Consider the following 57,000-nt stretch of genomic DNA (forward strand, 5'->3'; position numbering starts at 1 on the left):
AGGATTACATCGCCTACTACAACCAAGACCGCATAAGCCTCAGACTGAATGGCTTGAGTCCAGTACAATTTCGGACCCAGGCACTAAATCAATAGCGTCCCCTGTCCAACTTTCGGGGGGCAGTTCAACGGCGGCTCACTTTTGAACAGCGCAAAAGTAAGCAAAACGCTCTTGCCCCACCACTCGGCACCTCGCTTAGGCTCGGTGTGCCCGTAATCCGCCAGTGATTTGGGGGGCCGCCGCCACGCGCCATCCATGGCGCGGGGCGGCTAAACCGGCATCCCTGCCGGTTTACCCCCCAAATCCCTGTCGAATTCCGGCCAGCGTGGTTTGACGGGGCGCTTGAGATCAAAAGCAGATCAAGATCAAGAGCGGCTCGCTTCGCATCGTGGTTACCGTTGAGCGCTACAGATACCTATGCTGCGATAACGGTAAGTGCTGACTGTTCGTTTGCTATCGCAGGCAAGCCAGCTCCCACAGGGTTTTGTGGCAGCTGTTAGACGACGAACCTGGCCACCATTCCGTTCAAGTCCACCGCCAGCCTCGACAGTTCATGGCTGGCTGCGCTGGTCTGGTTCGCGCCCGCGGCCGACTGGGTGGCCAGGTCGCGGATGTTGACCAGGTTGCGGTCCACCTCGCGGGAGACCTGGGCCTGTTCTTCCGATGCGCTGGCAATCACCAGGTTGCGTTCGTTGATCAGGCTGATGGACGCCGTGATCTGCTCCAGTGAGGCGCCGGCTGCGCGTGCCATTTCCAGGGTGGTCTGGCTGCGCTGGTTGCTTTGTTGCATGGACTGCACCGCCTCACCGGTGCCGTTCTGGATGCCGGCGACCATTTTCTCGATTTCCTGGGTCGACTGCGCGGTGCGATGGGCCAGGGCGCGCACTTCATCGGCGACCACCGCAAAGCCACGTCCGGCCTCGCCGGCACGGGCGGCTTCAATCGCTGCGTTAAGCGCCAGCAGGTTGGTTTGCTCGGCAATCGCGCGGATCACATCCAGTACCTTGCCGATATCCCGGCCCTGGGCGGCCAGGCCCTCGATCATCGCGGAGGTGTTCTGCACGTCCTGGGTCATGGTCTGGATCGCACCGACGGTTTCCATCACCCGATCACGGCCTTCCCGCGCCGCCTGGTTGGACTGCCCGGACGCCTCGGAGGTGGACACCGCGTTACGCGCCACTTCCTCCACTGCCGCCGTCATCTCATTGACAGCCGTGGCGGCCTGGTCGATTTCATTGTTCTGCTGTTGCAGGCCACGGGAGGCCTCTTCGGTGACCGCGCTCAACTCTTCCGCCGCCGAAGCCAGCTGCGTGGCCGAACCGGCGATGTGCTGGATGGTCTGGCGCAGGCTGGCTTGCATGGTCGACAGCGCACTGAGCAACCGCGCCGGTTCGTCCTTGCCATCGTCCTCGATGGTTTTGCTGAGGTTGCCGGCGGCAATGGTTTCGGCCACTTCCACAGCCTTGCGCAGCGGGGTCACGATGCTGCGGGTCAGCAACCAGGCCAGTAGCACGGTGAGCAACGCCGCCACTACAGAGACCGCTACCACACCGGTGATCGCACCCTCGTAGCTTTGCCCGGCGTCTACGTCGGCTTGCTTGGCGTCGGCCGCATTGATGGCGATCAGCTTGTTCAATTGCTCGCCCATCTGGTCGGTGCCGTCCTTGATGCGGCTGTTGATCAGTGCGCGCATCTCGTCGACCTTGCCTTGTTTGGACAATGCCACCATCTCGGCCTGGGCTTTGAGGTAGTTGTCCAGGGTGACGCCAAAGGCCTTGTACAACGCAGCCTCCTCCGCGCCCGCAGGCAGCGTGGCGTAGGCGGCCTGGGCGGTCTTGACCTTGTCAGCCAGCACGCCAATGCGTGTCTCGGCTTCCTGCAAGGCGGCAGGCTCGCGGTTGACCAGCACGCGAAACGACAGAATGCGCATGCGCAGCACGTTTTCGGTGATGGTGCCCAGGTGAGTCATGCTGGGCAGTTGGTTGGCGCTCATGTCCTGGGAGGATTGGCGCATTTGCGTCATACGGTTGACCGCAAACACGCCCAGCAGCACCACCAGAACCGCAATGAAGGCAAAACCGATAAACGCACGAGGGGCAATATTCAGGTGACGGAGGGACATAGGGCTGCTCTCAGAAGTAGTGTTTGCGTGCATCCTTGCCGCGAAACGATCCGTCAGCGTCAACGCGCTGCCCAGACCTTGGTCACCACTGTTGTCGTTGTAGTGTGGGCCTATGCTTGATATCGGCTGGGCCACGGCTTTGGCACAGGGTATTTATAAATATTTTTTTACACTTCAGGCGCCTTGCACTTTCTGGCATCCTGCGCCTCCATTTTCTGACCCGAGCCATCATTTTGTCTGACGCTCAAGCCCGCCGCCCGCGCTATAAATCCGACCTCATGTACGGCCTCGAAGACCGCCCGCACTTCACCGCCGCGATTTTTGCCGCGTTGCAGCATGTGTTGGCGAGTTTTGTCGGCATCATCACGCCCACCCTGATCGTCGGCGGCGTACTGGGGCTGGAAAGCGAAGTGCCGTACCTGGTGAGCATGGCGCTGTTTGTCTCGGGGCTTGGCACCTTTGTGCAGGCGCGCACCTTCGGGCCGGTGGGTTCGGGGCTGTTATGCCTGCAAGGCACCAGCTTTTCGTTTATCAGCGTGATTTTGAGCGCCGGGTTCATGGTCAAGGCCCGGGGCGGCGGCACCGATGAGATCCTCTCGACGATCTTTGGCATCTGCTTTTTCGCGGCGTTTATCGAAGTGGTGCTCAGCCAGTTCATCGGCAAGCTGCGCAAACTGATCACCCCGGTGGTCACCGGCACCATCATCACCTTGATGGGCTTGTCGCTGATCAAGGTGGCGGTCACCGACATGGCTGGCGGCTATGGCGCCAGCGACCTGGGCGCGGCGGGCAACATGGGCCTGGCGGCGTTGGTGCTGCTGACCATCGTGGTGCTCAACCGCTTCAACAACCCGTTCCTGCGCCTGGGTTCGATCGTGATCGGCCTGACCCTGGGCTTTGTAGTCGCGTGGCTGCTGGGCCGCGTCGACATGGCCGCCCTGCCCCAGGTGCCGCTGATCAGCGTGCCCGTGCCGTTCAAGTACGGTTTCTCGTTCGACTGGGTGGCGTTTATCCCGGTGGCGGTAATCTTCCTGATTTCGCCCCTGGAAGCAGCCGGCGACCTGACCGCCAACTCGATGATTTCCCAGCAACCGGTCAAGGGCCCGCTGTATATCAAGCGCATCAAGTCCGGCCTGCTAGCCGACGGCCTCAACTCCGCAATGGCCGCCACCTTCAACAGCCTGCCGATGGTGACCTTCGCCCAGAACAACGGCGTGATCCAATTGACCGGCGTGGCCAGCCGCTACGTGGCCTACTTCATTGCCGGCCTGCTGGTGCTGCTGGGGCTGTTCCCGATGATCGGCGCAGTGTTGCAACTGATGCCCAAGCCGGTCCTCGGCGGCGCAACCCTGATCATGTTCGGCACCGTGGCCGTGGCCGGCATCAAGATCCTCGCCGAAGCGGGCCTGCATCGGCGCAATGTGCTGATCGTGGCGATTTCCCTAGGCATGGGCCTGGGCGTCGCCGCCGTGCCGCAAGTGCTGCGCGAGCTGCCCAAGGCGCTGCACAACATCTTCGAATCGCCGATCACCGTGGGCGCATTCTGTGCAATCTTGCTGAACATTTTCCTGCCCGAAGAGTTCATAGAGCTGGAAGAAGATGAATTCGAGCCGGAGTCCTCTACCCTCAAGGTCATGCAAGACCCGGACGTCACCCCAAAGTAGGAGCATTTCTCTATGCGCAAGCTCATGGTTCTATCGCTGTTGCTGCTGACCTTGAGCGCCTGCGCACTGTTCCCCAACCGTGACCCGGTGAACATCAATGTAGTGGGTATCGAGCCGCTGCAAAGCCAGGACCTGGAAGTACGCTTTGCCGTGAAGCTGCGGGTGCAGAACCCCAATGAAGCGGCAATCGACTACAACGGCGTGGCCCTGGACCTGGAGGTCAATGGCCGGCCACTCGCTTCTGGCGTCAGCGATCAGGCTGGCAGCATCCCCCGCTTCTCCGAGACCGTGTTGATGGTGCCAGTCAGCGTTTCAGCGTTTTCGGTGTTGCGCCAGACCCTGGGCCTGAGCCAGACCCAAAGCCTGAACAACCTGCCCTACGTGCTGCGCGGCAAACTGGCGGGTGGCCTGTTTGGCACCATGCGTTTTGTGGAACGTGGCACCTTGGACTTGCCTAACACCGCCACTTGGTAATCAGCGTGCAACCGACACTTTCCCTCGGGAACTCTGGGAGATCACCCGCGAAGAGTGGGCGAACGGAACCTAGTGTGTGGCTTGCCTGCGATGGTCATAGGTATCTACACAACTGTGCAGTTCGCCGCACCCACCGGTAACCACGATGCGAAGCGAGCCGCTCTTGATCTTGATCTGCTTTTGATCTCAGGCGCCCCGTTAAACCACGCTGGCCGGAATTCGACAGGGATTTGGGGGGTAAACCGGCAGGGATGCCGGTTTAGCCGCCCCGCGCCATGGATGGCGCGTGGCGGCGGCCTCCCAAATCACTGGCGGATTACGGGCACACCGAGCCTAGGCGAGGTGCCGAGTGGTGGGGCAAGAGCGTTTTGCTTACTTTTGCGCTTCTCAAAAGTGAGCCGCCGTCAGGGCGGAACCCTAGGTGGCCGTTACCTAAATAACGGATACATACCCGGTCCAACTGTGTTGACTGTGAGGCCGTCTTCGCAGGCAAGCCAGCTCCCACAGTTGGATCGTGGGGTGTCAGGTAGATAGGCGTCGGCTGTCAGGCCGCCATAGCAGGCAAGCCACAGGTTGATTGCGTTCAGTCAGTGATATAGCGAACGCCTGGCTTGGCGCGCTCGTCCACCACCAATTCAAAAATATCCGGCCGGGCGTAATGCCCCACTACGTCATAGTCGTACCGTGCCCGCACCAGATCATCGGTATTGATCTGCGCCGTCAACAACCCCGCCTCGCCCACCAACGGCCCCGCCAAAATATCGCCCATGGGCCCGACAATCACGCTGCCACCGGCAATCAACGGACGGTCCGCCGGCCAGTTGGCAACCTCCACACCCAGAGCTTCGGGCGATGCCTGCACCTGGCAGGCGCTGACCACAAAGCAACGCCCTTCATGGGCGATATGGCGCATGCTCACCTGCCACATCTCGCGCTCGTCCACGGTGGGCGCACACCACACCTGAACGCCCTTGGCGTACATCGCGGTGCGCAGCAACGGCATCATGTTTTCCCAGCACACCGCGCCGCCGATACGCCCCACCGCGGTATCGATCACCGGCAGTGTGGAGCCGTCGCCCTTGCCCCAGATCAGCCGCTCGGTGCCGGTCGGCATCAGTTTGCGGTGCTTGGCCACCAGGCCGCCCGAGGGTTCGAAATACAACACGGTGCAATACAGCGTGCTGCCACTGCGTTCGATCACGCCCAGCACCAGGCTGGCACCGGTACGCGCCGACAACCCGGCCAGCGCCTCGGTCTCGGCACCCGGCACGTCGATGGCATTGGCAAAATACCGCGCAAAGGCTTCCCGGCCTTCGGGCAGGCGATAACCCAATTGGGTGCCAAAGCTTTCGCCCTTGGGATAGCCACCCAGCAACGCCTCGGGCATGACCACCAAGTGCGCGCCACTGCGCTGGATTTGCTCCTCATAGGCCAGAATCTGCGCCAGGGTGTCAGCCTTGCCGCCAGGCAAGGCGCCGATTTGCAGGGCTGCGACAGTCGATACAGGCATCAGGCTCACTCCGATAGATAAGGGTTGCCCATTCTCCGGCCAGACTCGATCATGAATAAAGCCCACCTCAGTGCTAAATGATATGAGCCAGATGAATATCGCCCAGGTTGACCTGAACCTGCTCAAAACCTTCGAAGCCCTGCACGACGAATCCAGTGCCAGCCGTGCGGCGCTGCGCCTGGGCGTGACGCAGTCGGCGATCAGCGCCGGCTTGCGGCGCTTGCGTGAGCTGTACGGCGACCCTTTGTTCGTGCGCACCGGCCGCGGCCTGGCGCCGACGTTGCGGGCCAACCAGTTGAAACCGGTGATCAGTGAGGCATTGGATCGCTGCCGCCAGAGCCTGGCGATGATCAGCCCGCAAAACCTGCACTACGAGGGGCGCTCGGTGGTGCTGGGGCTGTCGGATGACTTCGAGATTGCCTATGGCCGAAGCCTGATGGAGGCCATCGCAGTGCGCCTGCCCAAGCTACGGGTGATCTTTCGCCAGACCTACAGCCAGATTGTCGCCGCCGCCCTGCTCGAGCGCACGCTGGACCTGGCCATTACCGCCGGCGGTTTTACCGAGCGCAGGTTGAGCCGACAGGTGCTGGGGGAAGGTGACTACCGTTGCCTGGTAGACCCCCATAGCCTGGCGCCGGGCCAGGAGGCCATCGACCTGCAGGGGTTTGTCACACGCGAGCATGTACTGGTGTCGTCAGGCGGGTTTATCGGCATTACCGATGAAGGCTTGGCGGCGCACGGGCTGCGCCGCCACGTGTGCGCGTCCACCAGCCACTTTGCCGCGCTGCCGTATCTGCTCAAAGGCAGCACCGCAGTGGCAACCATTCCCGGGCATGCGGCCCACGCCATTGCGCAAATGACCGGCTTACGCGTGCTGCCCTGCCCGCTGGCACTACCGCATTACCCGGTGGAGTTGGGCTGGCGTACCCAGGCTCAGTTGGACCCGCTGTTGCTCAAGGTGCGCGAAGCGATTGTGGCGTGCTTTACTTCGCCGCCGCCATCAGCTTGTTGACTTCACTGCGCACCATGTTGGAAAACTCCGGCGGCGACATGCCGTCGAGTTCGGCACGCACCCATTCGGCCCATTTGCCCTTGCGCTTGGCGCGCTCACCGAACAAGCGCGCGGCTTCGCCCTTTGCCTTGCCCAGGTTGGTTTGCCACAGGTCGTAGAGGCGCGACTTTTCATCTTCCAGCTCGGCGCGTTCGGCGAGGGTCTTGTTGGCGAGATTGAAGCTCATGTTGAATTACCTGCTGCACAAATAGGTGACATCTTACACTGTAGGCCCAACGTTCCCGATCGGGATTTTGCCTCGGATGAGCGCGTGGGGAAAAAAACTGCAACTTTTGCCACCCCCCGATACTCCATTGTTCACTGCCACATCCACCTGCAAGGAGTCACTCAATGGCCCGCAAAACCGCCGCCCAAGCTGGCGAAGATCAAATCAAGGACCAAGCGTTCAGCGAACTGAGCGCGTTGATCGAAGAATCGGACAAACTGCTCAAAAGCAGCGCATCCCTGGTGGGCGAGGAAGGTGAAACCCTGCGCGAGCAGGTCGCCATCAAACTCAAGCAAGCCCTGGAATCGGTGTCCAACGTGCGCGAACGCAGCAAGCCGGTCGTGGATGCCACCGAAACCTATATCGGTGGGCACCCATGGCAGACCGTGGCCATTTCCGCAGGCTTTGGCCTGGTGGTCGGCCTGTTGCTGGGTCGCCGTAACTGATGCATCCAGGCTGCGCACCCGCGCAGCCTGTTTCACCCCGCTGCCAACGCCCTCAACTCGCGCAACGCCTGCGCATCCAGCTCTACTCCGCTTTCCTGCGACTTCGCCCGCGTACGATGGCGTCGATCCCCCGGCAAGCGCCGCAGCCCCGCCGCATGCATCTGCCGCACCAGCTCCTGGCTGCGCTGGGCGAAGCTTTGCCCTGCGGTTTTACTGGGGTCGATCACGATCAACAGTTGGCCCGTCCAGGGCGTGCGCGCGCCAGGGTGGTCCGTCCAATCGAACTCGAACGAGAAGTTGCCGCCCGTCAGCGCGGCCGCCAGCAACTCCACCATCATCGACAGTGCCGAGCCCTTGTGCCCGCCAAACGGCAACAGTGCGCCGCCTTCCAGAATAGCTTTAGGGTCCTGGGTCGGCTGCCCCAGGCTATCGACGCCCATGCCTGCCGGCAGGCGCTCGCCTTTGCGTGCGGCGATCTGCACATCGCCATGGGCGATGGCGCTGGTGGCCAGGTCGAACACAATCGGCGCGCCGTCGGCCCGTGGCGCCGCGAACGCGATGGGGTTGGTGCCGAACAATGGGCGATCCGCGCCGTGGGGCACCACACAGGTCATGCTGTTGACCACACTGAGTGCCACCAGCCCCTCCTCGGCAAACGGCTCGACGTCCGGCCACAGGGCCGCAAAGTGATGGGAGTTATGGATCGCCAGCAACGCGATGCCGGCGCTGCGAGCCTTCTCCACCAGCAGCGGGCGCGCCGCCGCCAGGGCCGGTTGAGCAAAACCGTTGCCGGCGTCGACGCTCACACAGCCTGAGGCCACGTCGGTCACGCTGGGGACGGCCGTGCCGTTGACCCAGCCACTGGCCAGCGTCGACAGGTAACCGGGGATGCGAAAAATACCGTGGCTATGGGCACCGTCACGCTCGGCGCTGGCGCAGTTGTGCGCAAGAATCGCAGCAACCTGCGGCGACGTGCCGTGCCTGACGAAGACCTGTTGAAGCAACTCCACCAGTTCGGCGAAGCGGATCGAGGCGCAAGCAGGGGCAACTGTCGGGGACTGCGCAGACATTTGAAGCTCCGTTTTTATGATTGGAAGGGGCAACGAATGGAACATCCAGACCCTCGATTAAACACCACGCACGCTCTGCGCTGTCAACGTGCGCAACGCTGATTATTTACCGCCTTGCGTCACGGGCGCTTGCCTACCCTGTGCTTTTCCTGGCACGCCGGAGACAGGCTGTGATCCGTTTAACGCCCCCGTATTTTTTCGCCGAGTTTCTCAAACCCCAAGGCAAAGCCTCGCCCACCGCCCGTGAACGCACGCTGGGGCTCACCGCCAAAGACCGTGAATGGCTGTACAACCTCTACCTGGCCACCGACGAATCTCGGCAGGACACACGCCGGCATGATCACCCCATGCGCGTTGAAAAGGTGCTGATCAATATTTCCGGCAAGCCCCCCATCCCCCTTGCCGGCGCGTTCGCGATCAGCCCGACACCCGACGACGCCAAGGCGTTGCTCTACACCCCGGATAACGGCATCCAGGTCTATGACAGCCATGCTGAACTGCTGAACGAATTGACCGAGCAATTGGAAGACCCACTGCAGAGCGCCCCTTTGCTCAACTACCTGTCGACGGATCAACGCAACTCGCTGGGCGCTGACACGCCCATGGTGCTGACCACTCAGATCATCGAAGGTGACGTGATGCCAGAGCAAGGGCGCATGCTGCAGGCCTGCCAGTTGGATAATGTCAAAGCCATGCTCGGCCACCTGCAAAAAACCCCGACCTTGCCTGACATGCTCGATACGCTGCTGAGCATCATGGGCCGCCAGCAGTTCAAACATCTGGACCTACGGGACACACGGGTCAATGTCTTTACCCGCGAGGCTGAGCAGGCAACGCCACGCTGGGTCAACGCGCTGACCTTGAGCGAAGCGCTGCTGCAATTTTATGTGCGCCATGGGTGGCCCGAAGGGCAAACCCGCGAATACGCGAACCCAAAACATGACACCACTGACCTGACCACCGCCGAACGGGAAGAAGATCGCCAACGCTGGGAAGCCTTGATCGAACAGAGCTCAAGCATTTTTTCGAAGCTCTTGGAAAGCCTGCTGCAGACCTACTGGAATGAAGATATCGACAGCGGCACCTCCCGCGTGGATTTTTTTGCCCAGGTCATGGCGCAGAAGTTTCGCCTCGATGTGCTGCTCAAACGCCAGAGCGACATTATCAGCGCCGATGAAAGTGACGCACTTCAGGCTCTGTTCCTCAGCGACCAAAGTGCCCGCAGTGCCCATGCCGAAAACCTCAATGTGGAAAAGGTGCGCCTTTATGCGCCCCATCAACACTACGTTGAGCCGGCGAGCACCTTGATGATCACCCAGCGCCACGCGTACCTCTACACCCAATCACGGGGGTTACAGGTGCTGGAAAACCTCGATGACCTCAAAGACCGGTTGTTGAGCATGCTTAAGGCCCAAGGTTACGAGGACGAATGGCTCAACGCGCTCTCATTGGATGAGCGCGACACGCTGCTCGGCCTGGACCCGATCGCCATCGCGGCAAGGCCGATTCCCGGCAATGTGTTTGTAACCCTGGTGCAAGACATTGTGCGCAAGCAAACGGACAACCTTAACCATGCCCTGGCAATCTACCGACGCAGCGATGGCCAAGTGGACCTGGCGGCCCTGCTCGACAGCGCCCTGGACGTGCGTGCCCTGCTGGACAGTCAACTGGCCACGCTGGAGACCGCCGGGCGCTGGACCTTGCATCCGGTCACCCGCGGCGATGGCCGCCCTTCGACGGTCAAGGCCGAGCGTGCCCGGCTCCAGCTCCAGAGCCTGCAGGCGGTGGAGCACGCACTGGCGCTGGAGCGCGCGAGCCATCCGACGTTACGCAGCACCATCGCTGATACGCTCAACGCCGAACTGAAACTGCAGCAACAGGCCGTCAAGGCCAGCGAGGTGTATATCAACACCTACGCCACCCGTGCCCAGGAGCGTGAGGAACGCACGCCAGTGCAGTCATTGAGCATGCTTGAACACTTCATTGAACGCCTGGCCCAAGAGGCGCCCGCAGTGCCCTTTTCATCCCGGACGAAGTTTTATACCAAGGGCGAAGGCAATGTCTTCATGCAGTTGTCGAGCATGACGCTCAAAACGTTCAACACCATCATCGAGCGCGTCCTGCTGCTGTTCTCCAAGCACGCCATACGCCAGCAACCCCATGATTTTCTCGTCAAGACTCTCGCCAAACACGCCCACTCAATGCTGGTGGGGTTACGCAGCGAAGCCGAGCTGAGGTGGCTGGATAAAACCCTGGCGCCCGCCAGCAAGGCCATTGTTGACACGCTACTTCAGCCCGAGAGTCTGTCGCGCTTGACCCGCCATGGCCTTAACGGGTTTTTGCCGGATGCCTATGGCTTGACGCTGGACTTGAACGCCGTCGATACGCCACAACCGCTGGCCAATATTTTTGTCATCACTGAGCGCGGCGGTCTCGACCCGCAGCGCTCGGGCCAGGCGCTGCTCTGGACCCCGCGCCTGGGCTACGAAGTCTTTGCCTCGGTCAGCGCCCTGCGCGATGAAATCACCCAACGCCTGGCGCACCCGCTCAACAGCTTGAGCCTGCTGGAGAACCTGCCGTTCTGCTTGCGCGAGCCCCATCAGGCCTTTCGCCAGGGGCCGCTGCAACGTATCGATCAGGACCTTTTGAATGACCGAGTAAACAGCTACAACGACGCGGTCATGGCGGGCGTTGATCACTTGCTATCCATGGGCCTTGGGGCCCGCGCCTTGCAAGACCGGTTGGACGCCGTCATCGAGCAGCCGCCGCCCACCAACCTTGGCAGGGCGATCACGCTGGCCGATGCCATGGTCAACCAGCAGGCACTGCCGGTGTGGCTCGGCATGGCGCTGCCTCAGGAGCAAATCCACCAGGCCGAGCTTCTGGAGCAGTACTGCAACAACGCCGGCGAGGAACACGACTACCTGCATGACATCCAACCCATCCGCGCGTACGCCTTAACCACGCTGACGGCGCTGCTTGAGGCGCGCTTTCCCGGCAAAGGGCTCAACCCCGATGACATCCTGATTCCCACCCATGCGGTGCTCGATGTGAATGTCGACAACCTGACCGACTTTGCCTTGCGGCACTGGCCAAACCTGACGGCGCAACACATCCGCCCGCGCTCACGCACCTCCAAGCCATTACCAAAAGCCCTGGACGCCAGTGCGGTGATACAAATGGTGCGACAGCTGGACCTCAAAAGTGCTTATCAACAGCGGGTGCGAAGCCAGCTTGAAACAAAAACCGACGATGCGCGCCAACGCAGACGCCTGTTTTGCCGCCAATTGCCTTGGCAAGCGTTGCAATGCGCCCACGAACACAGCTTGCAGGAACGCCTTTCCACCCAGGCGTTGAGCCTGGTGCAACAGATTTTCGATATGCCGGACGCCGTGGCCCGCGCCTCACTCAGTGGCGCCACGGCGATGATTCGACCGCTGGAACTGATCGCCACCGAAGGCGCCAGTACCGCCAAAGTGCTGGGCGTGTACCTGATCGGCCCGCAGAGCCCCGGCGATGGACCATGGGTGCTTTACGCGCCGTACAGCGAACAACATGTGTTCAAGGAATATACGGATGAAACGGCCCTGCTCGATGAGATACAAAGGCCGGGCGTACTGCAGGACTGGGTGCTTATGCACTTGGAAGATCCGCACCAGGCCACTTACCGCCACTTGCTCAAAGACAGTCGCCATCGCCCCTCCGATATCCGCCTGGCCGCATCGCCAGTGGCGGGCAATGTGCTGCATTACCTGTTCAGTGAAAATACATTGATGTTGCTCAAGGTGCTGGGCAGCCAATTCGAAGAAGGCGCCAAAACCTTGTGGGACCATGCGACCCGCTTGTTCGGCAAGGAAATCCCCACGGCGGTACAGTTCATGGCCGGCAAACTCGCCTACCCGCTGGTGGTATGGCGCAGCTACACCTTGTTCAAGCGCTCGGCCGAAGCCTTGCAACTGCACCAGTGGAAGGCTGCGCTCAAGGATTTCATCAGGGGCGTGGCGCAGATGGCCGCCCTGCGCAGTGCGCTGGACGGCACCGCCCTTGCACCGCCCACCGAAAAGGAGCGCTCGCTGGCCGAGCTGACAGACACGTCACTGCCCGCCGCCGCCACCCTCGACACCTGGCATATCACCAGCCCTTCGCGCACCCGGCTGCAGCCGTTCGAGGCACAGGATGTGGCATTGCAAGACCTGAAAAAAAGCACGCTCAGCCAGGTGTATGAAGACCGCAAAGCCTCGAAATACTACGTGCCGCTGGCCGGCAAGGTGTATAGCGTCAAGAAAGCTGCACAACGCTGGCGCCTCGCCAACGACGAGCAGGTTGGGCCGTACATCGGTCGCAATACGCAGGGCATATGGGTGCTGGAGCTGGGCGACCAAGAGCCGCGCTTCGGCAGGGCTCAGTCATACCTCAAGACATGGCGAAACGAAGCACGGGATATCAATATTGAAGCGGTGGGCATCCGCGATATCGGTGCGTTGACCTACTGGAAAGCCCAAGCCATCACCGAAGCGCTGAACTTTGCGACTTATTACGCGCTGAACTGCCGCCGCAACGTCGCGCAATTCGCCACACAACGCGACCCGAACAGCCGGGTTGGGCGCTTTTTGGGAGAAATGTTCGGTGTCGTCACCCTGACGCCGGACCAGGTTTCGAAAGTCACCAAAATAATCGACGAGATACTCAATGAGCTCACCGACCCCAGCTTGACCGGTCCAAATTCCATGCGTTTTGTGGTGGGCACCAGCCGACAGGATCCCGCATCGGATTATGCGTTCATGATTCCCGCCGACAGAGAGCGAAAGCTGTATCTGCTGAGCCGCTTCTTCGACCCCAATCTGGACGTTTATCAGAACCGCTTGCTGGAGAATGTGGCCTTCAACATATCGACGCACGCCAGGGCCAGTACGCTGATTCACGAATTGTCGCACTTGAAGCTGGACACCGTAGACATCGCCTACCTGGACAGCATGCGGCCCTTCCCGGACTTGATCAATATCCAAAGGCCCGGCGCCGAAGTGCTTAAAACCACCCTGGAAGATCTGCGCAGCACGGCGTTATCGACGATGACGCCTGCAACCATGCTGTTCAAGACTCAAGACAGTCTCACCGAGCTGTGGGAGGATTTCCAGCCAGGCTCGGCAATTGAAAAGAAAATTTTCAAGGCGACGGGCGCCAAGACCTTGCAGGACGCAAGGGTCATCTTCATGTCGGTACCTGACAAACGCATTGACACCATCCTGGCCAATGCAGACTCAGTGACGTACCTGATCACCCACCTTGGGCGCTACCTGGAGCCGGGAGCCTGAGCGGCCCCCGGCAGGAACATCAGTCTTTCTGGTCACGCAGCACGTTGCCAGAAGCGCCATCGATGCGGGCTTCATATACGGTGCCATCGGATTTGCGGCCTTTGACTTCCCAATAGCCATTGTCATCGGCTTCAGCGGCGTAGACCTCGATGTAACCGGCCTTGGTTTTCGCCACTTCGATGGCTTTCTCAATGGTGATCCAGCCTGCACCCGGCTTGTCGGCCATGGCAGCGCCTGCGCTCAACAGCGCGGAAGTAGCACACAGGGCGATCAAGGTTTTCTTCAACATTTTCGTACTCCATAGTGGACGACAGGTTAATTCCTGATTTTTTAGGCGCACGCAAACAAGAATAAGTTCCAATTGATGTGCAATCGCCATGATGCGGTTCTCGCCGTCTGCCTTGGGAGGTTAGAATGTGGGAAATCAGGATGAGTTAATGAGCGAAAAGCCCCTTTCAGAAACCGAATATGACGCCATCACCGACGCCGCCGCGCATTGGTGCATGCGTCTGCATGCTGCAGATTGCACGCCGGGCGAACGTCAGGCTTTTACTCAATGGCACGATGTGCATCCGCTGCACGCTTTCGAATATGCGGCCATGCTTGAGATCTGGGACGTGGCCGATCATCTGCCTCGCGAAAAGCCTGACGCGGTGGTCGTGCCCCTCAAGAAGCCGCGCAACCGCCTGCGTACCTACGCGGTAGCCGCAGCGGTGTGCCTGGCGGCATTGCCGCTTGCCGCCTTCACCGGCTGGGAAGCAGGCTGGTTGCCCAGCTCTTATGAACGCTTCGAAGCCGCCAATGGCTTGAAAAAAGTCACCCTTGGCGACGGCAGCCAGGTGGAGTTGAACCTGGGCACCGAGTTGGTCTACAGCCATTACAAGGACCAGCGCCGGGTCACCTTGAAAAAGGGCGAAGCGTTCTTCAAGGTCGCCCACGACCGCGATCACCCATTTATCGTGCGGACCGGCGAAGGCCAGGTGCGAGTGACCGGCACGCAGTTCAATGTCTGGGAATATGAAGACCAGGTTCGGGTGATGTTACTGGAGGGCTCGGTGCAGGTCTCCAGCGACAGCGAACACGCCAGCGTGCCGCTGAGCCCAGGCATGCAAGCCAGTTTCCGTCAGGGTGACGCCACCCCGCTAGTCGCCGCCATTAATCCCGATGACACCGCGCTGGCGTGGCGCCAGGGCAAACTGGTGCTTGACAACCTGACCCTGACGGACGCCCTGCCCCTGATCAACCGCTACCTGAAAAAGCCGGTGATGCTCGCCGACGCCAGTACTGGCGCGATTCGCATCGGCGGTATCTACAACATCAACGAGGTCAACAACCTCGTGCCCTCCCTGCCCAAGGTGTTGCCGGTCTACCTGACCCAAAACCAGGACGGCAACCCTGTACTCAATTCCATTCCGCGTAAAACCCCCAAGGGCTGAGCCCGCTCGCACGAACGGGTACGTTTGGGCCGCGGGTGTCCATTTTTGAAACACTTCCCTCGCCTGCATCGCCCGCCCTGTGCGGATTCATGGTTCTGTCACAGGCAGTGTTACATCGCTGAGACAGCGTGAGGCGAGCATGGGCCTATCTCACGCTTTGCGGACTGTTTCAAACCTGAAACAGGGTTGCCATCACTTTGCCTTGTCTTAATCCCAAGTCCTTGAATAACCACATCTAATAGAAAGCGGCACGCCTTCTGCTCCTTCCCTGATAACGCTGTTTAGGGTCAGCGTGAAGAATAAGGACTGCCGCCGTGAACACATTCACACACGCCTCGTCGATAAACGTACTGCTGATCAGCTGCGTGCTCAGTGCCGGTGTCAGCCTGACAAGCCAGGCGGGTGACGGCGTGATCGTGACCGGGCGCACCGTGCAGGGCCATATGTATGGGCGCACCTCGCTGCCCGACCCCTACCCCAACACCGCCAATGCCAACCCCAGCAAAGAGATCAACAACGCTTTGACCGGCGAACTCAGCGACAGGGATATCGGCGGCATCAGCAGTGGCTCCAGCCTCGCCCGCTACCTCCAGCCCAACGGCAGCCTGTCGGGCCTGGGCGCCACACAAAACAGCATGTCGACACTCGGCGCTGGCGCAGCGGCCGGCCATGGTGCGGGCAGCGGCAGCAGCATGGGCGGGCAGATCAGCGACTCGATCCAGCGTGGCATGGCGCCGCTCAACAACCTCGGCAGCATGATGGGGGGCAAGTGATGAAGCGCGCCCTGTTGATAGTCGCCCTGCTGGGCAGCGCCACGGCCACGGCCGACAACACTGCCGTGATCAACAACAGCGGCCAGCAGTACGACGGTGTGCTGTCGATCAACCAGGCCGCCGGCAACCAGCAACAAATGTCCAACAGCCGCGCCATCGCGCTGGGTGGCCAGGCCACCAACGTCGACATTCAGCGCGTCGACGGCAAGGTCGACCCGTCCCTGAACGCCAAGGCAGCGATCCAGGGCAACTCATTCAGCAGTGGCAACGGTGTGCTGGGCATCAACCAGGCGGCCGGGGCCAATAACCAATCCATCAACGCTGTGCGGATCAGCCTCAACTCTGGCCCGCAGAGCATCGATGACAGCGTCCTGTTGCAACAGAACACGACGACGCTGGCAACCGACTCAGGGCTCACCCCCACCACTGGCAGCCGCCAGGTCGTGACCAGCGACCAGGCCTTCACCGGCAGCCGAGGAGTGACGCAGGTGACCCAGAGTGCAGGGGTGGGGAACCGAGTGGCTAACACCCTGGGCATCACTATCAAGTAACCGCTTGGTAGACGTTCGTTAGACCGTACCAACACTTAACCAACTAATTAGAAGCAAGGAGAAACACCATGAAACCTCAAATGGCTCTCAAACCAATGGTTTTCGCTCTCGCCGCACTCATGGCTGCTGCTGCTCAAGCGGGTGGTTGGCATCCAGCCCCACAACCCACCGGCACTGTGGCCGCTGTCGTCACTGACGTACAAAAAAGCGAACACAACAAATTCGACGATACCAACACCGAGAACAACGCATCAGCCGACAATTCAGTAAATAGCAACAGCGGTAATGTCGGGGTCAACGCACAATCCGGTTCCGGCAACCAGGCTGACAATGCCGGCGCCATCTCCAGTGCAAAAGGCGACTTTGCCACCGTGTTTGCCGTGATCGATGTGGACCAAGGCAGCTCGCACAACAACTTCGTCAACAAAGGCACGCAAAACAACGCCTCTCTGGACGGCTCCATCAAGGGCAACTCCGGCAACGTGGGTTACAACGGCCAGGCCGGCCAGGGCAACCAGGGTAAAAACAACCTGGCCATCACCACCGCTGACGGCAAAAACATCGCAGCGGCTTCCAACACCGAGCAGAACTCGCTCAACAACAGCTACCTGAACACGGCCGCCAGCAGCCATGGTTATGGCAAGCCTCAGTACGTGTCCAACAACGCAAGCCTCGACAACTCGGTTAACAACAACTCCGGCAACGTAGGCGTGAACCTGCAATCGGGTGCGGGCAACCAAGGCAGCAACAGCCTGTCGATCGGCCAAGGTTGCAGCGTCTGCGCCAGCGGCGTGCGCTTCTGATCCAACGGGGCCTTGGCAACAAGGCCCTTTTTTATTCCAGTGTCCAACAGGTCATTCGATCATGCGTATCGCGACCCTCACCCTCCTGATGTTACTCACCGGCACGAGCTGGGCAGGCACCATGGCAGTCTCCGCCATGCCCGGTGGTGCGGTGATTTTCAAGAAGGTCGAGAGCATTCGCGAGCGCCGGTTCGCCAACCTGGTGGAACAGAAAACCGATTTCAGCTGCGGTGCCGCGGCACTCGCCACCATCCTGCGCCAAGCCTATTGGCTGGACGTCGACGAAGCACACATCATCAAAGGCATGCTGGTCACCGCCGACCAGGACCTGGTACGAACCCAGGGCTTTTCCATGCTGGACATGAAGCGCTACCTCGAAAGCATCGGCATGCGTGCCCGGGGCTACAAGATCGCGCCCGAGACCCTGCTGACCGTGAAAATCCCCGTGGTGGTGCTGCTGGAAATCCGCGGCTACAAGCACTTCGTGGTGTTGCAACGGGCCGACAAGGACTGGGTGTACATCGGCGACCCCGTATTGGGTCACAAGCGCTATTCCCATGACGATTTCGTCAAAGGCTGGAATGGCATTGTCTTCGCCGTACTGGGCGAGGGTTACGACAAGGCCAACGTCTTGCTCGACCCGCCCCTGCCGCTGACCGCCAAGAGCCAGATGAATGAGTTCCGGCCCGTGGGCGATGCCGAGCTGATGGATTTCGGTTTTATCCAGAGCGACTTCTTCTAGAAGCGCAATAAGGGGCAGGACGCCCCAGGAGCAGCAGATGAACACTTCCCGTTGGCTGACGGTCTTGTGTCTGGCCGCCTCAATGCCTGCTTATGCGTCCTCGGGGTTCAAGCCCATCGAACTCAAGGACGCCGAAATGGCCGAGCTGCGTGGCCGTTACGTGATGCCAGGGCGCATCATCAGCTTTGGCATTGTCATGAGCAGCACCTGGACCAATGCCGAAGGTAGCAACATCACCGGCACGGCCAACATGCAGATCGACAAGAGCACCATTACTCCTCAGTTCTATGTGCAAACCACCGGCTCGACCGGTACCGGTACCCCTCCCAACACGGGCACCGGCAATGTGGTCGGGGGTGCCGGCCTCGGCAGCGGCCAGGGCGTGACCCAAAGTGTACGCACCGCCGGCGATGGCAACGCCGCCTACAACAATGTGGGCATCAACGTCGAGAATGGGGTTACCCCCGCCAATAACCTGCAGTCCGGCCAGGTGCTGGTGGCGGGCGGCACAGTGACCGGCGACAGCGCCGCGGGCCGTGTCAGCGTTTCGGCCAACAATGCCGGCGTGCAGATGGCCATCCAGGCCAATCACAACCAGGGCAACAGCCTGCAACAGATCGGCGCGGGGAACGTGCTGCAAGGCACGGTTTTGACCGGTGACAGCAACCTTGTCAGAAACATCACCCAGATCAACGTAGTCATGAACAATAACGGGCTGAACAACGCCGCGTTGAATTGCAACCTGGATCAACTCAAGGGCCTACGCACGCTCGGTTATTGAACTACGCTGACCCTCGACACTTACGCATTAGAAAAGGACGGCTTATTTCATGCATCGATCGTTATCGCTTCGTGCGGTGGTTTGTTTGAGTACGCTCTTGCCCGCATCCGTGCTGTATGCCGCGCCAGACGCTGACATCGAAACCCTGAAGAAGGAACTGCTGGAACTCAAACAACGGTACGACGTGCAGCAAAAAGCCTTGGCCGTGCTGGAGCAACGCGTGCGCCAGGTCGAGGATCAACCGGCAACGCCTGCCCCCAGGCGCCTGGCTAAATCACCTGCCGACTTCAAGAACGGCGCTAACGCTGTCGCGGCCAGCGGTACGGGCGCAGCCGCAGCGTCCGGTGGCGCTGGCGGAGGTGGCAGCTCCTACGGCCAGGCCCTCAAGGACGACTCGGCCCCTGCGCAAAGTGTGAGCAACCTGTACAACGAAGCCAGCGGCTTTTTCGGCAATGGCAAGTTCAGCGTGGAAACCGGCATCACCTATGCCCGTTATGACGCGCGCCAATTGACCCTCAATGGTTTCCTGGCGCTGGACTCGATCTTTCTGGGCAACATCAACCTGGACCGGATCAAGTCCGACAGCTGGACCCTGGACCTCACCGGGCGCTACAACGTCGACAACCGCTGGCAGTTCGACCTGAACGTGCCGGTGGTATACCGCGAGTCCACCTACCAGTCGGGCGGCGCCGGCAACGACGCCACCGCCACCTCCGAAGGCTCCGTGACCCGCGACCCGACCATCGGCGATGTCAACTTTGGCGTGGCTTACAAGTTCCTCGACGAAACCCCGACCTTGCCGGATGCGGTGGTATCCGTGCGCGTCAAGGCACCGACGGGCAAAGAGCCCTTCGGCATCAAACTGGTCAAGCAACCGAACAACGACAACCTCTACGTACCTGAAAGCCTGCCGACGGGCAACGGGGTCTGGTCGGTCACACCGGGCATCTCCCTGGTCAAGACCTTTGATCCGGCCGTGTTGTTCGGTTCGTTGTCGTACACCCACAACTTTGAAGATTCTTTCGATGACATCAGCAGTGAAGTCAATCAGAAGGTGGGAGGCAAGGTGCGCCTGGGCGACAGCTTCCAGTTCGGGGTGGGCGTAGCGTTTGCCTTGAACGAGAAGATGAGTATGTCGTTCTCGGTGTCCGACCTGGTGCAACGCAAGAGCAAGCTCAAGCCGGATGGCGGCGATTGGCAATCGGTGGTGTCCAGCGATGCCAATGCCGGTTACTTCAACGTGGGCATGACGATTGCCGCCTCGGATAACCTGACCATCGTGCCGAACCTGGCGATTGGCATGACCGATGATGCGCCGGACTTTACGTTCAGCCTGAAATTCCCGTATTACTTCTGATTGGTTTGCCTGCAGGCGGTGTGTCAGTTGCTGCATCTGTGACTGCACTACCGCTATCGCAGGCAAGCCAGCTCCCACACTGGTCATGCATTGCCAACAGAATCAGCGCCTGGCACAGATCCCCTGTGGGAGCGGGCTTGCTCGCGAAAGCGGTGTGTCAGTCACTCAAGCTTTAGCTGAACCACCGCTTTCGCAGGCAAGCCAGCTCCCACATTAATCATGTATTGCCCACAAAATCAGAGCCTGGCACCAATCCCCTGTGGGAGCGGGCTTGCTCGCGAAAGCGGTGTGTCAGTCACTGAAGCTTTAGCTGAACCACCGCTTTCGCAGGCAAGCCAGCTCCCACATTAATCATGTATTGCCCACAGAATCAGCGCCTGACACAGATCCCCTGTGGGAGCGGGCTTGCTCGCGAAAGCGGTGTGTCAGTCACTCAAGCTTTAACTGAACCACCGCTTTCGCAGGCAAGCCAGCTCCCACATTAATCATGTATTGCCCACAAAATCAGAGCCTTGCACCAATCCCCTGTGGGAGCGGGCTTGCCCGCGAAAGCGGTGTGTCAGCCACTGAATATTTAACTGAGCCACCGCTTTCGCAGGCAAGCCAGCTCCCACATTAATCATGTATTGCCCACAAAATCAGAGCCTGGCACCAATCCCCTGTGGGAGCGGGCTTGCCCGCGAAAGCGGTGTGTCAGTCACTGAAGCTTTAGCTGAACCACCGCTTTCGCAGGCAAGCCAGCTCCCACATTAATCATGTATTGCCCACAAAATCAGAGCCTGGCACCAATCCCCTGTGGGAGCGGGCTTGCCCGCGAAAGCGGTGTGTCAGCCACTGAAGCTTTAGCTGAACCACCGCTTTCGCAGGCAAGCCAGCTCCCACATTAATCATGTATTGCCCACAGAATCAGCACCTGGCACAGATCCCCTGTGGGAGCGGGCTTGCTCGCGAAAGCGGTGTGTCAGTCACTGAAGCTTTAGCTGAACCACCGCTTTCGCAGGCAAGCCAGCTCCCACATTAATCATGTATTGCCCACAAAATCAGAGCCTGGCACCAATCCCCTGTGGGAGCGGGCTTGCCCGCGAAAGCGGTGTGTCAGCCACTGAAGCTTTAGCTGAACCACCGCTTTCGCAGGCAAGCCAGCTCCCACATTAATCATGTATTGCCCACAGAATCAGCACCTGGCACAGATCCCCTGTGGGAGCGGGCTTGCTCGCGAAAGCGGTGTGTCAGTCACTGAAGCTTTAGCTGAACCACCGCTTTCGCAGGCAAGCCAGCTCCCACATTAATCATGTATTGCCCACAAAATCAGAGCCTGGCACCAATCCCCTGTGGGAGCGGGCTTGCTCGCGAAAGCGGTGTATCAGCCACTGAATATTTAACTGAACCACCGCTTTCGCAGGCAAGCCCGCACACGCTGGGTCACCCGCCCTAGCGGATCTGGTGTTTGTGCAGCAACCGGTAGAATGTCGGCCGGGAAATCCCCAGCACGCGGGCGGCGACACTGAGGTTGTCGCTGTGCCGGTTGAGCACATCGCACAACGCCTGGCGTTCGGCGCGGTGTTTGTAGTCTTCCAATGTCGCCATCGGTGCCGAAATGACTTGCTGGCCTTGCAGCCCCAGGTCAATCGCCTCGATCTGCCGCCCTTCGGCCAGCACCAGTCCTCGGCGCACGCGGTTGGCCAGTTCACGCACATTGCCCGGCCACGGGTGCTGCCCCATCGCCACCAGGGCCTCTTCGCTGAAACTTCGCGGGCGGCGCCCGGTTTCCTGGCTGTAGAACCGTGAAAAGTGGTTGGCCAGCATCGCCACGTCGCCATGGCGTTCACGCAACGGCGCGGTAACCACTTGCAACACATTCAGGCGGTAATACAGGTCTTCGCGAAAGGCGCCCTTCTCAACCGCCGCCTCAAGGTTGACGTGGGTGGCGGCCAACACGCGTACATCCACCGGGATCGGCTGGCTACCGCCGACGCGTTCGATGTGCTTTTCCTGAAGAAAGCGCAACAAGTTGGCTTGCAGCTCCATCGGCAGATCGCCGATTTCATCGAGGAACAGGGTGCCGCCGTTGGCCGCTTCAATACGCCCGATCTTGCGCTGATGAGCACCGGTAAACGCGCCTTTTTCGTGGCCGAACAGCTCGGACTGGATGAGGTGTTCAGGGATGGCGCCGCAATTGATCGCGACAAACGGCTTGGCGTGCCGCTGGGATTGGCGGTGCAAGGTCTTGGCCACCAACTCTTTGCCCGTGCCACTGTCACCGCGGATCAACACCGGGGATTCCGTCGGCGCCAGCTTGGACAACAACTTGCGCAGCTCACGAATGGGGCGGCTCTCGCCCAGCAATTCATGGGGCTCATCCACCGGCGCGTAGCCCTTGCCACGCAGGCGCGCCATGCCGAACGCACGGCCCAGGGTCACCTGCACCCGGGACACATCGAAGGGCAAGGTGTGGAAGTCGAAGAACCATTCGCAGACAAAATCGCCCACGTTCTGCAAGCGCAGTACATCCTGGCTGAGCACAGCGATCCACTCGGTGCCGCTGCGGCCAATCAACTCCTTTACCGCCTCGGGACGCTCCAAGTGATCACGCTGCAAGCGCAGCAGGCCAACATCGCAGGAGCGCTCACCCACCGCCTCCAAGGCACAGCTGTCGACTTCCCAGCCGGCGGTGCGTAAACCGGGCAATAGCCCGTGGCAGTCGTCACAGGGGTCGACCACCAGTAAGCGGCGTTGGGGGGGCGTCGCAATCATGACTATTCCTTGGCGCCAAGATTATTAAAGTTATTTAGAAACAACAGTTTGTGGCGACTGCTGGTAACCCTAGCAAGATCTTGACGCTGACCTTGTACCCTTTCGCTATAAGTGCGGGCAAAAAGCCAGGCCTGTTTCGTAGCGCGCCAGAAGTTGCTCACCAGTGAAAGGCTTATTGCGCTTTCAAAACAGCCGCTTACATGACGTCAATCAGGGAAAGTTAAAATTTCTTGCCCTAGCATGTGACCCGCACCCCACCATCGTGCATCAGTACAAGTAACCCACCGCACGGTCAGCCCAACCGCCGGTACTCACTTGAATGGGCATACAGAGAGAAGACCCGAATGAACGCTCCGCTGCGCATCAACGAAGCTCTTTTGATTGCAGACCGTGCTTTCCAGCCCTTTCAGTGCGTGGCCTGGCACGATGGCGTTGGCGCCCTCAGCCTGAGCGTCATCGACCGTACCAACACCCGCATCGGCAGCAAACAGTTGTCCTCTACTGCGTATACCGACCCGGCGCAACTTGAAAACCTGTTATTGCAGGCCCGCGCCGAGCTCGATAAAGAGGGTCACCAGTTGCAACACTGGGCAATGCCGAAGTAATTGCATGCAGCAACTTCCAGCCCAAGTAAAACTTGAGCTGGAAGTTGTGCAGCCACACTTCGTCGCTTAACGTGCAGCGAGAATAAAACGCTCGAACGCCTCGGCAGCGCCGTCCTCGACATTACTGCCGGTGACCACATTGGCCTGGCGCTTGACGGTTTCTTCGGCCTGGCCCATGGCAATCGACAACCCCGCCACATGAAACATCGCTGGGTCATTGCCACCGTCGCCAATCGCGGCCGTTTGCGCAAGCGGCACGCCCAGGTGCTCGGCCAGGGTTTTCAAGGCTTCGCCTTTGTTGGCCAGCATCGCAGTCACGTCCAGGTACACCGGTTGCGAACGCGACACCTGGGCCAACCCCTGCACTTTCGGCTGCAATTGCGCCTCCAGTTCCACCAACAACTGGGTGTTGTTGCTGGCGGCGACGATCTTGTCGACCCGGTCCAGGTACGGCTCGAAACTCTCCACCACCACCGGCCCGTAGCCCAAGCCATCGGCTTCGCGCTGCACCATGGGCCCGGGCGGATCACGGCGCAGCCAGTCGCCATCGGCAAACACCCAGACTTCCACGTCCGGCTCGGCCGAAAACAGCGCCAGGGTGATCAGTGCCGCTTCCGCCGGCAGATGGTGGGCAACCAGGATGCTGCCATCCGGGTTGACCAACGTGCCGCCATTGAAGCCCGCCACCGGCACGTCAATACCGAAGGTTTCGATCAAATGCCGCATGGCCTTGGGCGGACGCCCGCTGGCCAGGCTGAAAAGCACCCCGGCCTCGCGCATGGCGCGGATGGCATCGGCGGTGCGTTGGCTGAGGCTGTGGTCGGGATGCAATAGCGTCCCGTCCACATCACTGAGGACAAACCGGATGGGTTGAATCGTCGCGTCACTCATCCGAGGCTATGCCAGGCGCGGCCATCGCGGGCCAGCAAGGCATCGGCCGCCGCCGGGCCATCTTCACCGGCCTTGTAGGCCTGGATACCGTCATCTTGCTTCCACGCATCCAGGAACGGCTGCACCGCACGCCAACCGTTCTCGATGTTGTCGGCACGCTGGAACAAGGTCTGGTCGCCGGTCATGCAGTCGTAGATCAGGGTTTCGTAACCCGTCGACGGCTGCATCTCGAAGAAGTCCTTGTAGTCAAAGCCCAATTCGATATTGGCCATCTCCAGGGTTGGCCCAGGCTGCTTGGCCAACAGGTCGAACCACATGCCTTCGTTCGGCTGGATCTGGATCTTCAGGTAAGTGGGCTTGAGCTCATCGACCTCGGTATCGCGAAATTGCGCATAAGGCGCCTGCTTGAAGCAGATCACAATCTCGGTGTCGCGGATGCTCATGCGCTTGCCGGTACGCAAGTAAAACGGCACACCGACCCAACGCCAGTTATCAATCATCACTTTGAGCGCCACGAACGTCTCGGTGCTGCTATCAGGCGCGACGTTGGCTTCTTCGCGATAACCGGGCAATGGCTTGCCGGCGATTTCGCCAGCGGTGTATTGGCCGCGCACGGAGTTGGCCCGCGCATCTTCCAGCGACCAGGGGCGGATCGCACCGACCACTTTGGCCTTCTCACCCCGCACTGCATCGGCGCCAAAGGCGGCCGGCGGCTCCATGGCGACCATCGCCAGCAACTGGAACAGGTGGTTGGGCACCATGTCCCGCAGTGTGCCGGTCTTCTCGAAGAAGTTGCCCCGGGTTTCCACGCCGACGGTTTCAGCGGCGGTAATTTGTACGTGATCGATGTAGTGGTTGTTCCAGAACGCTTCGAACAGCACGTTGGAGAAACGGCTGACCAGGATGTTCTGCACCGTCTCCTTGCCCAGGTAATGGTCGATGCGGTAGATCTGCTTCTCGCTCATCACCTTGAGCAGGCAGGCGTTGAGCGCCTCGGCGGTGGCCAGGTCGGAGCCGAACGGCTTCTCGATGACCACGCGGCGAAAGCCATCGTCGGTTTCATTCAACAAGCCGGCACTGCCCAGGCGCTGCACCACCTCACTGAAGAAGCGCGGTGCAGTGGCGAGGTAGAACACTGCATTGCCGGTGCCGCTGTCAGCGATCTTGCTGGCGATATCGGCATAGGTGCTGTCGTCGAGGAAGTCGCCCTCGACGTAGCTGATGCCCTTGGCCAATTGCGCCCACAACGCAGGGTCGAGGGCGTTTTCGGCATTGCCCCTGACCTTGCTGGAGGCTTCGGTACGAATGAAGTCTTCGAGTTTCTTGGCAAAGTCCGCATCGCTGATGGCGTTGTGATCAACGCCGACAATACGCAGGCCATCGCCCAGCAACCCGTCGCGGCTCAGGTTGTACAGCGCCGGCATGAGCAGGCGCTTGACCAGGTCGCCATGGGCGCCAAACAGAAACAACGTGGTGGGTGGAGCAGGTTCGGCCTTGGGTTTTTTGCCGTTGGCGGTCATTTTTTGGAAGTCTCCACATGGCCACCAAAGCCGAAGCGCATGGCAGACAGCATTTTGTCACCGTAGGTGCTCTGCTGGCGGGAACGGAAACGCGCGAACAGCGAGGTCGACAACACTGGAACCGGCACCGCCTGCTCCATGGCCGCTTCGATAGTCCAACGGCCTTCACCGCTGTCGGCCACGGAGCCTGAGTAGCCGTCCAGTTTCGGGTCGGTGGCCAGGGCGTCGGCGGTCAGGTCCAGCAGCCAGGACGACACCACGCTGCCACGACGCCAGACTTCGGCGATGTCGCCGACGTTTAGGTCAAAGCGCTGGTCTTCTGGCAGGTTCTCCGAGTTCTTGGTCTTGAGGATGTCAAAACCTTCGGCAAACGCCTGCATCATCCCGTACTCGATGCCGTTGTGGATCATCTTGACGAAGTGGCCCGAACCCGCTGGGCCGGCGTGGATGTAACCCTGCTCGGCACGTGGGTCGGCAGAGGCCGAACGGTCCTTGGTGCGCGGGATGCTACCCAGGCCCGGCGCCAGGCTTTTGAAGATCGGGTCGAGACGATTCACGGTCTCGGTGTCGCCACCGATCATCATGCAATAGCCACGCTCCAGGCCCCAGACGCCGCCCGAGGTGCCCACGTCCACATAGTGCAGGCCCTTTTCAGCCAGGGCCTTGCCGCGACGCACGTCGTCCTTGTAGTTGGTGTTGCCGCCGTCGATGATCACATCGCCGTCTTCCAGCAGTTCGCTCAGCACGTTGATGGTGTCTTCGGTGGGCGCGCCCGCCGGCAACATGACCCAGACAGCGCGAGGCTTTTGCAGGCCGGCCACCAGCGCTTTCAAGTCGGCGACGCCGGTGGCGCCCTCCTCGCTCAGGGCTTTGACGAAGGCTTCGTTACGGTCGTATACAACGGTGGTATGCCCATTGAGCATCAGGCGCCGCGCAATGTTACCGCCCATGCGGCCTAGTCCGATAATCCCCAGTTGCATGTGCTGATGCTCCTAACTTCTAAAAAATGTGTGACATAGTTTATAGCGCAATGAGGCTAATGAGGGTTAGTCCAGAGCGGATCCGTGTAGTTTCATGACAAAAAAGTTGCCATCGTTTCACCATCACCCCGGCAAAAGTCACACGACCACCAAAAATAAAAAAGTTCCCTTGCAGCGAAAAAGAATTCAAACTTGCTTCCGACTGTTGCCAAAAACCTGTTTTGGCACCGCGATCTACCGGCTATTTGCGAGGTAAGCAATGAGCACAGCACAGATGACCCGTCCGCCACAGACCCTCTACGTCACTATCCGTCGCGATGAACTGCGCCAGTTGAAAGACGAGCGTGATCAGTTGCAACAGGAAGTCCTGCGCCTGCGTTCACACCTTCAAGCCCATCTCGATCAGCCGTCGGATGCCAAGCCTGCGCTGTGCTGAAGCCCGCGCCAGTAGCCTTGTAAGGCAATACCTACAGAAAACTCACAAAGTTTTCACACTCCCCTCTTGATACTCCCGTTCCGCGATGCCGCTCACTTCCTGGGCGGCCCGATGTTGCGCGCCTGTGCGCGACAATCTTTTTCTGATGGGGCGCTGGATGGCGATGTTCAAACGCAGCACGACGACTGCGAAAGGCTTTGATTGGGCCGGCCTTGGCTGGTTATTCCTGTTTTTCTGGTATTTCTCGGGTATTACCCAACTTCTTATCCAACTGACCGGCACCTCCGGCTTCAGTGGCTTCCGCCAGGCCTTCTTCATGAGCGCGCTGTGGCTGGCGCCGATGTTGCTGTTCCCGCGTCGTACTCGCCTGCTCGCCGCCTTGATCGGCGTGGTGCTGTGGGCGTGCTCCATGGCGAGCCTGGGTTATTTCTTCATTTACCAGCAGGAATTCTCCCAGAGCGTCATCTTCATCATGTTCGAGTCGAACATCTCTGAAGCCGGCGAATACGCGACCCAATATTTTGCCTGGTGGATCGTGCTGGCGTTCATTGCCCACACCGCCTTCGCCATCTTCCTGTGGACGCGCTTGCGCCCGGTGTACCTGCCGCGCGGCCAGTCGATCGTGGCAGCCATTGCCATCGTCCTGGCAGTGGTGGGTTACCCACTGGTCAAGCAGATCGCCACCAGCGAAACCATGGAATTGGCCATCGACCGTTTCGAAACCCGCATTGAGCCTGCCGTGCCTTGGCAGATGATCGTCGCCTACCGTCGCTACACCGAGCAGTTGGACAACATGCAAGGCATGCTCACCAGTGCGAGCAAGATCCCACCCTTGAACAACCTCAAGGACAGCATGGCCGGCCAGCCGTCTACACTGGTCCTGGTGATCGGCGAGTCGACCAACCGCCAGCGCATGAGCCTCTACGGCTACCCGCGCAACACCACGCCGGAACTGGACAAGCTGCGCGACCAACTGGCCGTGTTCGATAATGTCATCACCCCGCGCCCCTACACCATTGAAGCGCTGCAACAGGTGCTGACCTTCGCCGACGAAGAAAACCCGGACCTGTACCTCAAGACGCCGTCGATTGTCAGCGTGATGAAACAGGCCGGCTACAAGACCTTCTGGATCACCAACCAGCAGACCATGACCAAACGCAACACCATGCTCACGACCTTTTCCGAACAGGCCGACGAGCAGGTGTACTTGAACAACAACCGCAACCAGAACGCCCGTCAGTACGACGGCGATGTACTGGCGCCGTTTTCCAAGGCCCTGGCCGATACCGCCGAACGCAAGTTCATCGTGGTGCACCTGCTGGGCACTCACATGAGCTATCAGTACCGCTACCCGCAAACTTTCGACAAGTTCACCGACCGCCAGGGCGTGCCGGCGGGTGTCAGCGATGCGCAACTGCCGACCTACAACAGCTATGACAACGCGGTGCTGTACAACGACTTCGTGGTCTCCAGCCTGATCAAGGACTACGCCAAGACCGACCCCAACGGCTTTTTGCTGTACCTCTCGGACCATGGCGAAGACGTGTTCGACTCGGCCGGCCACGACACCTTGGGCCGTAACGAAGGCAAGCCGACTGCGCCGATGTACACCATCCCGTTCATGGCCTACGCCTCGCCAAAATGGCGCGAAAGCCACGACTGGAGCTTTGCCGGCGACCTGCAACGGCCGTACAGCAGTTCCCAGTTGATCCACACCTGGGCCGACATGGCAGGCTTGAGTTTCGACGAGTTGGACCACAGCAAGAGCCTGGTCAGCGACAGCTTCAAGCCACGCCCCTTGCTGATCGGCAACCCTTACGAAACCAAGCAGAAGGCACTGATCGACTTCAGCCTGATCAAGCCCAAGAAGGCCGACGGCGCCGAAGTGGTGGCCAAATAAGCCAGGGTCTTGTAACAGAAAGATAACAATCATTCTCGTTTGAGCCTAAAGTTCCGCAACTCCTTTCGTCTTTGAACCAAGCCCTCCCTGCCTGGGGAGGTTTCGAAGACGACAAGGAGTCAGCAGCGATGTTCGCGCCCTTCACCCGTTCCATGACCTTCACCCTCGGCCTGTTCAGCCTGGCGCTGAGCCCGGATTCGCTGGCAGGCACCGACCCCGATACAGCCCCCGCCAAAGCCCTGGAACTGGGCGCTACCACCATCAGTGCCGACGGCCTGGGCGCGACCACTGAGCATACCGGGGCCTACACCACCGGTTCGATGAGCACCGCCACGCGGCTGAACCTCTCCGTCAAGGAAACCCCGCAATCGATCTCGGTGGTCACACGCCAGCAGATGGACGACTTCAATCTCAATACCCTGACGGATGTGTTGCGCCAGACCACGGGAGTCAACGTCCAGCATTACGACTCCGACCGTGTCTACTATTCCGCCCGAGGCTATGGCATCAACAACTTCCAGGTTGACGGGATGCTCAACACGTTCGGCCTCATGAAGACCGACGCCGATACCATCATCTACGACCGCATCGAAGTGGTGCGCGGCGCGACGGGCCTGACCACGGGCGCAGGCGACCCATCGGCCACCGTCAACATGGTGCGCAAGCGCCCTACCGCCCAGTGGCAGGCTAAGACCGGCATCAGTGGCGCCAGCCATGACAACTACTACAGCTACGTCGACGTGGGCGGCCCGCTGGCGTTCGACGGCAAGTTGCGCGGGCGCAGCGTACTGGCCTACCGCGACAGTCGGTCCTTTCGTGACAACTATGGGCTGCAGCGGGCAGTGGGCTACGGCATTCTGGAGGCTGACCTTTCCGACGATACCGTGCTGGCCGCAGGCTTTGATTACCAAAACAAACAGGTACAAGGCACCTCCTGGGGCACAGTGCCCTACTGGAACAGCCAGGGCGGCAAGGCCAGGCTGCCCCGCTCCACCAATATGGCGGCGCACTGGAGCTCCTGGCCGCTGACCGACAAGACCACCTTTGCCACCCTCGACCATCGGCTCGGCGGCGACTGGCACTTGAAGGCCGCCTACACCCATCGCCAGAGCGACACCGACGGCAAGGTGTATTACGGCGGCGACGGTTTCCCCAACCCCGACCGCAGCGGCATGACGGCCTGGGCCAGCCATATGCGCGGCACCTCGCGCATGGAGGCCATCGACCTCAACCTGGCCGGCAGCTACACGCTGCTGGGCCGCGAACATGCACTGATGATGGGCTATGGTGAAGCTGCGCAACGGGATGTCTCGCCCTTTATGCGCAGCGACCTGCCAGCCAGCTACTACCCCATCCAGGACTGGAAGCACATGGGCGGCATCGGCAAGTTCACCGACCACGTGACCGACCTGAAAGGTGAGCACAGCAAGAAGCAACAAAAAGCCGGCTACCTGGCCACGCGGCTGAGCCTCACGGACCGCTTGCACGCCGTGCTGGGCAGCCGTTACGGCAGTTGGGAGCTGGAAAGCGCAGAGCCCAAATACGACGCCAACGACCAACTGACCGCTTCGGGCAAAACCAGCCAGACCCACAATGATATGTGGACGCCCTACGCCGGCCTGCTCTACGACATCACGCCGCAGTACACCGTCTACGCCAGCTATACCGACATCTTCAAACCCCAGAGCAACCGTGATGCCAACAAGAAGTACCTGGAGCCGGTGGTCGGCAGTAACTACGAAGTGGGCCTCAAGGGCAGCGTACTGAACGAGCGCTTGAACCTGGCCGCTGCGTACTTCTGGAGCACCCAGGACAACGTCGCCGAGCGGGATGACTCCGTCCCGCCCAACCCGGTGACGGGCGAGGAGTACTACAAATCCGCCGGCAAAGGTAACAAGGTCAACGGCTTTGAGCTGGAAGCCGCCGGGGAAATCACGCCGGACTGGAACCTGGCCGCCGGCTATACCTACACCCATTCGGTCAATGGCTCGGACAACCGCAACAACACCAGCCAACCCTTGAACCTGGTGAAGATCTCCAGCGCCTATCGCCTGCCGGGCTCCTGGCGCAAGCTGACCGTCGGCGGCGCAGTGAACTGGCAGAGCGAGACCTACGACTTCAGCAACCGCCCGACCGGGCAGCGCAACAGCGAAGGTCGGCCGATAACCACCCGGGCGAAAATCACGCAACAGGGCTATACCGTGGTCAACCTGATGTCACGCTACCAGTTCGACGAACAGGTTTCGGCGTCGGTCAACGTGAACAATCTCTTTGATAAGCAATACTACGAGCGCGTTGGTTTTTATAACGGTGTGTATTGGGGCGAGCCGCGCTCCGTCACGTTGGCGCTGGATTGGAAGCTGTAGCCGCGCACGTTGAAGTTAACGAAACTGTTAACTTCAACTGCACTTTCAGTTAATTCCCACTTAATAGGATAACGCCATAGTCGCTCCATGATCTGATCACGGAGCGACCGGACACCTATCACTTTTAATGGGAATACCGCAATGAAACTGTCGACCTTGATGCTGGCCAGCCTGATGACCCTGACCTCCGCCGCCGCCTTTGCAGAGGGCGGTGCAGAGCGTTCCAAGGAGTTCTACAACAACTTCAGCTTCATTCAGGAAAAAACCCACGGCAAGGCTGAACAGCAAGTTGCCAGCGCCGATGGCAAATCGGTTAAGTCTGAGACGGTTGATCAGACGCAACCGAACAGCTGAGTTAATACTTACTTAATCCGTAGCACCCTGCGCCATTCTGCTCCGTTGGCGAAGGTTTATTGGGCGCCATTTAATGGCGCCTTTTTTTTGCCGATTATTTATTACAACGGTTTATGCCAGAACAGCATTCGCCCATGGGCGGGATCAAACACTGAGTCGTCAAACCCGAACTTGCGGTATGCCGACTGTGCCAGGGCATTACCTTCCAGCACTTCGAGGGTGATCTTGCAGCAACCACGCTGCCGGGCGATTTCCTCGACCTTTTGCAGCATCTTCTGACTCAGGCCCAAGCCGCGAAATTGCTCCTTCACCACCACATCGTGGACGTTGACCAAGGGCCGGCAGGCGAAGGTCGAGAAGCCTTCAAAGCAATTGACCAACCCCGCTGGCTCCCCCCCGACAAACGCCAGCACGCTGAACGCGTGGGGGCGCTTGGCCAGTTCGGCGGGCAGTTGCTGCAAGAGATCGGCGGGCAGGCTGTGGCCGCCGCCCATCGGATCTTCAGCGTAATGGTTGAGCAGCAGGCCAATGGCGTCGGCGTGCACGGCGTTGGTATAGCTGGCTTGCAGCACCAGGATGTCTGGGGTGTCCATGTCCTTCCTCGATAGCGACAACCAGGGAATCGTTTCCCTTTGAGAGGGGCGATTGTAAGCGTGGAGTCGGCAGTAGATGAAGGAGATAAGCGACAAATAGCTGACAGAAAGTGCGAAGGTTACGCGCATCAAAGCGCGCAATGAGCCCGCAAGCGGCGATTTTTCCTAGGTGGCGAAGCGTTGCAGTTGCATCTCCTGCAGCCGGCTCAGGGTGCGACGGAAAGGAAATTCCAGGTAACCATCGGTGTACAGGTGCTGCAACGGCACACGGGCTTCGATAAAGAGCGGCACCTTGCGGTCGTAGCACTCGTCTACCAAGGCGATAAAGCGACGTACGCTGTCATCGTGCACCGACAACTGCGGCAACTCTCGATCCCCGGCTTCTACGCGTTCGGCGCCGTCTTCAGTGCCACGGGCAATTCGGCCCGGGCGTTTCTGTGCACTAAGGTTGGGGACGTCTCCCAGCAGGATGGCGCGGAAGCGATCACACAACAGCATGAAATCCATGGCGGCCAGGGGCTGCTCGCACAGGTCCGCATAGCGACACCAAAGCACGGTGTCACTGGCCTGGACCGTCATGATGGTGCGGTGCCCTACGTTTACCGCCCCGCTGGTCACGGTTTGGCCTTGGCTCAATTGCTGGAACACCGCCGCCAGTGCCTCGGGTTGATTCACCCAATAGCGCTGCATGCCCACGCCGGGATGCAAGCGATGATCCTCGCCACCGTCCACGGCCACCACCTGCATATGCTGCTTGAGCGCATCGATGCCCGGCAGGAAACGCTCACGGTTGAAGCCATCGGCATACAACTGGTCGGGCGGCTGGTTGGACGTGCACACCATCACCACGCCTTCCTCGAACATCACCTGGAACAGCCGGCCGAGAATGATCGCGTCACCGATATCGTTCACAAACAGCTCGTCGAAGCACAGTACGCGCACGGCCTGGCTCAGCTCCCGTGCCAACGCATGCAAGGGGTCCTGGGTGCCCGTGAGCTGGAATAAGCGCTGGTGCACCCACGCCATGAAGTGGTGAAAATGCTGGCGCCGCGCAGGCACGCGCAGGCTTTGGTAGAACTGGTCCATCAGCCAGGTCTTGCCGCGCCCCACGGGCCCCCACAGGTACACGCCAGCAATCGGTGAACGCCCTTGGTGCAAGGCCTCGTGACAGGCTTGCAGGGCTTGGACCGCCCGGCGCTGGGCGTCGTCGGCGACAAAACCCGGCTGGGTGATGGCATATTGATAAGCGGCGAGGGGCGAGTCGAAAGTCATGTTTGCCAGTATGACTGATAGACCGTATATGTACTCAGCTTGATCTCACATCCCGGCATAGATATCGACGCTCCCGTGACGGCCTGCCAACCGACGCCTATCTACCTGGCACCCCACGATCCAACTGTGGGAGCGGGCTTGCTCGCGAAGGCGGCCTGACAGTCAACACAGTTGGATGGTGTACATATCCATTGCTGCGGTAACGGCCACCCAGGGTTCCGCTCTGACAGCGGGTCACTTTTGGAAAAGAGCCCCAAAAGTAACCAAAAGGGCTCTTGCCCCACCACTCGGCACCTCGCTTAGGCTCGGTGTGCCCGTAATCCGCCAGTGATTTGGGGGGCCGCCTGAGATCAAAAGCAGATCAAGATCAAGGGCGGCTCGCTTCGCATCGTGGTTAGCGTTTGCTGCTACAGCCCAAACAGTTGTATCGGGAGCAAGCGGCGTCGCATTAAAGCTACAGGTCAGTGATTTCCTTGTGGCGCGGCACCAGCGTCTTCATCACGCTCCAGGCCACCAGGTAAGCCAGGGCGCAGATGGCGAACATGATCATGTAGCCGGTATGGATGTCGTTGATGGACTTGTAATAGTCGAACACCCAACCACCGATCTTGGTCATGAGCACGCCGCCCAAGCCACCGGCCATGCCGCCAATGCCGACCACCGAGGCCACGGTTTTCTGCGGGAACATGTCGGACACGGTGGTGAAAATGTTGCATGACCACGCTTGGTGTGCCGAGGCGCCCACGCCGATCAGCAGCACCGGCACCCAGAAGCTGAGGTAACCCAGCGGCTGCGCCAGCAACACCACCAGCGGGAACAGCGCAATCACCAGCATGGCTTTCATGCGCCCGTCATAGGGAGCATCGCCGCGCGCCATGAAGTAGCTGGGGAACCAGCCGCCGCCAATGCTGCCGACCATGGTCATGCTGTACAGCACCGCCAATGGCATCACGATATCGGCGCCTTTCATGCCGTATTGGGCAGACAGGTAGGTGGGCAGCCAGAACAGGAAAAACCACCACACGCCGTCAGTCATGAACTTGCCAAAGGCAAACGCCCAGGTCTGGCGGTAGGTCAACAGTTTGAACCAGGAGACTTTCTTCACAGCGCTGCCCGTCGGCGCCGGAGTGAACGGTTGTACGGTCTGGTCGCTGCGGATGTAGGCCAGTTCTTCAGGCGACAGGCGTTTTTGCTGTTCCGGCTTTTCGTACACGGCGGCCCACACGGCTACCCACACAAAACCGAGCATGCCGATGACCATAAACGCCGCCTCCCAACCCCACAGGCCGGCAATCAATGGGACACAGATGGGCGCCAGGATCGCGCCGACATTGGCGCCGGAGTTGAAGATGCCGGTGGCCAGGGAGCGTTCTTTCTTGGGGAAATATTCGGCAGTGGCCTTGATCGCGATCGGGAAGTTACCCGCTTCGCCAATCGCCAACACCGCCCGTGAAAGCATAAAGGCGGCGATCGACACCGGGATCACCGCCAGGCCGATGGCACCACTGACGGCTGCGATACCCTCGCCCATCGGTACTGCAAACGCATGCATGATCGCGCCGGTGGACCAGATACCAATCGCTACCACGTAGGCGGCCTTGGTGCCGATCTTGTCAACGAAGCGCCCGGCAAACAGCATGGAAATGGCGTAGACAAACTGGAACACCGCCGCAATGTTGGCGTAATCGGTGTTGCTCCAGCCAAACTGCGTCGAGAGTTGCGGCGCCAACAGGCTGAGGACCTGGCGGTCGAGGTAATTGACCGTGGTCGCGAAAAACAGCATCGCGCAGATCGTCCAGCGATAGCTGCCGACCGCCTGGCCGACACGGAGGGCACTGATGGGCTCGTTCAGATTCATGGCATCACTTTTTATTTTTGTTAGGTAGGACACATGTAACGTCATATGTCGTCGTACAACTATGAGTTTTATATCGGGGCGCCCACGCAGTGTCAATCGCAAAGACTGCCGTTTATCTATGATTTATGTGAAATATGAGAATGTCAGAGCTGCGCAGTTGTAGGATGACAAACCCTGAGCACCAGGCTGGGCGCTTGGCCGGGTACATCGTCGAGCAAGCCGAAACGTTGCATGCCCAGTTTTTCCAGTACGCGGATCGACGCAGCATGATCCGGCCGCACCAAACCGAACACTTCCGGTAAAGACAGGGTGTCGAACGCCAGCGCCAGGGCATCCCGCCCCAGTTCAGTGGCATACCCCTGCCCCCAGGCCTCGACGGCCAGGCGATAGCCAAGGTTGATGCGCCGCTGCGTCAGATAGTTAAGCGGCGCAATGCCGCCAAACCCGATGATGTGTTCGGGGCTCTCTTTGCGGGCAATCGCCCACCAGCCGTAACCCTGGGATGCCCATTGCTCAAGCCAGTGATCCAATAGCCGTTGTGCCGCATCCAGGTTGGGCAGCGGGCCGGCAGGATTGAACAAGTGGGTCTGTGGATCGCCGAAGATCGCGAACAATCGCTGAACGTCTGCGGGTCGTGGTTGGCGGTAGGTAAGGCGTGAATGGCTGCTTGGCATATGAATGACTTCCCTGTTTTGCCTGACTGACAATGACAACCCCCAGTGGGAGCGCTCGAGCTTTAGCGAGGCCGCGATGGCGATAGTTCAGACAACACAAATGCCAACAGTACCGCCGCCTTCGTCGCCTCGCCGGGGCTCGGCAACTTCCACATTTGATCTGTTTTGCCGCTAGTTATGCATAAGCCTCGAAAACCGACGTTTCATCCCATGCGAGAAAAAATACACAAAGCGGTGAATTATTTCGTGTCCACTTGTATCTGAACTGACAGAGCGGTGCCATCGTAGCGATGGCACCTCCCCTGTTCAGCTTTTGAGTGGCCCGCATGAAACTACGTAAAAAACGCGTCAAACCCATCGGATTGAAAGACATCACCATTGTCGACGACAACAAGATGCGCAAGGCGATCACCGCTGCCGCACTTGGCAACGCCATGGAATGGTTCGACTTTGGCGTCTATGGCTTTGTCGCCTATGTGCTGGGCAAGGTGTTCTTCCCTGACGCTTCCCCCAGCGTGCAGATGATCGCAGCGCTGGCCACCTTCTCCGTACCTTTCCTGATTCGCCCGCTGGGCGGCCTGTTCTTCGGCGCATTGGGCGACAAGTACGGACGGCAAAAAGTCCTCGCCGCCACCATCGTAATCATGTCCTTGAGCACCTTTGCCATCGGCTTGATCCCCGGCTATGCCTCCATTGGCATCTGGGCGCCGATCCTGTTGCTGCTGTGCAAAATGGCCCAGGGGTTCTCAGTGGGCGGTGAGTATACCGGCGCGTCGATTTTCGTGGCTGAATACGCCCCGGACCGCAAGCGCGGCTTCCTTGGCAGTTGGCTGGACTTCGGTTCCATCGCCGGTTTCGTCCTCGGCGCGGGTGTAGTGGTGTTGATCTCCACCGTGCTCGGTGAAGCAGAATTCGAGGCCTGGGGCTGGCGCTTGCCGTTCTTCCTCGCCCTGCCCCTGGGCATCATCGGCCTGTACCTGCGCCACGCGCTGGAAGAGACCCCGGCGTTTCAACAGCATGTCGACAAACTCGAACAAGGTGACCGCGAAGGCTTGAGCCACGGCCCTAAAGTCTCGTTCAAGGAAATCGCCACCAAGCACTGGCGCAGCCTGCTGACCTGCATCGGTATCGTCGCGGCTACCAACGTGACCTACTACATGCTGCTCACCTACATGCCCAGCTACCTGTCCCACAACCTGCACTACGCCGAAAACAGCGGCGTGCTGATCATCATCGCAATCATGGTCGGCATGCTGTTCGTGCAGCCGTTCATTGGCTTTGTCAGCGACAAGATCGGCCGCAAGCCGTTCATCATCGCCGGCAGTATTGGCCTGCTGTTCCTGTCGATCCCGGCCTTCATGCTGATCACCAGCGGCAAGACCGGCCTGATCTTCGGCGGCCTGTTGATTCTGGCAGTAGTGCTGAACTTCTTTATCGGCGTGATGGCGTCGACCTTGCCAGCCATGTTCCCCACCCACCTGCGCTACAGCGCCCTGGCCAGTGCCTTCAACGTCTCGGTACTGATCGCCGGTGTCACGCCCACTGCGGTGGCCTGGCTGGTGGAGAGCACCAACAACCTGTACATGCCCGCTTATTACCTGATGGTGTTCGCAGTGGTTGGTCTGATCACGGGCCTGACCATGAAGGAAACCGCCAACAAGCCCCTGCGTGGCGCGGCCCCGGCAGCTTCCGACATGGAAGAAGCCAAGGAGCTGCTGCAGGAGCATCACGACAATATCGAGCAGAAAATCGAAGACATCGACGCCGAGATTGCCGCGCTGCAAACCAAGCGGGAAAACCTGGTACAGCAACACCCGCGCATCAATTAATATCCTGACTGTGCGTGGTCGCGGCCTGCGACCACGCCATTGGAGCGTAAAGCATGGTTTCAAGCGTCACCGCCGCACACAGGTTACTCAGCGCAGACGAGCGCGCCGCCATTGCCGAAATTGAAGCAACCACCAACATCCTCAAGCTGGTCACCCGCCTGACCGGGATGAGATTCGCCGGCATCGCCAAGTTCACCGACCAGGAATGGGTGGTGTGTTCGGCCTACGACCCGCTGCAAATGGGCATCAACGTCGACGACGTACTCGACCTCGAAACCACCCTGTGCAGTGAGTTCTGTATCAACCCGCACACCCTGTTCATTCCTCAGATCAGCCAGAACGGCCGTTTCGCGGCGCGCCCGGTGGTCAAGCAATACGCCATCGAAAGCTACGCCGGCGCGCCGATCTTCCTGCCCGATGGCCGCCTGTTCGGGGCGCTGTGTGCGCTGGACTCACGGGCCATGTTGTTCGACGACCCCAACCTGCCGGAAACCCTGAGCCTGTTCGCCCGGCTGATTGGCTGCATCTTCTACGCTAATCTGACCCCGGCGGACCACTGACACCCGCCCTGCCCCGCAGGGTTGCCATGTCGCGCTTGGGCGGCACCCCAAACAGCCGGCTGTACTCACGGCTGAATTGCGACGGGCTCTCATACCCGACTTTGAACGCGGCACTGGACACATCCTGGTGCTCGTTCAACATCAACCGACGCGCTTCATTCAAACGCAGCCATTTCTGGTATTGCAGCGGGCTCATCGCGGTCAGTTGCCGGAAGTGATGGTGAAAGGTCGCCGCGCTCATTTGTACCCGCGCTGCCAACTCTTCCACACGCAGGGCGGCGTCGAAATTCAACTTCAGCCAGTCGATAGCCTTGGCAATCCGATAGCCCTGGCCGTCTACCGAGCAGATCTGGCGCAATCGGCCGGCCTGGTCGCTTTTCAATAGCCGGTAATGAATCTCGCGCTGGATCAATGGCGCGAGTACCGGGATAGCCTCGGGTTCATCCAGCAACGCCACCAGCCGCGCGAATGCGGCCAGCATGCCGTCGGTAACCGTGCCGATCCCCACGCCCTTCATGACTGCGCGCTCACGCACCGGCGGCAAGCCACCCTGGGCGATCAGCTCGGCGAGCATGCGCAGGTCCAACTTGAACGTCAGCCCCAGGCACGGCTGCTCGGGGCTGGCCGCCAGCACCTCGGAATTGGCGGGGATGTCCAGCGATGTCACCAGGAACCGGGACGTGTCGTAGGGGTAGCCCTCGCCGCCCACCCACAACTGCTTCTCGCCCTGGGCCACCAGCACGATGCACGGCTCAACCATGCACACCACCGGCGCAGCGGGTTGCTCACGCCGATAAAAGCCCAGGCCGGGGATCGGCATGGCGTAGTCGCCGGGCGACGGCGTGCGCGAACCAATCGACTGGATCAGCGCGTTCAATGGGGTGGCAGTGGACGTCATGACAGACCCTTTCAATGCTTCATTGCACTTTACCCGCGCAAGCCACGGGCGTCGTCACCTGGCGCTGAAACTCAGAGGATCAGGCAAGTAATCCACTCAAATGCACTACAGAAGCCCTGCCGTCACCCGGAAAATGTGCGGACACTTTACAAGGAACATCCCTATGAAACGCCTCTTGCTCGCTCTGGGTTTGCTGGTGACTTCTCTTTCTTCATTTGGAGCCGATATGTCCAACGGTGCGGATAACTTCTACAGCAGCAACACAGTGACGGCCGAACCTGTCACCTTCAACAATCAATACGGCATGCAGATCGCAGGCACGCTGTTCGTGCCCAAGCACCTGGCCCCGGGCTCAAAGCACGCAGCCCTTGTCGTCGGCCACCCGATGGGTGCCGTCAAAGAGCAAAGCGCCAACCTCTACGCCACCAAAATGGCTGAACAGGGTTTCGTGACCCTGTCCCTGGACCTGTCGTTCTGGGGCCAAAGCGCCGGTACGCCGCGCAACGCGGTGTTGCCCGACCTCTACGTGGAAGACTTCAGCGCCGCCGTGGACTTTCTCGGCACTCGCCCACAGGTCGACCGGGAACGCATCGGTGCCATCGGCATTTGTGGCAGCGGCAGTTTCGTGATCAGTGCGGCGAAGATCGATCCGCGTCTCAAGGCAATCGCCACGGTCAGCATGTACGACATGGGCGCGGCCAACCGCAATGGCCTCAAGCACGGCATGACCTTGCAACAGCGCCAGCAGATCCTGCGCCAGGCCGCCAACCAGCGCTATGTAGAATTCCAGGGCGGTGAGACCCTCTACACCGGTGGCACGCCGCAGAGCCTCACGGGCGATCCGGTCGGCGACGAGTTCTACGACTTCTACCGTACCCCGCGCGGCGAAGTCACCCCAGCAGGCGCCTCATCGCAAACCACCACCCGGCCGACGCTGACCAGCAACGTCAAGTTCATGAACTTCTACCCCTTCAACGATATCGAGACGATCTCGCCGCGCCCGCTGCTGTTAATTACCGGGGCCGACGCGCACTCCCGAGAATTCAGTGAAGACGCCTACCAACGCGCCGCCGAGCCCAAGCAATTGCTGGTCATCCCCAACGCCGGCCATGTAGACCTGTACGACCGCGTCGAACTGATCCCGTTTGACACGCTCTCCACCTTCTTCCAGAGCCACTTGCAGTGAGTTCCGTTACCCCTCAACCGCAACGCTGGGGCGCGGTGCTGGCGATGTCGCTGGCGGCGTTTGCCTTGGTCGCCTCCGAGTTCATGCCGGTCAGCCTGCTGACACCGCTGGCGGCTGACTTGCAGGTCACTGAAGGCCAGGCCGGCCAGGGCATTTCCGTGTCCGGTGTGTTTGCCCTGCTCACCAGCCTGGTGATCGCGGCGGTTGCCGCGCGGCTGGATCGCAAGCGCCTGCTGATGGCCTTGACCCTACTGATGATCGTCTCGGGCAGCGTGGTGGCGTTCGCACCGAATTACGCGGTGTTCATGCTCGGTCGCGCGTTGATTGGCGTGGCAATTGGCGGCTTCTGGTCGCTGTCGGCGGCCACGGCAATGCGCCTGGTCGAGCCCGCCCAAGTGCCACGGGCCTTGGCCATCGTCAACGGAGGCAACGCCCTGGCGACGGTGATTGCGGCGCCGCTGGGCAGCTTTCTCGGCGGCCTGATTGGCTGGCGCGGCGCATTCTTTTGCGTTGTGCCGGTGGCCGTGATTGCGCTGGCCTGGCTGTGGCTGAGCCTGCCGGCGCTCAAGCACAGCGGCGCGGCGAACACCGGCAATGCACTGCGCCTGCTGAGAAACCCCAAGGTGGCCTTGGGCATGTGCGCTGTCAGCCTGTTTTTCATGGGCCAGTTCATGCTGTTCACTTACCTGCGGCCGTTCCTGGAAGGCGTGACCCGGGTCGAGGTGTCCACCCTGTCGTTGATGCTGCTGGTGCTCGGCCTGGCCGGTCTGGCGGGTACGGTGTTGATTGAGCACTTGCTCAAGCGCCACCTCTACCCGACGCTGATTGCCATCCCGTTGATCATGGCCGGCATCGCCCTTGCGCTGGTGGCGTTCGGCGGTTCAGCGATTGCCACCACTGTGCTGCTGGGCTGCTGGGGCCTGGTGGCCACTGCTGCGCCTGTGGGCTGGTGGACATGGCTGGCCCGCGCCTTGCCCGACGACGCCGAGGCCGGCGGGGGATTGATGGTCGCCATCATCCAGCTGGCGATGGCCGCCGGCGCCACCGTCGGTGGTGTGGCATTCGACTTGAGCGGCTACCGGGCCACCTTCGAGCTGGGCGCCGCCTTGCTGGTAGTCGCCACGCTGCTGGCTTACCTGGCATCGCGCCGCCCTGCTCATGCGCGCATGGCGAGCGGCACTACTTGAAAAAATGACTCGGCGTTTTGCCAAACTGTTTCTTGAACATGCTGGTAAAAGCGCTGGGGCTTTCATAGCCCAATTCAAACGCCACATCGATGATCTTCTGCCCCACCGCAATGCGCTCCAGCGCCAGCAATAGCCGCGCTTGCTGGCGCCACTGGCCGAAGGTCATGCCGGTTTCCTTGCGGAACAGGCGCTGGATGGTGGTTTGGTCCAACCCCAACCGCGCACTCCAGTCGGCGACGGTGGAGGCATCACTCGGCTCGTCCTGCAACGCCAGGCAGATCGGGCTCACGCGTGGGTCGGCAGGCTGGGGCAAAGACAGCGGCAAGGCCGGCAGGATGGCCAGTTCATCGAGGATGAGGTGCATGATCCGCGCGTCGCGTGAATCCTCGGCATACGGCGGTTTCAAGCTCACCGAGGCCTTGATCAGTTCACTCAGCAGCGGCGAGACCGTCACCGTCTTGGGCTCGGCCGGCAGGTTGGGGAAGCTGTCCGGGCGCACGAACACGCTGCGCATCTGCAGCGTACCCACGCAGCGCAGCGAGTGAACTTGACCGCAAGGCATCCAAAAGCCACGATTGGGCGGCACCGTCCATTGCCTCAGGGCCGAGTACACCACCATCACACCGCCAATGGCGTACAGCAGTTGGTGCTTGTTGTGGCTGTGTTCGGGGATCACCCAGTGTTCGGGGTAATCGGTGGCCGAGCTGATGACGGCCCAGTCGCCCTCATCGATTTCTCGCAGAAATTTATCCAGTGATTTGATCATTTCGCCCTTTTTGCGATGGTTTCTGCCCGAATTGCGCGAGACAGGCATTGGCGCCGAATCTAGCATAAACGCCGAGTCCAGATGGAGTGGCGGTTCACATCACCGCCGCCCGCCTCCACGCCTGTTAGCTGCCTTGTACGGAATGCCCGCATGTCCACAGTCACAGCGTCACCCGCCGCACCTTCGACCAGCCCGCAAGTAAGCCCCTTAGTCATGCGCGTCCTGGGCGCCTGTGCCCTGGCGCACCTGATCAATGACTTGATCCAGGCGGTGCTGCCGTCGATCTACCCGATGCTCAAGGCCAACTACGGCCTGAGCTTTACCCAGGTCGGCCTGATCACCCTGACCTTCCAGTTGACCGCCTCGCTGTTGCAACCGTGGATCGGCTACCACACCGACCGCCACCCCAAACCCTGGCTATTGCCGGCGGGCATGGTGTGCACCTTGGTCGGCATCTTGATGCTGGCCTTTGTCGGCAACTTCCCGGCGATATTGCTCGCGGCGGCGCTGGTGGGCGTGGGCTCATCGACCTTCCACCCGGAAACCTCCCGCGTCGCACGCCTGGCCTCCGGTGGGCGCTACGGCCTGGCGCAATCGACCTTCCAGGTCGGCGGCAACACCGGCAGCGCCTTCGGCCCATTGCTGGCGGCGGCGATCATCATTCCCTACGGCCAAAGCCACATTGCCTGGTTCGGCCTGTTCGCGGTGTTCGCCATCCTGGTGCTGTACGGTTTGAGCCGCTGGTACCGCCACCACCTCAACCTGTTCAAGCTCAAGCAAGGCAGCCAGGCGACCCACGGCTTGTCCAAAGGCCGCGTGACCTTCGCCCTGGTGGTATTGGCCGTGCTGGTGTTCTCCAAATACTGGTACATGACCAGCCTGACCAGCTACTTCACGTTCTACCTGATCGAGAAATTCCAGCTGTCGGTAGCCAGCTCGCAGATGTACCTGTTCCTGTTCCTCGGCGCAGTGGCCGTGGGCACCTTTGCCGGTGGCCCGATCGGCGACAAGATCGGCCGCAAAAAGGTTATCTGGTTCTCCATCCTCGGCGCCGCACCGTTCACCCTGGCCCTGCCCTACGTCGACCTGTTCTGGACCGCCGTACTCAGCGTGGTCATTGGCTTTATCATCGCCTCGGCGTTCTCGGCCATCGTGGTGTTTGCCCAGGAATTGGTGCCGGGCAATGTGGGCATGATCGCCGGGATATTCTTCGGCCTGATGTTCGGCTTCAGTGGGATCGGCGCGGCGCTGCTCGGGATGCTCGCTGATCATCACGGCATCGAATACGTGTACAAGTTGTGCTCGTTCCTGCCGTTGGTGGGCATCCTCACGGTACTGTTGCCGTCGACTAAAGGCGTTTGATCGGTTGCGGGGCCCCAAATAGGTATCGACACAACTCTGTAGCGCTCAACGCTAACCACGATGCGAAGCGAGCCGCTCTTGATCTTGATCTGCTTTTGATCTCAGGCGCCCCGTCAAACCACGCTGGCCGGAATTCGACAGGGATTTGGGGGGTAAACCGGCAGGGATGCCGGTTTAGCCGCCCCGCGCCATGGATGGCGCGTGGCGGCGGCCCCCCAAATCACTGGCGGATTACGGGCACACCGAGCCTAAGCGAGGTGCCGAGTGGTGGGGCAAGAGCGTTTTGCTTACTTTTGCGCTTTTCAAAAGTGAGCCGCCGTCAGGGCGGAACCCTAAGCGGCCGTTACCGCAGCAATGGATATGTACACAATCCAACTGTGTCGCCTGTCAGGCCGCCTTCGCGAGCAAGCCCGCTCCCACAGTTGGATCGTGGTGTGCCAGGTAGATCAGCATCGGCTGGCAGGTCGTCACGGGAGCAACAAACCTCACTTCATGGCCCGACGAGAAAACCCATTAACCACGATATAAAGCAACGGCCCTACCGACACAAACACTGCCGTCAGTAGAAAATACGGCAACACTGAGGCCATCGACCGCCCTCGCCCACGCGCATCCCGGTACATCCACACACACGCCAGCACCGCCATCAGATACAGGTCAATCACCACCTGTGCCGTATCGGGCCGGGACATCAGTTCCCATCCAAACGCCAGCAGTGACTGCTCGGCCGTGAGCATGGTCACCACGGTATAGACGGTAAATCCCAGCAAGGCCGCCAGGGCGATATAAGGTTTTTGCATGGTCTCTTCCTTGAAGCGCAACGTTAATCAGCGCGGCCACCTTAGCGATAAGAGGCTGCCGCTGGCAATCATGCTGACGTTGTTCTCAAGATCTCCCGCACACCGGCTGCGCGAAGTATGCCACGCTGGTTTTGTGAAATATCTGTACGTAGACTGCCGCCATACCCCCACTTGAAGGCGGCGAAAAAAACGTGATGCAAGTTACTGAAGTCTCCATTGCCCAATTGCGCGCTGCGCTTGAAGCCGGCCAGACCACGGCGGTTGAACTGGTCCAGGCGTACCTGGCGCGAATCGACGCCTACGATGGCCCGCAAACGGCCACTGCGCTGAACGCTGTGGTGGTACGCAACCCCGAGGCGCTGAAAGAAGCCCAGGCCTCCGATGCGCGCCGCGCCAAGGGGCAAATCCTGGGGCCGCTGGATGGCATTCCCTACACCGCCAAGGACAGTTACCTGGTCAAGGGGCTGACGGCTGCATCCGGCAGCCCGGCGTTTGCCAAGCTGGTGGCCCAGCGCGATGCCTTCACCATTGAACGCCTGCGGGCCGGCGGCGCCATTTGCCTGGGCAAGACCAACATGCCGCCGATGGCCAATGGCGGTATGCAACGTGGCGTGTATGGCCGCGCCGAAAGCCCCTACAACGCCAACTACCTCACCGCGCCGTTCGCGTCAGGCTCCTCCAACGGTGCCGGCACCGCCACCGCCGCCAGTTTTGCCGCGTTCGGGCTGGCTGAAGAAACCTGGTCCAGCGGTCGCGGCCCGGCCTCCAACAATGGCCTGTGTGCCTACACGCCTTCGCGTGGGGTAATTTCGGTGCGCGGCAACTGGCCACTGACCCCGACCATGGACGTGGTGGTGCCCTACGCTCGCACCATGGCCGACCTGCTGGAAGTGCTCGACGTCGTGGTGGCCGAAGACCCGGATACCCGTGGCGACCTGTGGCGCCTGCAACCCTGGGTGCCGATCCCCAGCGTCACCTCGGTGCGCCCAGCGTCCTACGCGGCCCTTGCAGTCAGCAGCGAAAGCCTGGCCGGCAAGCGCTTTGGCGTGCCGCGCATGTACATCAACGCCGACCCGGAGGCTGGCACCAGCGAAAAACCCGGTATCGGCGGCCCGACCGGGCAAAAGATCCACACCCGTGCCACGGTGATCGAACTGTGGCAAGCCGCACGCCAGGCACTGCAAGCTGCCGGTGCCGAAGTGATCGAAGTGGATTTCCCGCTGGTGTCCAACTGCGAAGGCGACCGCCCTGGTGCACCGACGGTGTTTACCCGTGGCCTGGTTTCCAAGGAATTTCTCCACGACGAGTTGTGGGAATTGTCGGCCTGGGCCTTCGATGACTTCCTGCGCGCCAACGGCGACCCGCACCTGAACCGCCTGGCCGATGTGGACGGGCCGAAGATATTCCCCCACGACCCCGGCACCCTGCCCAACCGTGAAGACGACCTGGCCGCCGGCATGGACGAATACGTGCGCATGGCCCAACGCGGCATCACCCCATGGGACCAGATCAGCACCGTGCCCGATGGCCTGCGCGGCCTGGAACAAACCCGGCGCCTGGACCTGGAAGACTGGATGAACTCCCTTGGGCTCGACGCCGTGTTGTTTCCCACCGTGGCCGATGTAGGCCCGGCGGATGCCGATGTGAACGAAGCGTCTGCCGATATCGCCTGGAGCAACGGCGTATGGGTCGCCAACGGCAACCTCGCCATCCGCCACCTGGGCGTGCCCACCGTCACCGTGCCAATGGGCGTGATGGCAGACATCGGCATGCCAGTGGGGCTGACCTTCGCCGGGCGCGCCTATGACGATTCGGCGCTGTTGCGCTTCGCCTCGGCGTTCGAAGCCACCGGCAGCAAACGCATGATCCCGCCGCGTACGCCACCGCTGGCAGCCCGCTAAACGCGGTCAACCTGTGGCTGGCTTGCCTTAATGCCAGTCAGTTAAGGCTTTTTTGTAGGAGCGAGCTTGCTCGCGAAAAACTCACTGGCGCCGCGTTCATTCAGCAAACACGGGTTATCGTTGACGTTTTTCGCGAGCAAGCTCGCTCCTACAGAATTGGCCGCAGCGCCGACTCCATGTGGGAGCTGGCTTGCCTGCGATGGCGGCCGTTCAATCGACAGAGATGTCACATGTGCGGCAGGTAACCACGATGCGAAGCGAGCCGCCCTTGATCTTGATCTGCTCTTGATCTCGGGCGCCCCGTTAAACCACGCTGGCCGGAATTCGACAGGGATTTGGGGGGTAAACCGGCAGGGATGCCGGTTTAGCCGCCCCGCGCCATGGATGGCGCGTGGCGGCGGCCCCCCAAATCACTGGCGGATTACGGGCACACCGAGCCCAAGCGAGGTGCCGAGTGGGGGGGCGAGGACCTTTTGGTTACTTTTGGGTCCTTCCAAAAGTGACCCGCTGTCAGAGCGGAACCCTAGGTGGCCGTTACCGCAGGAATGGATATGTACTCGGTATTACGGTGTCGACTGTGAGGCCGCCATCGCAGGCAAGCCAGCTCCCACATTTTTGCCGTATTTCAAATCAAGCCCTGTCGCTGGGCCTTGATTCACCACACCACCACCTTGCGCACTTTCACCAGCGCCTCCCGCAACGCCGCCATCGGCACCGACCCCAGAGCCAGGCGCAGCGCGTGGGGCACCTGGGCCGAAACCGCGAACGGTTCAGCGGTTGAAACAGAGATGCCCGCACGCTGCAAGGTCATGGCGACCTGATCGGCGCGGGCATCTTCGGCCAACGGCAGCCACAGAAAGTAGGAGGATGGGTGGCTGATGGTCTTCACACCGGTCAGCACCTGCGCCGTCAATGCCTGGCGGGCCTGGGCATCCGCGCGCTTTTGCGCCTCCAGTTGCGTCACCGTACCGTCTTCGAGCCAGCCCACCGCTATCGCACTCATCACCCCCGGCACGTTCCAGGTGGTGGCCATGATCGTGCGCTCCAGGCCGTTTACCCAAGCCATAGGCGCAGCGATAAAGCCCACGCGCAACCCGGTGGCGACACTCTTGGACAGCCCGCCGATGTACACCGTGCGCTCCGGTGCAAGAGTCGCCAAAGGTGGCGGTGCGTCTTCGGCGAGAAACGCATAGGCACCATCTTCGATGATCATCAAGTTGTGCTGCCGGGCGATTGCCACCAAACGCTCGCGCTGCGCCAGGCTCATCACCCAGCCCAGCGGGTTATGCAGGGTCGGCATGCTGTACACCGCTCGCACCGGGCGCTGGCGACACAGGCTGTGCAGGCGGTCCAGGTCCGGGCCGCTGGCAGTGACCGGGATGGCGACGAGCTCCAGGTGCAGGGTTTCGGCCAGCACCTTGAAGCCCGAATAGGTCAGCGCATCCACCGCCACCACATCCCCAGGCTTGAGCAAGGTCATCATGCTCACCGCCAGGCCATGCTGGGCGCCGCTGACCACCAGCACCTGCTCGGCTTGCACCGTCAGCCCTCGGTTCAACAAGTGCCGGGCCACGGCGGCGCGCTCGTGCACGCGACCGGCATGGGGCTGGTAACGCAGCAACGCCTCCAGATCGCCAGACAGGGCAAGTTGGCGCAACGCCGTGCGCAACAGCTCGGCCTGGCCCGGCAAAGACGGGTAGTTGAAATTCAGGTCAAGCAACCCCGCCGCAACCGTCATCTGCCCACTGCCCTGCCCCGGCGGTAAGGCAATCTCACGCACGAAGGTGCCGCGGCCGGTCTCGCCACTGACCAGGCCCATGGCTTCCAGCTCGCTGTACACCCGGCTGGCGGTGACCAGCGCCAGGCCATGCTCGGCGGCCAATTGCCGATGGGTGGGCAGCCGTGTGCCGGGCAGCAATTGGCCGCTGCGGATGGCCTCGGCGAAGGTATCGACCAGCGACTTGTAGCGAGCACGGGGCATAAGGATGTATCCATGACAATTTTTTGATTGTCTTAATCTTCAATCCTAGGATGCCCAGCACGCAACTGCCTTTTCAGGACGCCCCCATGGAACGCACTTCTCGCCTACGCACTCTGGACAACAGCACCCAGGGTTGGATCAACGGCTTTATCGGCGTGGTGATTTTCAGCGGCTCGCTGCCGGCCACACGCGTGGCGGTGATGGAGTTCGACCCGGTGTTCCTGACCATGATCCGCGCCACCCTCGCAGCCCTACTGGGGTTGTGCCTGCTGTGGCTATTCAAGGAAAAACGCCCCACGTGCCAGCAATGGGCACCGCTGGTCATCGTTGCGCTTGGCGTGGTGATCGGCTTTCCACTGCTGACGGCCCTGGCCTTGCAGTACGTGACCTCGGCCCACTCCATCGTCTTTATTGGCCTGCTGCCGCTGGCCACGGCGGTGTTCGGCGTGCTGCGCGGCGGTGAGCGGCCGCGGCCGGTGTTCTGGTTGTTTTCGATCCTGGGCAGCCTGTTGGTGATGGGTTATGCCGTTGCCCAAGGCTTGAGCGCCGCACCCGCAGGCGATGTGCTGATGCTGCTGGCGGTGCTGGTGTGCGGCCTGGGGTATGCCGAAGGCGCCAAGCTGTCGCGCAGCCTGGGCGGCTGGCAGGTGATCTGCTGGGCGCTGGTGATGTCGCTGCCGGTGGTGGCGCCGTTGAGCCTGTTGCTGGCGCCTGCCACCCTCAGCGGTATCAGCCTGCCGGCGTGGTTGAGCCTGGGCTACGTGGCGTTGTTCAGCATGTTGATCGGCTTTGTGTTCTGGTACCGCGGCCTGGCCCAGGGCGGCATTGCCGCGGTCGGCCAGTTGCAGTTGCTGCAACCGTTCTTCGGCCTGGCGCTGGCGGCGGGTTTGCTGCATGAACAGGTCAGCCTGGGCATGGTGCTGGTGACGGTGGCGGTGATCGGCTGCGTGGCCGGGGCGAAGAAGTTTGCTCGCTAACCCCTGGCCTGCTAAATAGAAGCGTCGCCCCAAAAAACAATAAGGACTCTGCATGCACAGCGCTTCTCTCCAGGACACCACGGCGCCGGAAGGCATCTGCTACGGCTGCGGCAGCAGCAACCCCCATGGCCTGCACATCAAGAGCCGCTGGGATGACGATGGCGTACACGTCATTGCCGAGCACCAACCCGAGGCTAAATACAGTGGCTGGCCAGACCTGGTCTACGGTGGCCTGATCGCCATGCTGGTGGACTGCCACTCCAACTGGACCGCCATGGCCTACCACTACCGCGCCGAACAGCGTGAACCCGGCAGCCTGCCGCGCATCGACTGCGTCACCGGCAACCTAGGGATCAAATTCATCAAGCCCACGCCCATGGGTGTGCCACTGGTCCTGCGCGCTCGGGTCGAAGGCGAAGTCGGGCGCAAAAGCCGTGTGGTCTGCGAAGTGTATGCAGGCAGCGTGCTCACCGCCGTCGGCGACTCGGTGTTCGTGCGCGTTGATACCGGGCAACTGGCTGCCGCCGCCCATGGGCGCGAGGTTTGATCCGGCGCCGTAGTGACAACCGTGATCAGACACCCTGCATAAGGAACACTTGAAGATGGCCTGTGAGATTTGTCTGGGGCTGAGCGAGCAATTTACCGAGAGCTATAAGCTGACCTGGCTGGACTTCGGCCTGCAGATCACCTGCGTGCCTAACGCAGAAATCAGCCCGCAGGAACAGGGTCTCTATCGGTTCTTTTTCGAAAGCGGCCTGGTATGGAAAGTCGACCACGTGGATGCTTATGGCGATTACTGGCTGTGCGTGCAACATGGCGAACACAGTTATGAAACGCTTGCACCCGTTGCGGGCAGTTTCACAAAAGTCCCCTGTGACCCACCCTATCCAGTGGCTACACACCCACCCGTTCGCGCAACCACCCCTTGAACGCCACCATCGCTGACGTCTCAGCCCGCGACTGCAAGCGCGTCAGCCAATAGCTGCCCGTCGTGATCCCCACCTCTAACGGCTGGCGGATCACATCGCTCTCCAATTGCCGCGAGAACATCAAGGCTGGCGCCAGTGCTACGCCAGCCCCTTGCAGCGCGGCCTCCATCATCGCCAGCGAGGAGTCGAACACCACGCTGCGCGGCACCCGGGTATCGCTGGGCAAACCGGCGGCCTGGAACCACAGGTTCCACTCATCGGCACGGTAGGAACGCAGCAAGGTGTGCTTCAACACGTCAGCCGGGCTGCGCAATTGCTCGGCAATCTGCGGCACGCACAACACCGTCAACGGCGCCTCAAGCAAAGGGCAGGCATCAGTACCGTGCCAGGCGCCAGCGCCAAAGCGGATGGCATAATCCAGGCCCTCGGCGGCGACATCCACGCGGTTGTTGTGGGTGGACAAGCGCAAGTCGATCAACGGGTAGCGGCTATGAAAATCCGCCAGGCGCGGCAACAACCAGCCCACCGCAAAGGTACCGACCGCCCCCACGGTCAATACTTCACGGTAATGCCCGCCTTCAAACTGATCCAAGGTCAGGGCAATACGGTCGAAGGCCTCACGCAGCACGGGCAGCAGGGATTCGCCTTCGCTGGTGAGCATCAAGCCCCGTGGAAGGCGCTTGAACAGCGTGACGTTGAGTTGCGCTTCGAGGCTTTTGACCTGATGACTGACCGCCGCTTGGGTCACGCATAACTCGATGGCCGCACGGGTAAAGCTCAAATGACGCGCCGACGCTTCAAAGGCGCGCAAGGCATTGAGCGGCAGGTGGGAACGCAACATGGCTTGGCCCAAATTTTTCTAATGGCTGGTGCGAGATATCATCGTTTGCCCGCTCCGGGAAATCCACCTACATTTGCCACGCCTGCGCAGGCTCCGATCGTCATTGCCTTTACTTACATGGAAGCGAAGCATGAAACACACCCTGAAAAAATATGCGATCTCAGCCTTATTGCTTGGGGCCGGCAGCTGCATGGCCGCCACCGATATGCGCCAGGTCGTGGACAGCCACGTCCCCCCTCTGATGAAACAGCAAGGCATCGCCGGCCTGACGGTCGCGGTCGTCCAACACGGCAAGGTGCAATACTTTAATTACGGCGTCGCCGCCAAGGACACTCAGGCACCCGTCACCGAAAACACCCTGTTCGAAATCGGCTCAGTGAGCAAAACCTTCAACGCCACCCTCGGCGGGTATGCCCAGGCTATCGGCAAGCTCAAGCTGTCGGACATGACCAGCCAACACCTGCCGGTGCTGGCTGGCAGCGCGTTCGATCGCATCAGCCTGCTGCAACTGGCGACCTATACCCCCGGCGGCCTGACGCTGCAGTTTCCGGATGCCGCCGACAGCGCCACCACCATGATGGATTATTTCCAGCATTGGAAACCCACTTATGCGCCGGGGGAACAACGCCTGTATTCCAACCCCAGCATTGGCCTGTTCGGTTACGTGACAGCAAAAAGCCTGGGCCTGCCGTTCACCGTCGCCATGGAAAAAACCCTGCTGCCCAAGCTGGGCTTGACCAACACCTACACGCGCGTGCCTGCCGACAAGGCCGGCCAATACGCCCAGGGCTATGACAGCCAGCAGAAACCGGTTCGCGTCAACCCCGGCGCCTTGGACTTCGAAGCCTACGGCCTCAAAAGCAGCAGCCAGGACCTGGCCCGCTACGTGATCGCGAACATGCACCCGCAAACCCTGGAGCAACCAGTGCAGCAGGCCATTGCCACCACTCACGCCGGCTACTACACCGTCAACGGCATGACCCAGGGCCTGGGCTGGGAACGCTACCCCTACCCCGTCGCGCTGCAAGCGTTGCTTGAGGGCAACTCCACACCGATGGCGATGGAGCCGCACAAGGTTAACTGGCTCAAACCCGCCCAGGCGCAGCCTGCCAACGTGCTCTACAACAAAACCGGCTCCACCGGCGGTTTTGGCGCCTATGTGGCGTTTGTGCCAAACAAGGACATGGGTGTGGTGATCCTGGCGAACAAGAACTACCCGAATGCCGAGCGGGTGAAAGTGGCTTATGCGATCTTGAATGCGATGGATAACTGAAGCCGGCAATCCCCCGATGGGCGGGGGCTGGCCTTAGCGTCGGCGGTGCACGTTTGAAGATCGCCGGCCTCTAGGTACAATCACCGCCCTCTCCCACTCCCCCAAGGATCCGCCATGTCCGGGCTTGAACTGTTTGCCGCCGCCCTGGGGGTGATCGCCGTTTGGCTGACGGTCAAACAAAACCCCTGGTGCTGGCCCATCGGCCTAGTGATGGTGCTGCTCTACACCTGGGTGTTCTTTGAGGTCAAGCTCTACTCCGACATGCTGCTGCAAGTGGTCTATGCGGCCTTGCAGGTGTATGGCTGGTGGCAGTGGACCCGCGCCGGCGAGGTCAAGCAGGGCCGCCAGGTCACGAGCCTGGGCGTGCCGGCGATCATGGCCAGCCTGGCTGTGGGTGCCGTCGGCAGTCTGCTGCTGGGCGCCGCCATGGCCCACTGGACCGACGCCGCCCAGCCTTGGCTCGACGCCGCGCTCACCGGTTTCAGCCTGGTGGCGCAGATGTGGATGGCGCAAAAACGTGTGCAGTGCTGGGCATTGTGGATCGTGGTGGATGTGATCTTCGTCGGCCTGTTCCTTTACAAAGGCCTCTACCTCACCGCCGCGCTCTACGCACTGTTTACCGTGATTGCCGTGCAAGGCTGGCGCGAGTGGCGCGCCGACCCGGCGTTGCGCGCATGAAGGTGGTGGTATTGGCAGGCCCCGAATCCAGCGGCAAGAGCTGGCTGGCGGCGCAGTTGCACGCGCACTTCGGCGGGTTGATGGTAGGGGAATATGTGCGCTACTTCATCGATCAGCATCAGCGCGACACCACCCTGGCGGATATCCCGGCCATTGCCCAAGGCCAGTTGGCCTGGGAGGATGCCGCCCGCGCCAAACGCCCCGCGTTGCTGATCCTCGACACCCACCTGCTCACCAACAGGCTCTGGAGCCAGACCCTGTTCGGCGACTACCCCGGCTGGCTGGATGACGAACTCCTGGCGCGGCATTACGACCTGCACCTGCTGCTCTCCCCCGAAGACGTGGAATGGAGTGCCGACGGCCAGCGCTGCCAGCCGGAACTGGCGGATAGGCAGGCGTTTTTCCAGGCCAGTCTGGAATGGATGCAGCAGCACCAACAGCCACTGGTGGTGATTCGCGGGGGCTGGGAACAACGGCGCCAGGCGGCGTTTGCCGCGGTAACGCAGTTGCTGTAGGAGCGAGCTTGCTCGCGAAAAACGTCAACGATAACGCGTGTTTTCTGGATAAACGCGGCGCCTGTGAGTGTTTCGCGAGCGAGCTCCTACAGGATGACGTTGGGGCAGGCCCCTTTACTCGGCATATGCCCACGTCATCCGAAACGACGCCCCGCCCCATTCCGAATCCAGCACCTCAACTTGCCCGCCATGCCACTGGCTGACACGCTTGACCAGCGCCAGGCCCAGGCCAAACCCGCCTGTGCGGCGGTCGCGGCTGGCGTCGAGGCGCAGGAAGGGTTCGAATATCTTTGTGCGGCCCTCCAGCGGCACCCCCGGCCCATCGTCGTTGACCCGCACTTCGTAACCGCTGCCAAACTTGACCAGCGACACTTCCACACGGTGGTCGGCATAACGAATGGCGTTGCGCAGCAGGTTGATCACGGCCCGCGCCATAAAGCGTGGCTCGATCTGGATAACGTCCACCTCGCAGGTGCGCAGCGACAACTGCACCCCTTGCGCCTCGGCCTCCAGGGCCACGGCGCCTATAACACTGTCGAGCCAACTGTGGGCCTCGATATGCTCACGGGTGACCCGGGTGGCGCCCGGCTCAAGGCTGGCATAGGTCAACAGTTCGGAGACCATTTCTTCCAGCTCACCGAGGTCGGCGTACATGTCGTTGATCAGCGCTCGGCGTTGCCGTGGGTCGCTTTGTTGCCTGAGTTGATCAAGCTCGAATGACAACCGCGCAATCGGCGTGCGCAATTCATGGGAGACCGCGTTGGTGAGTTCGCGCTGGTTGGCGATCAAACCCTCAATGCGCTCGGCCATCTGGTTGAAATGCCCGGCCAGGGAACGCACGGTGGAACGGCTCGGCAGCAGGATGCGCGACCCCAGGTCGTTGTCACCGAAACGTTGCGCCGCGAGGCGAATGTGCTCCAGGTCGCGCCAGTGTGGGCGCACCCAGAAATACAGAACAATGGCCAGGCTCACGCCCAGGAAGCCGTAGGCCCACAGGTACAACCACTTGGGTTCTTCCGGCAATTTGATTTCGAGCAATTGGGGGCCGTCGTCGATAGGCGCGAGAAATTTCATGAAGTCTTCGCGCACCACCACCTGGCCAGCCGCCAGGAGTTTCTGTTCCCGTTCGCTCAAATCCTGGGTGTCGCGTTGCACCAGTTTGAGTCGCAAGCCGTAATGCGGTTGCAGTTCGTCCAGGCGTGCCTGGCGCGCCTCTGCCGGCACGGGGCGCAGCTGTTCCACCAAGGCCCACGCCGGTCCGCGCAGGGCTTCACGATTGTAGGTCTCGTTGGACTCGGGCATGTAGGTGTCCAGGCCGAAGTTCACCAGCCAGATCGACCCGGCTAGGCCGAGCGCGAGAATCAAATAGAGGCGCAGATACAAGCGCAGCATCTACACCTCCCACGCGAACGGATTGAACAGGTAGCCCTTGCCCCAGATGGTCTTGATGCACACCGGCTCGCGGGGGTTGTCATTGAGCTTGCCGCGCAGTTTGCTGATGTACACGTCTACGCTGCGGTTCAGCCCATCAAAGGCAATGCCGCGCATGCGGTTGAGGATATCGTCACGGGACAGAACCTTGCCCGAGCTGCTGGCCAGCAACCACAGCAACTCGAACTCCATGGTGGTGAGGTCAATGGTTTCGTCGCCCAGGCGCACCACCCGGCAACTGCGATCAATCGACAAGCGGCCGAACTCCAGAGCGCCGCGCACCGTGGGCTCGGGCACCTGGCGGCGCTGCAACGCACGCAGGCGCGCCAACAATACCGGCGGTTTGATCGGCTTGATCACGTAATCGTCAGCACCGGACTCAAGGCCAAGGATATGGTCCAGGTCATCTTCCTTGGCGGTGAGGATTACGATGGGCGTGTCCGACAGGTTGCGAATCTCGCGGCAAACATGCAGCCCGCTCTGACCCGGCAGCATCAGATCGAGCACGACGATCTTCGGCTTGAAATCCACGAACGCCGCCAAGGCTTCATCCCCCCGGTACACCACCCGGACCTCGAAACCATGCTGCGACAGAAAATGCGAGACCAGCCCTGCCAGCTTTTCATCGTCCTCAACGAGCAGGACCTTGCCCAGACCCAGGTTTTCCATAAGTTCTCAGTGTGGATGCGCGGATTGAAAAAGGGCCATTATAGGTGGCAAGCTGGCCGACAGAAGCCGCTGGCCAGCACCCCGCGAAGAAGCTTCATGCTTTTAAGAGTTTTTAACAAATAGCCTGCAGTTTTTAACGCCATTGACAGGGAGTTCCATGCGCAAGGATTACCTGGCGTTCTTCATTTCGCTGTTCCTTTCACGACTGGCCGACCAGATTTTGCTATTTATCGTGCCCTTGATCGTGTTCCAGACCACCCAAAGCGTGTCGTGGGCGGGTTTGGCGTTTTTTGTCGAGTCGCTGCCGCGTTACCTGGCGTTTCCGGTATGCGGCGCACTGTGCGACAGGTTTTCACCGGTGCGTATCCTGCATATCAGCCAGGTGTATCGGGCCTTGGCGTGTGTGGTGGCGATGGCGTGCTATGGGCTGTTCGACGGCATCCATTGGCTGGTGATGCTGTCCGCATTGTGCGGCGTGTTGACCACCCAGGGCATCATGGCGCGGGAGGTGGTGATGCCGCATATCTTCGGGCAGTACACCTATGCCAAGACCTTGTCCTATTCGCAAATCGCCGACCAGAGTGGTCTGGTGCTCGGGCCGTTGGTGGCGGCGCTGGTGCTGGAAGTCTGGGCGTGGCCTTGGGTGGTGCTGGGGGTGGCCGTGCTGTTTGTGCTGGCGGACCTGGCGATGCTGAT

At 60.7% G+C, this 57,000-nt stretch carries 51 protein-coding genes (1 of these 51 only partly in view); 31 read left to right on the forward strand and 20 right to left on the reverse strand.

Going from position 1 to position 57,000, the window contains the following annotated elements; translation table 11 throughout:
- Positions 1–95, forward strand: a 95-nt coding sequence (locus MF6394_RS21470; protein WP_143501162.1) for an IS3 family transposase, incomplete at its 5' end; no start/stop codon positions are given.
- Between the two features lie 401 nt (positions 96–496).
- Here MF6394_RS21470 and MF6394_RS21475 read toward each other — a convergent pair.
- A complete protein-coding gene (locus tag MF6394_RS21475) occupies positions 497–2,155 on the reverse strand; it encodes a methyl-accepting chemotaxis protein (protein ID WP_371914725.1) in 1,659 nt (552 codons plus the stop codon).
- A 200-nt stretch (positions 2,156–2,355) separates the two neighbouring features.
- On the opposite strand from MF6394_RS21475, the gene MF6394_RS21480 reads away from it, so the two are divergent.
- Both MF6394_RS21480 and MF6394_RS21485 read left to right on the forward strand, forming a co-directional pair.
- Positions 2,356–3,786, forward strand: a complete 1,431-nt coding sequence (locus tag MF6394_RS21480; protein WP_078467485.1) for a nucleobase:cation symporter-2 family protein — start codon at positions 2,356–2,358, stop codon at positions 3,784–3,786.
- A gap of 12 nt (positions 3,787–3,798) precedes the next feature.
- Positions 3,799–4,260 carry an LEA type 2 family protein gene (locus MF6394_RS21485; RefSeq protein WP_003190908.1) on the forward strand — a complete coding sequence of 154 codons (462 nt, stop codon included), beginning with the start codon at positions 3,799–3,801 and terminating at the stop codon, positions 4,258–4,260.
- Positions 4,261–4,843: 583 nt separating this feature from the next.
- Here MF6394_RS21485 and MF6394_RS21490 read toward each other — a convergent pair.
- Positions 4,844–5,770 carry a carbon-nitrogen hydrolase family protein gene (locus tag MF6394_RS21490; RefSeq protein WP_044273475.1) on the reverse strand — a complete coding sequence of 309 codons (927 nt, stop codon included), beginning with the start codon at positions 5,768–5,770 and terminating at the stop codon, positions 4,844–4,846.
- 91 nt (positions 5,771–5,861) lie between these two features.
- Here MF6394_RS21490 and MF6394_RS21495 point away from each other — a divergent pair, with 91 nt between their 5' ends.
- A complete protein-coding gene (locus MF6394_RS21495) occupies positions 5,862–6,782 on the forward strand; it encodes a LysR family transcriptional regulator (protein ID WP_078467486.1) in 921 nt (306 codons plus the stop codon).
- Here MF6394_RS21495 and MF6394_RS21500 read toward each other — a convergent pair.
- Positions 6,754–7,008, reverse strand: a complete 255-nt coding sequence (locus tag MF6394_RS21500; protein ID WP_003190904.1) for a hypothetical protein — start codon at positions 7,006–7,008, stop codon at positions 6,754–6,756. The two genes, MF6394_RS21495 and MF6394_RS21500, sit on opposite strands and share 29 nt — an antisense overlap.
- A 164-nt stretch (positions 7,009–7,172) precedes the next feature.
- Between MF6394_RS21500 and MF6394_RS21505 the strand changes: the two genes are divergently transcribed.
- Positions 7,173–7,493, forward strand: a complete 321-nt coding sequence (locus MF6394_RS21505) for a DUF883 family protein (protein ID WP_078467487.1) — start codon at positions 7,173–7,175, stop codon at positions 7,491–7,493.
- A gap of 32 nt (positions 7,494–7,525) precedes the next feature.
- Here MF6394_RS21505 and MF6394_RS21510 read toward each other — a convergent pair whose 3' ends face one another.
- Entirely contained in the window at positions 7,526–8,563 is a 1,038-nt protein-coding gene (locus MF6394_RS21510; protein WP_044273473.1) for an Ldh family oxidoreductase, read from the reverse strand.
- Positions 8,564–8,733: 170 nt separating this feature from the next.
- Between MF6394_RS21510 and MF6394_RS21515 the strand changes: the two genes are divergently transcribed.
- Positions 8,734–13,875: a dermonecrotic toxin domain-containing protein gene (locus tag MF6394_RS21515; RefSeq protein WP_078467488.1), complete on the forward strand. Its 5,142-nt coding sequence runs from the start codon at positions 8,734–8,736 to the stop codon at positions 13,873–13,875.
- Positions 13,876–13,894: 19 nt separating this feature from the next.
- Here MF6394_RS21515 and MF6394_RS21520 read toward each other — a convergent pair whose 3' ends face one another.
- Positions 13,895–14,164 (reverse strand): PepSY domain-containing protein, encoded by a 270-nt coding sequence (locus MF6394_RS21520; protein WP_044273472.1) that lies wholly within the window; start codon positions 14,162–14,164, stop codon positions 13,895–13,897.
- 148 nt (positions 14,165–14,312) lie between these two features.
- On the opposite strand from MF6394_RS21520, the gene MF6394_RS21525 reads away from it, so the two are divergent.
- From MF6394_RS21525 to MF6394_RS21555, 7 genes are all read left to right on the forward strand, one after another.
- The gene (locus tag MF6394_RS21525) at positions 14,313–15,311 is read left to right on the forward strand and encodes a FecR family protein (protein WP_078467489.1); all 999 of its coding nucleotides are present in this window, start codon (positions 14,313–14,315) and stop codon (positions 15,309–15,311) included.
- A gap of 314 nt (positions 15,312–15,625) precedes the next feature.
- On the forward strand, positions 15,626–16,084 hold the full coding sequence (locus tag MF6394_RS21530; RefSeq protein ID WP_078467490.1) for a hypothetical protein: 459 nt from the start codon (positions 15,626–15,628) through the stop codon (positions 16,082–16,084).
- Positions 16,084–16,635 carry a hypothetical protein gene (locus MF6394_RS21535; RefSeq protein ID WP_047710723.1) on the forward strand — a complete coding sequence of 184 codons (552 nt, stop codon included), beginning with the start codon at positions 16,084–16,086 and terminating at the stop codon, positions 16,633–16,635. Before MF6394_RS21530 ends, MF6394_RS21535 begins: the two co-directional genes overlap by 1 nt.
- Positions 16,636–16,703: 68 nt before the next feature.
- Complete coding sequence (locus tag MF6394_RS21540) at positions 16,704–17,438, forward strand: hypothetical protein (RefSeq protein WP_047710722.1); 735 nt, start codon at positions 16,704–16,706, stop codon at positions 17,436–17,438.
- 61 nt (positions 17,439–17,499) lie between these two features.
- Positions 17,500–18,180: a C39 family peptidase gene (locus tag MF6394_RS21545; protein WP_044273466.1), complete on the forward strand. Its 681-nt coding sequence runs from the start codon at positions 17,500–17,502 to the stop codon at positions 18,178–18,180.
- Positions 18,181–18,217: 37 nt separating this feature from the next.
- Positions 18,218–18,961: a hypothetical protein gene (locus MF6394_RS21550; protein WP_047710721.1), complete on the forward strand. Its 744-nt coding sequence runs from the start codon at positions 18,218–18,220 to the stop codon at positions 18,959–18,961.
- Positions 18,962–19,010: 49 nt separating this feature from the next.
- The gene (locus tag MF6394_RS21555; RefSeq protein ID WP_003190888.1) at positions 19,011–20,318 is read left to right on the forward strand and encodes a hypothetical protein; all 1,308 of its coding nucleotides are present in this window, start codon (positions 19,011–19,013) and stop codon (positions 20,316–20,318) included.
- 1,431 nt (positions 20,319–21,749) lie between these two features.
- Here the strand turns inward: MF6394_RS21555 and MF6394_RS21560 are convergent.
- Complete coding sequence (locus MF6394_RS21560; protein WP_032892090.1) at positions 21,750–23,072, reverse strand: sigma-54 dependent transcriptional regulator; 1,323 nt, start codon at positions 23,070–23,072, stop codon at positions 21,750–21,752.
- 344 nt (positions 23,073–23,416) lie between these two features.
- Here MF6394_RS21560 and MF6394_RS21565 point away from each other — a divergent pair, with 344 nt between their 5' ends.
- Positions 23,417–23,677 carry a hypothetical protein gene (locus tag MF6394_RS21565; RefSeq protein ID WP_032892091.1) on the forward strand — a complete coding sequence of 87 codons (261 nt, stop codon included), beginning with the start codon at positions 23,417–23,419 and terminating at the stop codon, positions 23,675–23,677.
- 66 nt (positions 23,678–23,743) lie between these two features.
- On the opposite strand, the gene MF6394_RS21570 is transcribed toward MF6394_RS21565, so the two are convergent.
- The 3 genes from MF6394_RS21570 to gnd are packed head-to-tail and all read right to left on the reverse strand — an operon-like array spanning position 23,744 to position 27,068.
- Complete coding sequence (locus MF6394_RS21570; RefSeq protein ID WP_014718745.1) at positions 23,744–24,568, reverse strand: Cof-type HAD-IIB family hydrolase; 825 nt, start codon at positions 24,566–24,568, stop codon at positions 23,744–23,746.
- Positions 24,565–26,088, reverse strand: a complete 1,524-nt coding sequence (zwf, locus tag MF6394_RS21575) for a glucose-6-phosphate dehydrogenase (protein ID WP_003190883.1) — start codon at positions 26,086–26,088, stop codon at positions 24,565–24,567. Before zwf ends, MF6394_RS21570 begins: the two co-directional genes overlap by 4 nt.
- Positions 26,085–27,068 carry a phosphogluconate dehydrogenase (NAD(+)-dependent, decarboxylating) gene (gnd, locus tag MF6394_RS21580; RefSeq protein ID WP_078467491.1) on the reverse strand — a complete coding sequence of 328 codons (984 nt, stop codon included), beginning with the start codon at positions 27,066–27,068 and terminating at the stop codon, positions 26,085–26,087. Before gnd ends, zwf begins: the two co-directional genes overlap by 4 nt.
- A gap of 259 nt (positions 27,069–27,327) precedes the next feature.
- On the opposite strand from gnd, the gene MF6394_RS34230 reads away from it, so the two are divergent.
- From MF6394_RS34230 to MF6394_RS21595, 4 genes are all read left to right on the forward strand, one after another.
- A complete protein-coding gene (locus tag MF6394_RS34230; protein WP_153475996.1) occupies positions 27,328–27,504 on the forward strand; it encodes a DUF6026 family protein in 177 nt (58 codons plus the stop codon).
- Positions 27,505–27,661: 157 nt separating this feature from the next.
- Positions 27,662–29,404 carry a phosphoethanolamine transferase CptA gene (locus MF6394_RS21585; protein WP_032892095.1) on the forward strand — a complete coding sequence of 581 codons (1,743 nt, stop codon included), beginning with the start codon at positions 27,662–27,664 and terminating at the stop codon, positions 29,402–29,404.
- Positions 29,405–29,532: 128 nt separating this feature from the next.
- Positions 29,533–31,770: a TonB-dependent siderophore receptor gene (locus MF6394_RS21590; protein ID WP_069558840.1), complete on the forward strand. Its 2,238-nt coding sequence runs from the start codon at positions 29,533–29,535 to the stop codon at positions 31,768–31,770.
- 141 nt (positions 31,771–31,911) lie between these two features.
- On the forward strand, positions 31,912–32,124 hold the full coding sequence (locus MF6394_RS21595; protein ID WP_003190877.1) for a hypothetical protein: 213 nt from the start codon (positions 31,912–31,914) through the stop codon (positions 32,122–32,124).
- 101 nt (positions 32,125–32,225) lie between these two features.
- Here MF6394_RS21595 and MF6394_RS21600 read toward each other — a convergent pair whose 3' ends face one another.
- The 4 genes from MF6394_RS21600 to MF6394_RS21620 all read right to left on the reverse strand — a co-directional run bounded on the left by MF6394_RS21600 (position 32,226) and on the right by MF6394_RS21620 (position 36,521).
- The gene (locus MF6394_RS21600) at positions 32,226–32,717 is read right to left on the reverse strand and encodes a GNAT family N-acetyltransferase (protein ID WP_003190875.1); all 492 of its coding nucleotides are present in this window, start codon (positions 32,715–32,717) and stop codon (positions 32,226–32,228) included.
- Between the two features lie 165 nt (positions 32,718–32,882).
- Positions 32,883–33,989: a cell division protein ZapE gene (gene zapE / locus MF6394_RS21605; RefSeq protein ID WP_078467492.1), complete on the reverse strand. Its 1,107-nt coding sequence runs from the start codon at positions 33,987–33,989 to the stop codon at positions 32,883–32,885.
- A gap of 454 nt (positions 33,990–34,443) precedes the next feature.
- A complete protein-coding gene (locus tag MF6394_RS21615) occupies positions 34,444–35,847 on the reverse strand; it encodes an MFS transporter (protein ID WP_078467493.1) in 1,404 nt (467 codons plus the stop codon).
- Between the two features lie 143 nt (positions 35,848–35,990).
- Positions 35,991–36,521 (reverse strand): GNAT family N-acetyltransferase, encoded by a 531-nt coding sequence (locus tag MF6394_RS21620; protein WP_078467494.1) that lies wholly within the window; start codon positions 36,519–36,521, stop codon positions 35,991–35,993.
- A gap of 326 nt (positions 36,522–36,847) precedes the next feature.
- Between MF6394_RS21620 and proP the strand changes: the two genes are divergently transcribed.
- The gene (gene proP / locus MF6394_RS21625) at positions 36,848–38,350 is read left to right on the forward strand and encodes a glycine betaine/L-proline transporter ProP (RefSeq protein ID WP_032892100.1); all 1,503 of its coding nucleotides are present in this window, start codon (positions 36,848–36,850) and stop codon (positions 38,348–38,350) included.
- 53 nt (positions 38,351–38,403) lie between these two features.
- Positions 38,404–38,910 (forward strand): GAF domain-containing protein, encoded by a 507-nt coding sequence (locus tag MF6394_RS21630; RefSeq protein WP_032892101.1) that lies wholly within the window; start codon positions 38,404–38,406, stop codon positions 38,908–38,910.
- Here MF6394_RS21630 and MF6394_RS21635 read toward each other — a convergent pair.
- Positions 38,885–39,808 carry an AraC family transcriptional regulator gene (locus MF6394_RS21635; RefSeq protein WP_078467495.1) on the reverse strand — a complete coding sequence of 308 codons (924 nt, stop codon included), beginning with the start codon at positions 39,806–39,808 and terminating at the stop codon, positions 38,885–38,887. The two genes, MF6394_RS21630 and MF6394_RS21635, sit on opposite strands and share 26 nt — an antisense overlap.
- Before the next feature lie 163 nt (positions 39,809–39,971).
- On the opposite strand from MF6394_RS21635, the gene MF6394_RS21640 reads away from it, so the two are divergent.
- Together MF6394_RS21640 and MF6394_RS21645 are read left to right on the forward strand one after the other, a co-directional pair.
- Complete coding sequence (locus MF6394_RS21640; RefSeq protein ID WP_078467496.1) at positions 39,972–40,994, forward strand: alpha/beta hydrolase; 1,023 nt, start codon at positions 39,972–39,974, stop codon at positions 40,992–40,994.
- On the forward strand, positions 40,991–42,181 hold the full coding sequence (locus MF6394_RS21645) for an MFS transporter (RefSeq protein WP_078467497.1): 1,191 nt from the start codon (positions 40,991–40,993) through the stop codon (positions 42,179–42,181). The genes MF6394_RS21640 and MF6394_RS21645 overlap by 4 nt, the downstream gene beginning before the upstream one ends.
- On the opposite strand, the gene MF6394_RS21650 is transcribed toward MF6394_RS21645, so the two are convergent.
- Positions 42,174–42,995, reverse strand: coding sequence for an AraC family transcriptional regulator (locus tag MF6394_RS21650; RefSeq protein WP_078467498.1), 822 nt, complete (start codon positions 42,993–42,995; stop codon positions 42,174–42,176). The two genes, MF6394_RS21645 and MF6394_RS21650, sit on opposite strands and share 8 nt — an antisense overlap.
- A 102-nt stretch (positions 42,996–43,097) precedes the next feature.
- Between MF6394_RS21650 and MF6394_RS21655 the strand changes: the two genes are divergently transcribed.
- Positions 43,098–44,309, forward strand: a complete 1,212-nt coding sequence (locus MF6394_RS21655) for an MFS transporter (protein WP_034135455.1) — start codon at positions 43,098–43,100, stop codon at positions 44,307–44,309.
- Positions 44,310–44,794: 485 nt separating this feature from the next.
- Here MF6394_RS21655 and MF6394_RS21665 read toward each other — a convergent pair whose 3' ends face one another.
- Positions 44,795–45,109, reverse strand: a complete 315-nt coding sequence (locus MF6394_RS21665; RefSeq protein WP_078467500.1) for a DUF2834 domain-containing protein — start codon at positions 45,107–45,109, stop codon at positions 44,795–44,797.
- A gap of 191 nt (positions 45,110–45,300) precedes the next feature.
- On the opposite strand from MF6394_RS21665, the gene MF6394_RS21670 reads away from it, so the two are divergent.
- A complete protein-coding gene (locus tag MF6394_RS21670; protein ID WP_078467501.1) occupies positions 45,301–47,010 on the forward strand; it encodes an amidase in 1,710 nt (569 codons plus the stop codon).
- Between the two features lie 655 nt (positions 47,011–47,665).
- Here MF6394_RS21670 and MF6394_RS21680 read toward each other — a convergent pair.
- Positions 47,666–48,991: an aminotransferase-like domain-containing protein gene (locus MF6394_RS21680; protein WP_078467502.1), complete on the reverse strand. Its 1,326-nt coding sequence runs from the start codon at positions 48,989–48,991 to the stop codon at positions 47,666–47,668.
- 86 nt (positions 48,992–49,077) lie between these two features.
- On the opposite strand from MF6394_RS21680, the gene MF6394_RS21685 reads away from it, so the two are divergent.
- From MF6394_RS21685 to MF6394_RS21695, 3 genes are read left to right on the forward strand one after another with little or no spacing between them, the layout of a single operon-like run.
- Complete coding sequence (locus tag MF6394_RS21685) at positions 49,078–49,968, forward strand: DMT family transporter (RefSeq protein WP_078467503.1); 891 nt, start codon at positions 49,078–49,080, stop codon at positions 49,966–49,968.
- A gap of 52 nt (positions 49,969–50,020) precedes the next feature.
- Positions 50,021–50,515, forward strand: a complete 495-nt coding sequence (locus tag MF6394_RS21690) for a PaaI family thioesterase (RefSeq protein ID WP_032892109.1) — start codon at positions 50,021–50,023, stop codon at positions 50,513–50,515.
- A gap of 55 nt (positions 50,516–50,570) precedes the next feature.
- Entirely contained in the window at positions 50,571–50,897 is a 327-nt protein-coding gene (locus tag MF6394_RS21695) for a hypothetical protein (protein ID WP_078467504.1), read from the forward strand.
- Here the strand turns inward: MF6394_RS21695 and MF6394_RS21700 are convergent.
- Positions 50,863–51,738, reverse strand: a complete 876-nt coding sequence (locus MF6394_RS21700) for a LysR family transcriptional regulator (RefSeq protein ID WP_078467528.1) — start codon at positions 51,736–51,738, stop codon at positions 50,863–50,865. The genes MF6394_RS21695 and MF6394_RS21700 overlap by 35 nt on opposite strands.
- 130 nt (positions 51,739–51,868) lie before the next feature.
- Here MF6394_RS21700 and ampC point away from each other — a divergent pair, with 130 nt between their 5' ends.
- From ampC to MF6394_RS21715, 3 genes are all read left to right on the forward strand, one after another.
- On the forward strand, positions 51,869–53,011 hold the full coding sequence (gene ampC / locus MF6394_RS21705; RefSeq protein WP_078467505.1) for a class C beta-lactamase: 1,143 nt from the start codon (positions 51,869–51,871) through the stop codon (positions 53,009–53,011).
- Between the two features lie 114 nt (positions 53,012–53,125).
- A complete protein-coding gene (gene pnuC / locus MF6394_RS21710) occupies positions 53,126–53,689 on the forward strand; it encodes a nicotinamide riboside transporter PnuC (RefSeq protein ID WP_003190841.1) in 564 nt (187 codons plus the stop codon).
- On the forward strand, positions 53,686–54,204 hold the full coding sequence (locus MF6394_RS21715) for an AAA family ATPase (protein ID WP_003190840.1): 519 nt from the start codon (positions 53,686–53,688) through the stop codon (positions 54,202–54,204). Before pnuC ends, MF6394_RS21715 begins: the two co-directional genes overlap by 4 nt.
- A 114-nt stretch (positions 54,205–54,318) precedes the next feature.
- Here the strand turns inward: MF6394_RS21715 and MF6394_RS21720 are convergent, their stop codons facing one another.
- Together MF6394_RS21720 and MF6394_RS21725 are read right to left on the reverse strand one after the other, a co-directional pair.
- Positions 54,319–55,596 (reverse strand): ATP-binding protein, encoded by a 1,278-nt coding sequence (locus MF6394_RS21720; protein ID WP_078467506.1) that lies wholly within the window; start codon positions 55,594–55,596, stop codon positions 54,319–54,321.
- Positions 55,597–56,304 (reverse strand): response regulator, encoded by a 708-nt coding sequence (locus tag MF6394_RS21725; RefSeq protein WP_044273446.1) that lies wholly within the window; start codon positions 56,302–56,304, stop codon positions 55,597–55,599. It abuts the gene before it with no gap.
- Between the two features lie 157 nt (positions 56,305–56,461).
- Between MF6394_RS21725 and MF6394_RS21730 the strand changes: the two genes are divergently transcribed.
- Positions 56,462–57,000: the start of an MFS transporter gene (locus MF6394_RS21730; RefSeq protein WP_078467507.1), read on the forward strand. The gene runs 661 nt beyond the window's last position; only the first 539 of its 1,200 coding nucleotides appear in the window; its start codon is at positions 56,462–56,464; its stop codon lies beyond the right edge, outside the window.

The sequence above is a fragment of the Pseudomonas sp. MF6394 genome, from assembly GCF_002018845.1.
Classification (GTDB): Bacteria; Pseudomonadota; Gammaproteobacteria; order Pseudomonadales; family Pseudomonadaceae; genus Aquipseudomonas; species Aquipseudomonas lactis.

Excerpts from the sequence above, each read along its gene's own strand:
- MF6394_RS21620 (WP_078467494.1), bottom strand. The coding sequence starts at position 36,521 with ATGCCAAGCAGCCATTCACGCCTTACCTACCGCCAACCACGACCCGCA.
- MF6394_RS21615 (WP_078467493.1), bottom strand. The coding sequence starts at position 35,847 with ATGAATCTGAACGAGCCCATCAGTGCCCTCCGTGTCGGCCAGGCGGTC.
- MF6394_RS21720 (WP_078467506.1), bottom strand. The coding sequence starts at position 55,596 with ATGCTGCGCTTGTATCTGCGCCTCTATTTGATTCTCGCGCTCGGCCTA.
- MF6394_RS21495 (WP_078467486.1), top strand. The coding sequence starts at position 5,862 with ATGAATATCGCCCAGGTTGACCTGAACCTGCTCAAAACCTTCGAAGCC.
- MF6394_RS21600 (WP_003190875.1), bottom strand. The coding sequence starts at position 32,717 with ATGGACACCCCAGACATCCTGGTGCTGCAAGCCAGCTATACCAACGCC.
- zapE (WP_078467492.1), bottom strand. The coding sequence starts at position 33,989 with ATGACTTTCGACTCGCCCCTCGCCGCTTATCAATATGCCATCACCCAG.
- MF6394_RS21540 (WP_047710722.1), top strand. The coding sequence starts at position 16,704 with ATGAAACCTCAAATGGCTCTCAAACCAATGGTTTTCGCTCTCGCCGCA.
- pnuC (WP_003190841.1), top strand. The coding sequence starts at position 53,126 with ATGTCCGGGCTTGAACTGTTTGCCGCCGCCCTGGGGGTGATCGCCGTT.
- MF6394_RS21500 (WP_003190904.1), bottom strand. The coding sequence starts at position 7,008 with ATGAGCTTCAATCTCGCCAACAAGACCCTCGCCGAACGCGCCGAGCTG.
- MF6394_RS21700 (WP_078467528.1), bottom strand. The coding sequence starts at position 51,738 with ATGTTGCGTTCCCACCTGCCGCTCAATGCCTTGCGCGCCTTTGAAGCG.
- MF6394_RS21570 (WP_014718745.1), bottom strand. The coding sequence starts at position 24,568 with ATGAGTGACGCGACGATTCAACCCATCCGGTTTGTCCTCAGTGATGTG.
- MF6394_RS21520 (WP_044273472.1), bottom strand. The coding sequence starts at position 14,164 with ATGTTGAAGAAAACCTTGATCGCCCTGTGTGCTACTTCCGCGCTGTTG.
- MF6394_RS21550 (WP_047710721.1), top strand. The coding sequence starts at position 18,218 with ATGAACACTTCCCGTTGGCTGACGGTCTTGTGTCTGGCCGCCTCAATG.
- gnd (WP_078467491.1), bottom strand. The coding sequence starts at position 27,068 with ATGCAACTGGGGATTATCGGACTAGGCCGCATGGGCGGTAACATTGCG.
- MF6394_RS21510 (WP_044273473.1), bottom strand. The coding sequence starts at position 8,563 with ATGTCTGCGCAGTCCCCGACAGTTGCCCCTGCTTGCGCCTCGATCCGC.
- MF6394_RS34230 (WP_153475996.1), top strand. The coding sequence starts at position 27,328 with ATGAGCACAGCACAGATGACCCGTCCGCCACAGACCCTCTACGTCACT.
- MF6394_RS21475 (WP_371914725.1), bottom strand. The coding sequence starts at position 2,155 with ATGCACGCAAACACTACTTCTGAGAGCAGCCCTATGTCCCTCCGTCAC.
- ampC (WP_078467505.1), top strand. The coding sequence starts at position 51,869 with ATGAAACACACCCTGAAAAAATATGCGATCTCAGCCTTATTGCTTGGG.
- MF6394_RS21725 (WP_044273446.1), bottom strand. The coding sequence starts at position 56,304 with ATGGAAAACCTGGGTCTGGGCAAGGTCCTGCTCGTTGAGGACGATGAA.
- MF6394_RS21690 (WP_032892109.1), top strand. The coding sequence starts at position 50,021 with ATGCACAGCGCTTCTCTCCAGGACACCACGGCGCCGGAAGGCATCTGC.
- zwf (WP_003190883.1), bottom strand. The coding sequence starts at position 26,088 with ATGACCGCCAACGGCAAAAAACCCAAGGCCGAACCTGCTCCACCCACC.
- MF6394_RS21565 (WP_032892091.1), top strand. The coding sequence starts at position 23,417 with ATGAACGCTCCGCTGCGCATCAACGAAGCTCTTTTGATTGCAGACCGT.
- MF6394_RS21585 (WP_032892095.1), top strand. The coding sequence starts at position 27,662 with ATGGCGATGTTCAAACGCAGCACGACGACTGCGAAAGGCTTTGATTGG.
- MF6394_RS21590 (WP_069558840.1), top strand. The coding sequence starts at position 29,533 with ATGTTCGCGCCCTTCACCCGTTCCATGACCTTCACCCTCGGCCTGTTC.
- MF6394_RS21715 (WP_003190840.1), top strand. The coding sequence starts at position 53,686 with ATGAAGGTGGTGGTATTGGCAGGCCCCGAATCCAGCGGCAAGAGCTGG.
- MF6394_RS21695 (WP_078467504.1), top strand. The coding sequence starts at position 50,571 with ATGGCCTGTGAGATTTGTCTGGGGCTGAGCGAGCAATTTACCGAGAGC.
- MF6394_RS21595 (WP_003190877.1), top strand. The coding sequence starts at position 31,912 with ATGAAACTGTCGACCTTGATGCTGGCCAGCCTGATGACCCTGACCTCC.
- MF6394_RS21545 (WP_044273466.1), top strand. The coding sequence starts at position 17,500 with ATGCGTATCGCGACCCTCACCCTCCTGATGTTACTCACCGGCACGAGC.
- proP (WP_032892100.1), top strand. The coding sequence starts at position 36,848 with ATGAAACTACGTAAAAAACGCGTCAAACCCATCGGATTGAAAGACATC.
- MF6394_RS21525 (WP_078467489.1), top strand. The coding sequence starts at position 14,313 with ATGAGCGAAAAGCCCCTTTCAGAAACCGAATATGACGCCATCACCGAC.
- MF6394_RS21640 (WP_078467496.1), top strand. The coding sequence starts at position 39,972 with ATGAAACGCCTCTTGCTCGCTCTGGGTTTGCTGGTGACTTCTCTTTCT.
- MF6394_RS21490 (WP_044273475.1), bottom strand. The coding sequence starts at position 5,770 with ATGCCTGTATCGACTGTCGCAGCCCTGCAAATCGGCGCCTTGCCTGGC.
- MF6394_RS21680 (WP_078467502.1), bottom strand. The coding sequence starts at position 48,991 with ATGCCCCGTGCTCGCTACAAGTCGCTGGTCGATACCTTCGCCGAGGCC.
- MF6394_RS21630 (WP_032892101.1), top strand. The coding sequence starts at position 38,404 with ATGGTTTCAAGCGTCACCGCCGCACACAGGTTACTCAGCGCAGACGAG.
- MF6394_RS21535 (WP_047710723.1), top strand. The coding sequence starts at position 16,084 with ATGAAGCGCGCCCTGTTGATAGTCGCCCTGCTGGGCAGCGCCACGGCC.
- MF6394_RS21635 (WP_078467495.1), bottom strand. The coding sequence starts at position 39,808 with ATGACGTCCACTGCCACCCCATTGAACGCGCTGATCCAGTCGATTGGT.
- MF6394_RS21650 (WP_078467498.1), bottom strand. The coding sequence starts at position 42,995 with ATGCCTGTCTCGCGCAATTCGGGCAGAAACCATCGCAAAAAGGGCGAA.
- MF6394_RS21655 (WP_034135455.1), top strand. The coding sequence starts at position 43,098 with ATGTCCACAGTCACAGCGTCACCCGCCGCACCTTCGACCAGCCCGCAA.
- MF6394_RS21685 (WP_078467503.1), top strand. The coding sequence starts at position 49,078 with ATGGAACGCACTTCTCGCCTACGCACTCTGGACAACAGCACCCAGGGT.
- MF6394_RS21560 (WP_032892090.1), bottom strand. The coding sequence starts at position 23,072 with ATGATTGCGACGCCCCCCCAACGCCGCTTACTGGTGGTCGACCCCTGT.
- MF6394_RS21505 (WP_078467487.1), top strand. The coding sequence starts at position 7,173 with ATGGCCCGCAAAACCGCCGCCCAAGCTGGCGAAGATCAAATCAAGGAC.
- MF6394_RS21485 (WP_003190908.1), top strand. The coding sequence starts at position 3,799 with ATGCGCAAGCTCATGGTTCTATCGCTGTTGCTGCTGACCTTGAGCGCC.
- MF6394_RS21665 (WP_078467500.1), bottom strand. The coding sequence starts at position 45,109 with ATGCAAAAACCTTATATCGCCCTGGCGGCCTTGCTGGGATTTACCGTC.
- MF6394_RS21555 (WP_003190888.1), top strand. The coding sequence starts at position 19,011 with ATGCATCGATCGTTATCGCTTCGTGCGGTGGTTTGTTTGAGTACGCTC.